This window comes from Kitasatospora viridis (assembly GCF_007829815.1).
In the GTDB taxonomy this organism is placed as follows: domain Bacteria; phylum Actinomycetota; class Actinomycetes; order Streptomycetales; family Streptomycetaceae; genus Kitasatospora; species Kitasatospora viridis.
The window spans coordinates 338,438-396,108 of sequence record NZ_VIWT01000001.1 but is presented as its reverse complement, the minus strand read 5'-3'; the positions used below and the strand labels follow the sequence as shown (position 1 = coordinate 396,108).

The window sequence follows — 57,671 nt, the reverse complement described above, 5'->3', positions numbered from 1 at the left end:
GAGCAGTACGGCCGGATCGACACCGTGGTGGCGAATGCGGGCATCGCGATCGGCGGCCCGCTGCTGGACAGCGACCCGGCCGTCTGGAACCGGGTGGTCGAGGTCAACCTGCTGGGCAGCGCGACCACCGCCCGGGCCTTCCTGCCCGCGCTGGAGCAGTCGCGCGGCTACTACCTGCAGATCGCCTCGCTGGCCGCGATCACCCCGGCCCCGCTGATGAGCGCCTACTGCGCCAGCAAGGCGGGCGTGGAGGCCTTCGCGCACGCGCTGCGCGCCGAGGTCGCCTACCGGGGCGTCAAGGTCGGTGTCGGCTACCTGAGCTGGACCGACACCGACATGGTGCGCGGCGCCGACCAGGACGACGTGATGCGCGAGATGCGCTCCAAGCTGCCCTGGCCCGCCAACCGGACCTACCCGATCGGCCCGGCCGTGGACCGGCTGGTCGCGGGCCTGGCCCGGCGCTCCGCGCACGTCTACGCGCAGGCCTGGCTGCGCGGCATGCAGCCGGTGCGCTGGATGCTGCCCACGCTGGTGGCGGCGGTCGGCTCGCGCGAGGTGGCCCGGATGGCGCCCAAGCTGGCGGCCACCGCGCTGGAGCGGCTGCGCCCGGTCGGCGCGGGCGGTGCGGCGGACGAGGCCGCGCGGCGCGGGCACCGGCCGTGACCCGGGCGGGGGCGCCCGGGCCGGACGGTAGGATCTGGCCCGTGCGCCCCCGCCGGGCACAGCTCTCCTGATCGAAAGGCCCGCCCCGCCGATGGCCCCCCGCCTCTCCGTCGTCGTCCCGGTCTACAACGTCGAGCGCTACCTCAAGGAGTGCCTCGACTCCATCGCGGCGCAGACCCTCGACGACTTCGAGTGCGTCATGGTGGACGACGGCTCCACCGACTCCAGCGCCGAGATCGCCGAGGCCTACGCGGCCCGCGACCCGCGGTTCCGGCTGGTCCGCCAGGAGAACAAGGGCCTGGGCGCGGCCCGCAACACCGGCTGGCGCCACCTCGCCGAGGGCACCGAGTACCTGGCCTTCGTGGACAGCGACGACACCCTGCCCGCGCACGCCTACCAGCTGATGGTCGAGACGCTCGACGAGACCGGCTCGGACTTCTGCACCGGCAACGTGCTGCGGTTCCGCTCGATCGGCTACTACCAGTCCGGCGCCCACCTGAAGCCGTTCCGCGAGACCCGGCTGAAGACCCACGTGACCGAGCTGCCCGCGCTGGTCACCGACCGCACCGCCTGGAACAAGGTCTACCGCCGCAGCTTCTTCGACGGCGCCGGCGTGCTCTACCCGGAGGGCATCCTCTACGAGGACGCGCCGGTCAGCGTGCCGCACCACTACCTGGCGGACCGGGTGGACGTGCTCGGCGAGCACATCTACCACTGGCGCGAGCGCGAGGTCGGCGAGGTCTCGATCACCCAGGGGCACACCAACCCCAGGGGCCTGGTGGACCGGGTCCGCTCGATGGAGCTGGTCCGCGAGTGGCTCTCGGCCCGCCCCGAGCCGGAGTTCCGCGGCTACCTGGACTCCTACGACCACAACTGCCTGGTCGAGGAGATCCCGATGTTCTTCTGGTGGCTGCCGGAGGGCGACCGCGCCTACCGGCAGCTCTACCAGGAGCACGTCAGCCGGCTGCTCCGGGCGATCGGGGTGGCGCGGATCGAGGGCCTGCGCAGCGCGCCGGCCAAGCTCAAGTACCAGCTGACCCTGGACGACCGGATCGAGCGGCTGGTTGCGCTCCAGCGGGTGCACCGGCTCTACCGCAAGGCCCGCAAGGCGGCCGCCCGGCAGTCCGGTCCGAAGCCGATGCCGGTCGCGCCGACCCGGCAGCTCTGACACCGTTTCATGTGATGAACCGTTAGGCCCCGCCGGGCCGGGGCCGGTAGGTTCGGCGCATGACAACTGCCCTCATCACCGGCGCCACCGCCGGGCTCGGCGCCGCCTTCGCCCGCCGGCTCGCGAAGGACGGCCACGACCTGGTCCTGGTCGCCCGGGACACCAAGCGGCTCGACGAGGCCGCCGCCGCGCTGCGCGAGCGGCACGGGGTGGCCGTCGAGGTGCTGCCCGCCGACCTGGCCACCGAGGACGGGATCGGCGCGGTCGAGGCCCGGCTGCGGGACGGCGGGCGGCCGGTCGGGATCCTGGTCAACAACGCCGGCTTCGGCAACCGCGGCGCCTACCTGGAGGTGCCGCTCCAGGCCGAGCTGGACATGCTCAAGGTGCACGTCGAGGCGGTGCTGCGGCTGACCGGCGCCGCCGTGCCGGGGATGCGCGAGCGGGGCTTCGGCGGCGTGGTGAACGTCGCCTCGGTGGCCGCCTTCGTGCCGCGCGGCACGTACGGGGCGAGCAAGGCGTGGGTGGTCAGCTTCACCCAGGGCGTGCTGCGCGACCTGGGCGGCAGCGGGGTGCGGCTGATGGCGCTCTGCCCGGGCTTCGTGCACACCGAGTTCCACCAGCGGGCCGGCATGGGCACCGGGAACATCCCCGCCTGGGCCTGGCTGCGGGCGGACCGGGTGGTGGACGAGGCGCTGCGCGACCTGGCCCGCGGGCGGAGCGTCTCGGTGCCGAGCCGGCGCTACAAGCTGGCGGTCGCGCTGGCCCGGCTGCTGCCGGCGGGGCGGCTGGGCAAGGTGTCCAGCAAGGCCGGGCGGGAGTACTGAGAAGGGGAGTACCAGGGCGCTCGACGGGAACAATCTGCGGGCCTCACTCATTATTAGCAGAGCTAACAATGAGCTATCCTCGCCATGTCATCGTCCCCCAGCCTCCGGCCGGGGGACCCCAGCGCCTGGAGGTGCCCGTGCGGGAAGACCGCATCAACTGGACCCCGCCCCCGCGCCGGCCGGGCGAGCCCAAGCCGCCCGCCCAGCTGGGCCGGATCCTGCGGCTCTTCAAGCCCTACCGCGGCCGGCTCGCCGTGGTGGGCCTGCTGGTGGGCGCCTCCGCCGTGGTCTCGGTGGTCACCCCGTTCCTGCTGCGCGCCGTGCTGGACACCGCGATCCCGCACGGCCGCACCGGCCTGCTCAGCCTGCTGGTGCTCGGCATGATCGGCGCCGCCGTGGTGAACAGCGTCTTCAACGTGCTGCAGACGCTGATCTCCACCACGGTCGGCCAGCGGGTCATGCACGACCTGCGCACCGCCGTCTACGCCCACCTGCAGCGGATGTCGCTGGCCTTCTTCACCCGCACCCGCACCGGCGAGGTGCAGTCCCGGATCGCCAACGACATCGGCGGCATGCAGGCCACCGTGACCTCCACCGCCACCTCGCTGGTGTCCAACCTGACCGCGGTGGTCGCCACCGTGGTCGCCATGGTCGCGCTGGACTGGCGGCTCACCGTGGTCTCGCTGCTGCTGCTCCCGCTCTTCGTCTGGATCAGCCGCCGGGTCGGCCGGGAGCGCAAGCAGATCACCTCGGAGCGGCAGAAGCAGCTGGCCGTGATGTCCTCCGCGGTGCAGGAGTCGCTCTCGGTCAGCGGCATCCTGCTCGGCCGCACCATGGGCCGCTCCGACTCGCTGGCCCGGGAGTTCACCGGGCAGTCCGACCAGCTGGCCGACCTGGAGGTGCGCTCCAGCATGGCCGGGCGGTGGCGGATGAACACGATCGGCATCGTGATGTCCGCGATGCCCGCGGTGATCTACTGGGCGGCCGGCCTGGCCTCCGCGCACGGCGCGCCGCTGGTCTCGATCGGCACCCTGGTCGCCTTCGTCTCGCTGCAGCAGCAGCTGTTCCGGCCGGCCGTCTCGCTGCTCTCCACCGGGGTGGACGTGCAGACCTCGATGGCGCTCTTCCAGCGGATCTTCGAGTACCTGGACCTGCCGGTGGAGATCCAGGAGCCGGCCGAGCCGGTCACCCTGGAGCGGGTGCGCGGCGAGGTGCGGTTCGAGGCGGTGGACTTCGGCTACGAAGCGGAGGAGCCGGCCGGCACCCTGGCCGGCATCGAACTGACCGTGCCGGCCGGCGGTTCGCTGGCCCTGGTCGGCGAGACCGGCTCCGGGAAGACCTCGCTGAGCTACCTGGTGCCCCGGCTCTACGACGTGACCGGCGGCCGGGTCACCCTGGACGGCGTGGACGTGCGCGACCTCTCCTTCGCCACGCTGTCCGCCGCGGTCGGCGTGGTCTCCCAGGAGACCTACCTGTTCCACGCCTCGGTCGCCGACAACCTGCGGTTCGCCAAGCCGGACGCGACCGACGCGGAGCTGGTCGCCGCCGCCCGGGCGGCCCAGATCCACGACCACATCGCCGGTCTGCCGGAGGGCTACGACACCCTGGTCGGCGAGCGCGGCTACCGGTTCTCCGGCGGCGAGAAGCAGCGGCTGGCGATCGCCCGCACGATCCTGCGCAACCCGCCGGTGCTGATCCTGGACGAGGCCACCAGCGCGCTGGACAACCAGACCGAGCGCGCCGTGCAGCAGGCGATCGACGAGCTGGCGGTCGGCCGGACCACCGTGACGATCGCGCACCGGCTCTCCACCGTCCGGCAGGCCGACCAGATCGCCGTGCTCGACCACGGGCGGGTGGCCGAGCTGGGCACCCACGAGGAGCTGCTGGAGCTCGGCGGCCGGTACGCGGCGCTGCTGCGCCGGGAGGGGCAGCAGCCGGTGGCGGAGGAGGAGCTGGTCGCTCAAGCGGCCTTGGGCACCTCGTTGTAGACCTGGGCCAGCTCCTGGCCGGAGAGCTCGTGGATGGCCGCCATCACCTCGTCGGTGACCTGGCGGCGCACCCGCGCGTTGCGTGCCTGGCCGTGCAGGTGCGAGAAGTCCAGCGGCTCGCCGAACTTCACGGTGACCTTGCGGATCCGCGGGCGGCGGGTGCCGACCGGCTGGATCTCGTCGGTGCCGGCCAGGGCCACCGGGACCACCGGCACGCCGGCCGTCAGGGCCAGCCACGCCACGCCGGTCTTGCCCCGGTAGAGCCGCTTGTCCAGCGAGCGGGTGCCCTCCGGGTAGATGCCGAAGGCCTTGCCGCTGTTCAGCACCTCCAGCGCGGAGTCCAGCGCGGCCTGCGCCAGGTGCACCTCGCCGCGGCGCACCGGGACCGCCTCGATCGCGTCGAAGAAGCCGCGCATCACCCGGCCCTTGAGGCCCGTGCCCTGCCAGTACTCGACCTTGGCCAGGAAGCTGATCGGCCGCGGCGCGGTCAGCGGGATCACCACGCTGTCGATGAACGAGAGGTGGTTGCTGGCCAGGATCACCCCGCCCTTGCGGGGCACGTTCTCCAGGCCCTCGATGCTCGGCCGGTAGACCGCCTTGGAGAGCGGCTTGAGCAGCAGCTTGGTGATGAGCTTGATCATCTGTCCCTCCGGGGTGCCGGTCGGATCGGCGTTACCGGCCGGTCACTTGGTCGAAGCGTCCTTCATATCATCCGCGCCCGGTGGGAGGGGAAGACCGTCCGAGCGGTGGGTCGACCCGGCTGCCGGGGGTGGTGACGGGCGCTCAGCACCGGTGCGGAACGCCCCGTCAGCGCCCGCGCAGCAGGCGGCCGGCCCGGCGCAGCTCGTCGTACCCGCGCCGGCTGCCCTTGGCGGCGAGCCGGTACTGAACGCCCGTCACCCCGCCCGGGAAGCGGTAGTCGGCCGGGCGGTGGGCCGCGAAGTGGGCGGTGATCCGGCGGAAGAACTCGCCGCGCAGCTCGGTCGGGACCAGGCCGGCGGAGTCGTAGACCGTCAGCGCCTGCTTGACGGTCCGTTCGAAGGCCAGGGTGCGCAGGTCGGCCAGCTCGGGCCGGCGGTCCAGGAAGGCGAAGATCGCGTCGTACTGGGCGAAGGCGTCGGCGTGCTTGGGCGAGGCGGTGGCGGTGATCGCGCCGGAGCGGCCGCGCCGGTAGTTGTAGCAGGCGGTGTCCAGGTAGCGGAGCCGGCCGGCGGCCATCAGCGCGGGGTAGGTGACCGAGATGTCCTCGTAGTAGCCGCGCCCGAAGGAGACCTCCAGGCCCGTCAGGTAGGCCCGGCGGAAGACCTTGTTCCAGACCGACAGCACGGTGCGCAGCAGGGCCGGGTGGGCCCGCAGGGTGCTGCCGGTGGCGGACTCCAGCGGGGAGCCGGCCAGCAGGTGGCGCCAGGGGTTGGGCTCGGTGCTGTCGTCCGGGTAGACGTGGTTGAAGCCGGTGATCAGCACGTCCAGCGGCACCGAGGCGGCCCGCTCGGCGCGCAGTTCGGCGAGCACGGCGGCGAGCGCGCCGTCCGGCAGCCAGTCGTCGCTGTCCACGAACCAGACGAACTCGCCGGTCAGGTGCGGCAGTGCGGCCGTCCGGGCGCCGCCGAGGCCCTGGTTCTCGGTGAGGTGGAGCACCCGCAGCCGGTCGTCCCGGGAGGCGTACTCGTCCAGGATCGCCCCGCACTTGTCGGGGGAGAGGTCGTCGACCGCGACGATCTCGACCTCGCCCTCGCCGGTGGCCGGGTCGAGGACGGAGTCCAGGCAGCGGGGGAGGAACTTCTCGACGCCGTGGACGGGGATGACGATGCTGAGCAGGGGTGGCACGGTCTTCCTGTTCTCCACGGGGCTGCGCTGTGACCCGGCCACTCTAGTCCCGGAAGGGGTGTGCCCCCGGAACCCGGTGCGGGCCCGGAAACGGCGACCGCCGGTGCCACGACCCGGGGGGCGGGTGGCACCGGCAGTCGGTTGTGGCGGCTCGGCCGACCCTCAACGGCCTGCCGCCGATCCTCCACCGCCTGGAGCCGGGCCGCCGCAGCGTCGAGGCGGCCGGACAGTTGGATCCAGGAAGTGGTGGAAGCACTCACATAATGTGTTCATCTATCGAACGCGGTCGAACGGTGAGCCTGGCCCGTGGCCGTTCCTCGCGCGTCGGTTCAGATACTGCTTGGATGTAACGCCCGCGTCAATCCCCCGTTTGCGTTCAGTTTCTGAATAATGAGGCCGGGGTGTGGTCGGGCCTGCCGTTGGGGATGCATCAGGGGGCGCACGCGGCGCGGACGAGGGGAGGACGGCGGTCGGCGGGGGATGCCACTTGTTGACGAACCGTCAGCACAAACCCCGGTCCGTGCATCGATGCGCAGTCGTGACCGAGCCAGGGGGACCTGATGCCACGTGAGTTGTCATCACACGATACGGTGGCAGAACACCAGGACGGTTGCGTGAGGACCGTCTCTCACGGATAGTCTTCGCCTCACGGCCCTGGCGCCTCGTAGGGGTGGGAATACTCATGGAACACATGCAAGTTCGGCCCAGGCCCCGCGTGCCCGCGATCCAGTGCGGTGCCGGAGCGACCGGCCGGCGGATCGACCGGCACCTCTCGGTGCTCGGTGCGCCCGCGCTCTCCTCGGTCGACACCGCGGAGGCACTCGGCTTGATAAGGGAACTGACGCCCCGTGGCGTGAGCACCCAGGCGGCGCCGCGTCGCAGCACCACCCGGATCCGACTGCTCGCCCCGCTCCGGCGGCTCAAGCGCAGCCTGTTCGGCAGCCGGGGCTGACCGCGGTCCGCTGACCCGATGGAGCGACTGCCCCATCGGGTCATCGTCATGCGCCGACGCGTGAGACGGTGGTTGTCCCCGGGCACCGCCGCGGCGGAGGATGGCGGCATGGCCACCACCTCCACCTTCCAGAGCCGGGTGCTCGACATCACCACCGGCGACCGCGAGGTCGCCCTGGACGTCACCGACCGCTGCGCCGCGTTCCTCGACGAGGTGGCCGCCGGACGGGACGGCCTGCTCAACGTCTTCGTCCCGCACGCCACCGCCGGCGTCGCCGTGCTGGAGACCGGCGCCGGCAGCGACGACGACCTGCTCGCCGTGCTGCGCGACCTGCTCCCCGCCGACGACCGCTGGCGGCACCGCCACGGCAGCCCCGGCCACGGCCGCGACCACGTGGTCCCCGGCCTGGTCGCCCCGCACGCCACCCTCCCGGTGATCGCCGGCCGACTCGCCCTGGGCACCTGGCAGTCGGTGGTGCTGATCGACACCAACGGCGACAACCCGCGCCGCAACCTGCGCCTCTCCTTCCTCGGCTGACCGCCGTGGACCCCGCCCCGTACTGCCCCGCCCCGGACGAGGACCCGCTGCGCGCCCTCACCCCCGCCACCGACGACGGCCCCCGGGCCCCCTGCACCCACTGCACCGCCCCCACCGAGTACCCGGCGGACGCCCCCGGCGCCCCGCTCTGCCCCGTCTGCGCCTGGCAGCAGGCCCAGCGGGGCGCGTGCTCGGGCTGACGCCCGGTCAGCCCGCCTCGGGGGTGGTGGGGCGCAGCGTGGAGCCGTGGCGGGTCTTGTGGACCAGGAGTTGGGCGGGGATGCGCTGGCGCAGGTCGGGGACGTGGCTGACGATGCCGACGGCGCGGTCGCGTTCGCGCAGGCCGTCGAGGACGTCCATCACCTCTTCGAGGGCCTGCTCGTCCAGGGTGCCGAAGCCCTCGTCGATGAAGAGGGTGTCCAGCGGCATGCCGCCGGCCTCGTCGGTGACCACGTCGGCCAGGCCCAGGGCGAGGGCCAGGGAGGCGAAGAAGCTCTCGCCGCCGGAGAGGGTGGCGGTGTCCCGCTCGGTGCCGGTCCAGGAGTCGACGACCAGCAGGGAGAGGCCGGAGCGCCGCCCGCCCGGGCCGCGCTCGTCGCTGTGCACCAGGGTGTAGCGGCCGCCGGACATCCGCAGCAGCCGGGCGCTGGCCGCCGCCGCGACCTGCTCCAGGCGGGCCGCCAGCACGTAGGACTCCAGGCGCATCTTCAGCCGGTTGTCGCCGCTGGTGCCGCCGGTCAGCTGGGCCAGCCGGCTGATCTCGCCGAACGCGGCCAGCCGGGGCGCCGCCTCGCGGGCCAGCGCGGCCAGCCCCGCGCCCAGCGAGCGCAGCGCGGCGACCCGTTCGCGGGCGGTGTGCTCGGCCGCGCTCGCGGCGCGCAGCGCGTCGGTGGCGGCGGCCAGCGCGGACCGGGCGGCCGACGGGTCGGCGGGCGGCGCGGCGGCGGCCGCCACCAGGTCCGGGCGGGCCAGGGTCTGTTCGACGGCCCGGTGCTCGGCCGCGCGCTGCTCCAGCCGTCGGCGCAGCTCGGCCAGTTCCTCGGGCGGCAGGGCCGCGGCGACCGCTTGCTCGGGCGCGGCGAAGCCGGCCGCGGTGGCGGTGCGGGCCAGCTCCGCGGCGGCCTCGCGCTGGTGCGCGGCGGCCTGCTCGGCGGTGCGGGCGGCCTGCGCGGTGGCGGCGAGCGCGTCGGCCAGGGCCGCCAGCGCGGTGGCGCGGGCGGCCACTGACGGGGCGTCACCCTTGGCCTCGGCGATCCGTCCGGCCAGCTCGGCGCGCTCGGCGGCCAGCCGCTCCAGCGCGGCGGAGCACGAGGCGATCCGCTCGCGGGCCTCGTGGAGCTGGTCGGTGTGCTGCCGGAGCCGGCGCTCGTCCTGCTCGCGCTGCTGGAGCAGGACGGTCAGCTGCTCGCCCGCGTGCAGGGCGGCGCGGTGCTGCCCGACCAGCTCGGCGAGGTGCGCGGCGAGCTCGGCGACCGGCTGCTCGCCGGCGCTCGCGGTCGCGGCGGCCTCCTGGACGCGCAGCTCGGTGAGGGCCTGCTCGGCGCGGGTGTGCAGCGATTCGGCGAGCAGCTGCGCGGTGGCTGCGCTCCGCTCGTCGTCGGCGCTGACCGGGTCGGCGGCGGAGGCGGCCGGGGCCGGGTGCTCGGCGGCGCCGCAGACCAGGCAGGGCTCGCCGGGGGCGAGTCCGGCGGCCAGCTCGGCGGCCATCCCGTCCAGCCGGCGGGCGCGCAGGTCGAGGGTGTGCTCGCGGGCGTCCAACGCGTCCTGGCGCAGCCGCGACAGGTCCTGCTCGAAGAGGCCGATCCGCTCCCGCACCGCGTCCCGCCGCTGCCCGGCCCGGTGCTGCTGCTCGGCCTCGGCGCGCTGCGCGGTGAGCTGTTCGGCGCGCAGCGCGGCGGCGCGCAGCCGCTCCTCGTCCTGCCGGTGCTCGGCGTCGGCGGCCTGGTGCTCGGCCAGCCAGCGGTCGGCCTCGTCGGCGATCTCCTCGGCCTGGCGGCGCTCGGCGGCCTCGCGGCGCTCCTCGGCGGCCAGGGCGGTGGCCCGGCGCTCGTCGGCGGCCGCGGCCTCCAGCCGGCCGAGGGCGGCGCGGACGGCGGCCTCGTCCGCGTCGGGAGCGGGCAGCGGGGTGCGGGCGGTCAACCGGGCGAGCCGGGCCCGGGCGGCCTGCTCGGCCTCGTCGGCGGCCTGCCGGGCGGCGGCGGCCTGGGCGTGCTGGCGGTGCGCGGAGGCGACGGTCAGCGAGGCCTGGGCGAGGGTGAGGCGCTCGTGCTCGGCGGCCTCGCGGGGCTGCTCGGCGGTCAGCCGGGCGCAGCGCTCGGCGGCCGCGGCGTGCTCGGCCTGACGGTGGGCCAGCTCCTGGGCCTCAGTCAGGGCCTGCTGGGCGGCGGCGTGCCGCTGCTCGGCGGCGGCGAGGGCGGCCGCGCGGACGGTGCCGGCCTCGGCCGCGTCGGCGCGCAGCACGGCGGCCCAGCCGAGCGCCTGCTCGGGGGCGGCGTCGGCGGGCCAGCCGGCGCCGGCGGCCTGCTCGGTGCGGCTGATCAGCTCGCGCAGGCGGTGCTGGTCGGCCTGGACGGCGGCCTCCTGCTCGCGGCGGCGCTCGCCCAGCCAGCCCTCCAGCAACCGGAAGCGCTCGGTGTCGAAGAGCTTGCCGAGCAGTTCGGCGCGCTGGCCGGCGTCGGCGCGCAGGAAGCGGGCGAAGTCGCCCTGGGGGAGCAGCACCACCTGGCAGAACTGGTCGCGGCTCATGCCGACCAGGCGGAGCAGTTCCTCGCCGGTCTCCTGGTGCGAGCGGCTGGCGGCGCGCCAGCCGGGGGCGCCGTCGCCGGCGTCGGCGGACCACTCGCGCAGCAGGGTCTGCGGCTTCTCCGTGGTGAAGCCGGCGCCGCGCTTCTTGGGGCGGGGCTGCTCGGGGAGCCGGGTGATCTCCAGCCGGCGGCCGCCGAGGGTGACCTCCAGGCGGACCTCGGTGAGCACGGCCGGGTCGGCGTGGTCGCTGCGCATCCGGTTGGCCCGCCGGGTGCCGGGCAGTTCGCCGTAGAGGGCGTAGCAGACCGCGTCGAGCAGGCTGCTCTTGCCCGCGCCGGTGGCGCCGCGCAGCAGGAAGAGTCCGCCCGCCGAGAGGGCGTCGAAGTCGACCTCCTCGCGTGCGGCGAACGGTCCGAAGGCGGTGACGGTGAGCCGGTGCAGCCTCATCGCGGCAGCTCCGCCCGGGTCTGCTGGTCGGTGCGCACGTGGTCGAGGCCCTCGCGGAGCAGGGCGCGCTCGCGGGTGCCGAGGCCGGTGGCCGGGCGGACGTGGCGCACGAAGCCCTCGGCCACCTCCAGGTCGTCGCGGCCGCGGACCCGGGAGGCGTAGGAGAGCGGCGCGTCCTCGGGCTGCTCGGCGGGGTCGAAGAGCAGCTGCAGGGTGTGCGGGAAGCGGCGGCGCAGCCGCTCCATCGGCTCGCCGGGCCGGGCCGGGTCGGTCAGGGTGGCCTGCACCCAGGAGTCCTCGTGCTCGGCGTACTCCTCGCCGGCCAGCAGTTCGGCGAGGGTGCCGCGCAGGCAGGCGAGCGGCCGGGGCACCGGGCAGTCGATCCGCTCGGCCGTGACCGAGCCGTCGCCCGCCAGGTCGACCAGCCACATGGTCTTGCGCTGGCGCGCCTCGGAGAACGAGTAGGCCAGCGGCGATCCGCTGTACCGCAGGTGCGGGGCCAGGGTCTGCGCGCCGTGCAGGTGGCCGAGCGCCGCGTAGTGGATCCCGTCGAAGAGCTCGGCCGGCACGCTCGCCACCCCGCCGACCGCGATGTCCCGCTCGCTGTCGCTGGCCGCGCCGCCGGTGACGAAGGCGTGCGCGAGCACCACGGACCGGGTGCCGGCCGGCCGCGCCGCCAGGTCGGCCCGGACCTGCTCCATGGCCGCGCCGAGCACCGCCGCGTGCCCGCCGCGGTCCAGCCCGAACCGCTCGCGCACCAGCACCGGCTCCAGGTAGGGCAGCCCGTAGACGGCGACCTCGCCGTGCCCGTCGGCCAGCAGCACCGGGGCGGCCACCGAGCCCGGGTCGGTGCGCAGGTGGATGCCGGCCCGGCGGATCAGTCCGGCGCCGACGCCGAGCCGGCGGGCCGAGTCGTGGTTGCCGCTGATGAACACGGTGGGCACGGCCAGGTCGGCCAGCCGGTGCAGCACGTCGTCGAAGAGCGCGACCGCCTCCAGCCCGGGCAGTGCCCGGTCGTAGACGTCCCCCGCGACCAGGACCGCGTCCACCCGCTCGGTCTCGACCACCGAGACCAGGTGGTCGAGGAAGGTCCGCTGCGCCTCGTGCAGGCTCTCCCGGTGGAAGGAACGTCCCAGGTGCCAGTCGGAGGTGTGCAGCAGTCGCATGCCCCCGACCCTAGCGGGCGGCGCGGACAGGCCCGTGCCCGTTGTGTGCCCGATGTGTGCCCCGTGCGGGCGCGAGGGCTGTTCATCGACCGCCTGTTCGGGGAAGATCAACAGGTCGGACCCCGCATGCCACTCCGAAGGCCCGGGGCTGGACGCGCAGCCGGTCGGCCGACCGGCCCGGAGCCGGAGAGGGGCCCATGCAGCGGATCGAGTACAGCGCCGAGATCGCCGAGCTGCTCGGCCGCATCCGGCGCCGCCCGGCCGCCGGGTGGCCGTGGCGGCCGGCCGAGGAGGTGCCGCCCTGGCTGCCGGTGAAGCAGTCCTGGGGCTGGCTGTTCGCGCCGGACGGCCGGGTGCTGACCCTGGTCAACCCCAAGGACGGGGTGGTCAGCCTGCCGGGCGGCTCGCTGGAGGCGGAGGACGGCGGCGACCCGGGCGCCGCGCTGGCCCGGGAGGCCGGCGAGGAGGCGCAGGCCGTGATCGGCCCGGCGCACTACCTGGGCTACCTCTACGACCGGATCGGTTCGGCGAACAACGGCAACGAGTGCGCCCGGGTGCGGATGGCCGCGGCGCTGCGCTCGGTGGGCCCGAGCCGGCCCGACCCGGCGTCCGGCCGGCACTACCGCCGGCTGCTGGTCGCGCCCGGGCTGGCGGTCGAGCTGCTCGGCTGGGGCACGCCCGGCCTGCGCCAGGCGCGCGCGGCGGTGCGGGTGGCGGTCGAGCGCCTGGGCGTGCCGGCGGCGGCCAACGAGGTCATCGAGGAGCTCCCGATGGGCGGCTGCGTGGTCTTCCCGGAGGGGTGAGGCCGTCGCGCGGTCCGGGCCCGGGGCGGCCCCGCGGTCGGTTAGGGTCGGTGCGACCGGTGTCGTGCGCGAAGCACCCGAGGGGGAGTCAGATGTCCGGTCCGCGCCGCGGGTTGATCCACCACGTCGAGCTGTGGGTCGACGACCTGGTGCTCGCCGAGCAGCAGTGGGCGCCGGTGCTGCTGGCGCTGGGCTGCGCGCCGTTCCAGCACTGGGACGCGGGCCGCAGCTGGCGGCTGGGGGAGAGTTACCTGGTGGTGGAGCAGTCGCCGGCGCTGCGCCCCGGCGGGCACGACCGGATGCGCGCGGGGCTCAACCACCTCGCGGTGCACGGCTCGCGCGCGGCGGTGAGCGCCGCCCTGGCGGCCGGCTGGACGCTGCGGGTGGACGCCGGTGAGAGCGTACATCTGGTGGACCGTCAGGGATTTGAGCTTGAGGTCGTTTGTGACGATTAGTTGTCGACCGACGTCCCAGGCGACGACTTTTCGACATCGGGGCCAACTCTGCGGCCCGTCGCGAGAATTCGCGTCAACAACTTTGGCATGGGCACTTCCCGAGTCCGGGGACCACTGGTACCACTGAGTAACCCCCACACTCTCCCCAACTCATGGAGGCGCAAATGCGTCCTGTCCGGGTTGTCTCAGGTGCGTTCACGGCGGCCGTCGTCGCCGCGTCCGCGCTCGTCCTGGCCGCCCCCGCCAATGCGGCCGGCATCAACTACGTCGCACTGGGTGACTCCTACTCAGCCGGCGTGGGAGCCGGCAACTACGACAGCAGCTCCGGCAGTTGCAGCCGCAGCTACAACGCCTACCCGGAGCTCTGGGCCCAGGCGAACAGCCCGTCCAGCTTCTCCTTCGAGGCCTGCTCCGGGGCCAAGACCGGTGACGTGCTCAGCGGCCAGTTGTCGGTGCTGAACTCGGCCACCAGCCTGGTCAGCATCACCATCGGCGGCAACGACGCCGGCTTCAGCAACACCATGGAGACCTGCGTGCTGGACGGCACCAGCTCCTGCCTGAGCGCCGTCTCCACCGCCGAGAGCTACGCCCAGAACACCCTGCCCGGCAGCCTGAACACGCTGTTCACGGCGATCCACAACAAGGCCCCGCACGCCCAGGTCGTGGTGCTGGGCTACCCGCACCTCTACCAGGTGCCGGGCAGCTGCCTGTTCGGGATCAGCGACACCTCCCGCACCGCGATCAACGGCGCGGCGGACACCCTGGACGGCGTGCTCGACAAGGCTGCGGCCAACGCCGGCTTCAGCTACGCGGACGTGCGCGACCAGTTCTCCGGCCACGAGATCTGCGGTGACTCCGACCAGTGGCTGAACAGCACCACCTGGCCGATCGACGAGAGCTACCACCCGAACGCCTCGGGCCAGGCCAACGGCTTCTACCCGGTGTTCTCGCAGTACGCCTGATCCCGCCTCACCTGATCCGGCCGCAGCGCCGGAGCGGGAACAGGAGCGGCGCGGCCGTGCGGATGGGTCAAGCACCCGCACGGCCGCGCCGTCCCCCGGTCATGCCATCCGGCGCGGGGCCGGACGTCCGGTCCTGCTGTCAGCAGGGGCCGTTGTCGGTCCAGACGCCGGCCTGGCCGCCCGGAACGTCGTTCTGGGTCCACCACTTGGCGGTCCAGGTGTGGCCGTTGTAGGAGACCGACTGGCCGCCGGTGTAGGCGGTGCCGGAGTTCCACGGCGCCGCGGTGCAGGTGCCGGCCGAGGGCGAGGCGCTGGTCGGCGGCGCGGTGGTGGGCGGCGCGGTGGTCGGCGGGTTGCTGGTCGGCGGGGCGCTGGTGGGCGGGGTGGTGGGCGGGGTGGCGCCGGCGAACTTCACGGTGTACTTGGTGAAGTCCCAGTCGTTCTGGGTGACTCCGGAGCAGGAGCCGGACAGGCCCGGGTCGACCACCGGGGTGCACTGGCGGTCGCGGTTGACGGACCAGAAGGTGTAGCGGGCCAGGCCGTGGGCGGTGGCGAAGTCCAGCACCGTCTGGAAGTCGGCCTGGGTGAAGTACTCGGCCGCGTCGGAGCGGCCGTTCATCATGGAGACGCCCTCGTGGGCGTAGGCGGTGGCGGCGTTCCAGCCGAAGGTGTTCTGCAGGATGGTGTTGAACTGGGTGAGCGCCGCGACCTGGGAGGCGCCGCCGGCGAAGCCGCCGTCGAACGGCATGATGGAGAAGTTGTTGGGCGTGAAGCCCTGGGACTTGGCCTCGTTGAGCATCTGCTGGCCGAACCAGCCGGTGCCGGCCGTGGTGCCGGCGGTGGTGATGGAGACGTACAGGCCGGGGTTGTTCGCCTGGAGGATCTTGGCGGCGCCGATCTCGTTGTGGATGGCGGCGGTGTTCTCGTACTCGGGCTCTTCGAGGTCGAAGTCGACGGCGTGCAGGCCGTACTTGGTGACGGCCTTCTGGTAGGCGGCGGCGGTGGCCTCGGGGGTGCCGCAGGTCTGGCCGAGCTTGGTGCCGCCGTAGCCGCCGAAGGAGACGGACACGTCGCCGCCCTTGGCGCGGATCTGCGAGATCACGGTCGGCATGGTGGTGTCGGTGTCGATCGAGGAGGTGCCGCCCCAGGCCGGGGAGCAGTTCCCGCCGTCCAGGATGAACGCCAGCTGGAAGGCCTTCTGGCCGGTGGCGTCCATCACGGCGCCCGCGTCCGGCGGGGAGTTGTCCTCCGGCATCAGGTAGGGCGCGGAGGCGTACCAGTTGCTGCTCAGCGCACCGCCGGTGGCGGTGGTGGAGGCCTGCGCGGCGGCGCCGGTGGCGAAGCTCGCCACGGTGCCGGCCACCAGGCCGAGCGCGGCCACCGCACCGATCAGCGGCGCCCGGCGGCGTGCGCCGCCGGACGGCTCGGGCGTGGGGGTGGGGCGGAGCTGGGCGCGTTCCATGGGGGGAACCTCTCCGGTGACGGAAGCTGTGGGGGCGTGCGGGTGGTGCGCGGGGTGCCGTGGGGAGCACCGCGTGCCCTACAAAATGGACTAGACCATCGATCAGGTCAAGGGCCGGCCCGCGCTCTTAAGCCTGCGTTGAGGTGGCCGGGCCGGAGCGGTGCGGGTGAGTTCACCCGAGGTAGAGGGCCTCGACGTCGGCCGCGTAGTACTCCGCGATGGCCTGCCGGCGCAGCTTCAGGGAGGGCGTGAGCAGGCCCTGCTCGACGGTGAACTCGCTGGGCAGCAGGCGGAAGGCGCGGATCGACTCGGCCCGCGAGACGGCGGTGTTGGCGGCCGCGACGGCGCGCTGCACCTCGGCGTGCAGGTCGGGGTCGTCCAGTGCGGCCCAGACGTCGGTGGGCGGCCGGCGCGTCGTCAGCTGCCAGTGCGTCAGGGCCCGCGGGTCCAGGGTGATCAGCGCCGCGATGTACGGCCGGTTGTCGCCGACCACCAGGCACTGGGAGACCAGCGGGTGGGCCCGGACCCGCTCCTCCAGCGCGGCCGGCGCCAGGTTCTTGCCGCTGCTGGTGATGATCAGTTCCTTCTTGCGGCCGGTGACGCTCAGGTAGCCGTCCTCGTCCAGGCCGCCGAGGTCGCCGGTGGCCAGCCAGCCGTCGCGCAGCGACTCGGCGGTGCAGCGCGGGTGGTTGAGGTAGCCGGCGAAGACGCCGGGGCCCTGCACCCAGATCTCGCCGTCCGCCCCGATCGCCACCCGGGCGCCCGGCACCGGTCGGCCGACGGTGCCGAACTTGGGGGCCGCCACCGGGTTCGCGGTGATCGCGGCGGTGGTCTCGGTCAGCCCGTAGCCCTCGTAGACGGTCATGCCGGCGCCGGAGAAGAAGAGGCCGAGCTCGCGGCTGAGCGCGGAGCCGCCGCACATCACGTGGCGCAGCCGGCCGCCGAACGCCGCCCGGATCCGCTGGTAGACCAGCTTCTCGTAGGCGAGGTGACGCATCCGCAGGCGCGGGCCCGGGCCCGGCCCGTGCCCCAGGGAGCGGCGCTCGGTGGCGGTGGCCCAGCTGATCGCGGTCTCGGCGGCCTGGGCGAAGAGCTCGCCCCGGCCCTCGGTCTCGGCGGCCATGCGGGCCGAGTCGTAGAGCCGCTCGAAGACGTAGGGCACGGCGTGCATCGAGGTCGGGCGGTAGGAGGTGAGGGCCGGCAGCAGCGCGTCGGCCCGCAGTTCGCTCACGTGGCCGAGCCGGATCCCGCCGCGCACCGCGGCCACCTGCACCATCCGCCCGTAGACGTGCGCGAGCGGCAGGAAGAGCAGTGCGGCGGCCTGCTCGCCGCCGGGCGGGGTGAAGGCGCGCTCCCAGCCGGCCAGCACGTTGTCCGACTCGGCCGCGAAGTTGCCGTGGGTGAGCAGGCAGCCCTTGGGGCGTCCGGTGGTGCCGGAGGTGTAGATGACGGTGGCCACCGTCTCGGGGGTGACGGCGTGGCGTTGACGGTGCACCAGGCTCTCGGGCACCTGGGCGCCGGCGGTGGTGAGGTTGTGCACGCAGCCCTGGTCGAGCTGCCAGATCCCGGTCAGCTCGGGCAGGGCGTCGCAGACCGCGCCGATCGTCATGGCGTGGTCCTCGTGCTCCACCACGCAGGCCACCGCGCCGGTCTCGGCGAGGATCCAGCGCACCTGCTCGGCGGCGGCGGTGGGGTAGACCGGTACGGGGATGGCGCCGATGGACCAGAGCGCGTAGTCGAACAGGGTCCACTCGTACCTGGTCCTGGACATCACCGCGACCCGGTCGCCGAACCGCAGGCCGTGCGCCAGCAGGCCCTTGGCCAGCCCCAGCACCTCGTCCCGGAAGCGGGCCGCGCTGACCGGCCGCCACTGCTGGGAGCCCTCCGTGCGGCGGGAGAACAGTTCGAGGGCGGGGGTGAGTTCGGCGGTGTCGTAGACGGTGTCGGCGAGGCCGCCGGTGGCGGGCCCGGCCAGCGCCGGGGTGCTCTGCTCCCGCACGGTCCTCGGCCTCCCGCCGGGCAGCCGGGTGCGGCCGGTGGTTCGCCCGCCGAGCCACCGTGACCCTGCCCGGGGCCCGGGAGCGACGTTAGTGGATCGCCCGGTGCGCTGCCCAGCGGGTCGCGAATTCCCCATCGAACGGGCACGGTTGACGCAACTGCGTGCCATGGGCCATGCGCATGCCAACAACTGTTCAAGAACGATCCGTACGAGATGACCATACGTAAGGAATCGAGTAGTAAGCTCGCGCAGATCCACCGGCCGGGCGCCCCAGCCCGGGCGGCAGAGAGCCCACCTGACCGAGGACTCTATGCGTCTGCGCCGCAGCTCGATCCGCGCGAAGATCATCGCGCTGCTCCTGGTGCCCATCGTGGCGCTGGTCGCCCTGTGGGCCTACGCCACCCTGGTCACCACGAGCGACTTCTGGCAGCAGCTCAACATCGCCTCCACCTACCGCAGCTTCGGCACCCCGGTGGAACAGGTGGCCCGCGACCTCCAGCAGGAGCGCCGCGCCGCGGTGATCCGGCTGGCCCGCCCCGGCGACCCCGGCGTGCAGGACGCCTACCAGAAGGCCCAGCAGACCACCGACCAGGACGTGCTCGCACTGCGGCAGCGGGCCAACGGCTCCGACACGCACCGGCTCAACAACAACGAGCGGGCCCGGCTCCAGGACGTCCTCAACGTGACCGGCCAACTCCCCGCCCTGCGCGCCCAGGTCGGCCAGGACTCGCTCTCCTGGGAGTACGCGCTCACCCGCTACAGCGACCTGGTCAAGCCCTCCTTCGACTTCCGCGCCGCCTTCGTCACCCAGCAGAGCGGCCAGATCCCGCGCCAGGGCACCGTGCTGATCGAGCTCTCCCGGGCCCGCGAGTACCTCTCCCAGGAGGACGCGGCGATGGAGGGCATGCTCCGGACCGACACCCCGGGCCCGCTGGAGTACCAGGCCGTGCTCGACCCGATGCACAGTCAGCAGGCGCTCTTCACCATCTACCTGGGCGAGCTGGACGAGCCCGACCGCAGCGACTACCTGAGCCTGAGCAACGGTCCGGACTGGGAGAACCTGGACCTGATCGAGCGTGAGTTCCAGAGCGCCAACACCCCGGGCGACGTGTCGAGCACCATCGCCGAGACGCGCTGGGCCGCCACCGCCGCCACCGTGCTCGGCGACCAGGCGGGGGAGAACGACAAGCTGCTCGGCGAACTCGGCGACCGCGCCACCTCCTACGCGATGGGCCTGCTCTGGCGCGGCCTGATCGCCGGTGCGATCGGGCTGCTGGCGATCGTCGCGACCGTGCTGATCTCGCTGCGGATCGGCCGCGGGCTGGTCCGCGAGCTGATCGGCCTGCGCAACGCGGCCAACGAGCTGGCCGGCACCCGGCTGCCCTCGGTGATGCGGCGGCTGCGCGACGGCCAGCCGGTGGACATCGCCACCGAGGCACCCGAACTGCACTTCGGCGACGCCGAGATCGGCCAGGTCGGCCAGGCCTTCAACGCGGTGCAGCGCACCGCCGTGCAGGCCGCCGTCGAGCAGGCCGAACTGCGCCGCGGCGTCTCCGCCGTCTTCGTCAACCTGGCCCGGCGCTCCCAGGTGCTGCTGCACCGTCAGCTGACCCTGCTGGACACCATGGAGCGCCGCACCGAGGACCCGGGCGAGCTGGAGGACCTGTTCAAGCTCGACCACCTCACCACCCGCATGCGCCGCCACGCCGAGGGCCTGATCATCCTCTCCGGCGGTTCGCCCGGCCGGGCCTGGCGCAAGCCGGTGCGGATGGTCGACGTGGTCCGGGCCGCGGTCGGCGAGGTGGAGGACTACGCCCGGGTGATCGTCCGGCCGTTCCCCGGCACCGGCCTGCTCGGCAGCGCGGTCGCCGACCTGACCCACCTGATCGCCGAACTGGTCGAGAACGCCGCGGTGTTCTCCCCGCCGCAGACCCAGGTCACGGTGCAGGGCGAGGTGGTCGCGCACGGCTTCGCGCTGGAGATCGACGACCGGGGCCTGGGGCTGGGCGAGCAGGCGCTGGCCGAGATCAACGAACGGCTGGAGGTCGAGCAGCCCTTCGACCTGGCCGACACCGACCGGCTCGGCCTCTTCGTGGTCAGCCGGCTGGCCCGGCGGCACGGCATCAAGGTGAGCCTGCGGGCCTCGCCGTACGGCGGCACCACCGCCGTGGTGCTGGTGCCCCGCGAGCTGCTGGCCGAGGTGCCGGGGCCGGTGCCGGCGGTCACGCCGGCGCCCGAGCCGCCCAAGGAGCGCGAGCTGGTGGCGGTGGCCGGCGGTGCGCCCGCCGGCGGTCCGCGCCGGGCCCGGCCGCGCGGCCACCAGCGGCCGGTCACCGGGCCGCAGCCGGTCGGCGCCGAGCCGGCCCGCACCCCCGGCGGGCTGCCCCGGCGGCGTCCGGGCGGGCCCGCGCTGGTGCCCGCGCCGAGCGGCACCGGACGGCACCGGCGGGCCGACGGCGGCGCGGACGGGCAGCCGGACTCGCCGGTTCCCGCCGTTTCGCCGGCTCCCGTCGTGTCGCAGCCTCCCGCAGTCGAGCCGGTCGCCGAGCGGCCGGCCGGCGGGCTCCTGCCCCGCCGGGTCAAGCAGGCCAACCTGGCCCCGCAGTTGAAGGGCGAGCGGGCCGAGCGGGACAGCCCCGAGCCGGTCCCCGAGCGCTCCCCCGAGGAGGCCCGGGCCACCTTCAGCTCCTTCCAGCGCGGCTTCAGCCGAGGCCGCGCGGAACCCCAACGCCCGGCCCCGCGGCCGCCGGCGCCGGTCGTGCGGACCGCGCCGGTCCCGCCGCCGGGCAGCAGTCGGCGGGCACTCAGCCCGCCCCCCGTACCGCCGGCCCTGCCGGCCTCCCCTCAACCGGCACCACCTGCGGAAGGACCCGATCGATGACCGCGACGACGCACCAGGGCGGCGACCTCAACTGGCTTCTGGACGACCTGGTGGGGCGGGTGGCCGCGCTGCGGCACGCGGTGATCCTCTCCGGCGACGGCCTGGCCACCGCCGCCTCCCGGGGCCTGGGCCGGGAGGACGCCGAGCACCTGGCCGCCGTGGCCGCCGGCTTCCACAGCCTGGCCAAGGGCGCGGGCCGGCACTTCGACGTGGGCGGGGTCCGGCAGACCATGGTCGAGCTGGAGGAGGCCTTCCTCTTCATCACCGCCGCCGGCGACGGCAGCTGCCTGGCCGTGCTCAGCGACGCCGAGGCCGACATCGGCCAGATCGCCTACGAGATGGCGCTGCTGGTCAAGCGGGTCGGGGAGCACCTGGCCGCCGAGCCCCGGCACCCGGCCGGATGACCGGGGCGACGGAACTGCCGGGCCCGCCCGCGGAGTCGGACCAGTGGTTCGACGACGAGGCGGGCCCGGTGGTGCGGCTGTTCTCGATGACCCGGGGGCGCACCAGACCCGCCGGCGACGAGTTCTTCGACCTGATCTCCATGGTCTCGGCCCGCGCCCCGCAGGAGGTCGACCCGGTCGAGCCGGCCCCGCCGCTCGACCCGGAGCACCACGCCCTGCTCGACCTGTGCGCGGACGCCCCGCTCTCGGTTGCCGAGCTGGGCTCCTTCACCGATCTGCCGGTCAGCGTCGTGCGGGTGCTGCTCGGCGACCTGCACGACGCCGCACTGATCGACGTCACCCGTCCCGTCGCGCCCGCCGAACTGCCGGACGAGCGCCTGCTGCGAGATGTGATCAATGGCCTTCGCGCACTCTGACCGGCCGTCGGCCGGCCTGCCCGGCGCGCCCTCGGTGGCGCTGAAGATCCTGGTGGCCGGTGGTTTCGGGGTCGGCAAGACCACGCTGGTCGGGGCGGTCAGCGAGATCCGGCCGCTGCGCACCGAGGAGCGGCTGAGCGAACTCGGCCGGCCGCTGGACGACACCTCGGGGGTGACCGGCAAGCGGACCACCACGGTGGCGATGGACTTCGGCCGGATCGACATCCGGGCGGGCCTGGCGGTCTACCTCTTCGGCACCCCCGGCCAGGACCGGTTCTGGTTCGTCTGGGACGAACTGGCCCGCGGCGCGCTCGGCGCGGTGGTGCTGGCGGACACCCGGCGGCTGGCCGACTGCTTCCCCTCGGTGGACTTCTTCGAGCAGCGCGGCATCCCGTTCCTGGTCGCGGTCAACTGCTTCGAGGGGGCCGAGGTGTTCGCGCCCGAGGACGTGCGGGCCGCGCTCGACCTGGACCCGGCCGTGCCGGTGCTGCTCTGCGACGCACGGCTGCGCGAGGACGGCAAGGAACTGCTGGCCCGGCTGGTGGAACACGCGCTGGAGTCCGCCCGCTGACGGTGCGCCGACCGCTGGTGGTGCGCCGCCCGGCTGACCGTCCGTCGGCAGGCTGATCGCCGACCGGTCTGGAGGCCGCCCCGGGGATCTGCTTCAATGGGCTCATGCAGATTCCCGTGGACAGCAGCCGAGGTCGCCACGACCTTGAGCCGTTCTGGCCGTCCCGGCAGCCGCACCTCTTCGACCAGACCTGTCCGGGTTCGCCTCGCGCGTCCCGGCTCGCTCACCGCTGAGTTCCGAGGTTCACCCACCTCGCTCAGGTGCGTACCGCTGAGTCAAACCGACGCGCAGACGACGACCACCCTTCTGGTTCCGCGCGAAAGAGCTGCTCATGTCTACTCCGGCCACCCTGACCCCGCCCGCCGCCGTCCCGCACCTGCGGGCCCTGCGTGCGGTGGGCAGCCCCTCCGAGGACCGCCGGCACCCGGTGCCCGTGGTCCCCGCCGCACCGCCGGCGCCCACCCCGGACCTGCTGGGCGCACTGCCGCCCGGTGCCACCGTGGTCGCCGCCCTTCCGCAATCCGCGCTGCCGCAGGGCCTGTTGGCCCAGTACGGCGCCCAGCTCGGCACCCAGTTCGCCGGCTACCTGGTGCTGGTGCCGGCCGAGGCCGGGGCGTCCGCCGCCGCCGTGCCCGCCGCTGCGGTGGCGCCGAACCCGGCCACCGCGCCCGTGGGGCCCGCCGCACCCGTGGCCGAGGCCCGGGCGAACCGCGGCATCGCCGTCGACCTGGACCGGCGCAACGCCTACGTGGACGGCGAGTTGCTCGACCTCACCTACCTGGAGTTCGAGCTGCTGGCGCACCTGACCCAGTACCCGCACCGGGTGCACACCCGGGACCACCTGGTCACCGCGGTCTGGGGCTACGGCCACGTCGGCGACGGCCGCACCGTCGACGTCCATGTCGCCCGGCTGCGGCGCAAGTTGGGCGCGGCGCACCGGGCCAGCATCGTGACGGTCCGTCGGGTCGGCTACAAGTACGCTCCCAGCGCGCGCAGCTGACCATTCGTCATCCCGGGTCCGGTTCCTGAGCGGCAGGAGCCGGACCCGTCGCCGTGCCGGCCCGGGCCGGCCGCTGCTCCGGCGCCAGCAGCAGCACCTGGAGCGCCGCGGCGCAGCCGTGCGCCTCGCGCAGCACGTCCGCCAGCCGCTCGGCGGGCAGTGAGTGCGGGGTGCCGCGCACCGCGAGGGCGAACCTGGCCTGCCCGGCGGCGTCCAGCACCGGCACCGCCAGGCTGCGCACCCCGACGGCCGACTCGCCGTCGTTGACCGCGTGCCCGGCGGCCCGCACCCGCGCCAACTCGGCCTCCAGCAGGCTCCGTTCGGTGATCGTCCGATCGGTGAAGGCGGTCAGCTCGGGCGCCTCGGCCGCCGGCTCGGCGGTCGGCCCGGGCCAGGCCAGCAGCACCTTGCCGAGCGCGGTGGAGTGCAGCGGGCGGCGCAGGCCGAGCCCGGTGTCCGGGCGCACCGAGTCGCCGACCAGGATCAGCGCGTGCGCCCCGCTGCGGATCGCCAGGTCGGCGGTGCCGCCGGTGCGCCGGGCCAGCACCGCCAACTCCGGCCCGGCCAGGTGGAGTCCGCGCTGGTGGAAGCTGAGCTGGCCGAGCTCGGCGACGGCCGGGCCGAGCCGGTAGCGGGTGGTCAGCCGGTCCTGCTCCAGGAAGTCCATGCTCACCAGGGTGCGGGCCAGCCGGTGCGCGGTGGAGACGGTCAGGCCGGTGCGGCGGGCCAGGTCGGAGGCGCTGAGGTCCGGCCCGTTGTCCTGGAAGCAGTGCAGCAGGCCGAGCGCGCGCTGCACGGCCTGGGCGCCGGCCGGTGCGCTGCGGGCGGTGACGTCGGTCATGTTCCCAGGATATGGGAGCTGGTGCTGCGTGAATGTGTCAGCAGCGTTGCACTGCCGTGGCGTTGATGAACAATCGCTCCCACCATGTGGCATGGCTTGCCCTGGGCGCTCGCGCCGTGGAACGCTCGGCGCACCGCACCGCACCGCACATGGGACGACGAAAGGAGCAGCGCCGTGAACCCCACCGCCGCTGCCCGTCCGGTGCGCCGCTGTCGCCGTCGCCTTCGCCGTCACGGCGCCCGCGTTCCGCGCTGACCCCCGCCTCGCCGGTCCCACTCCCGCGAGCCACCTTCGCCCCCGTGCCGAAAGGCCTGCTCCGCCATGCCCGACACCCTCTGGTTCACCCGCTGCCCCGTCCCGACCGCCACCGGCATCGCCGCCGACCGCGGCACCCTGGCCGCCGAGTTCGCCCCCGACGGGATCGCCGTCCGCTCCCTCCAGGACCTGCCCGCCGAGCTGGCCGGCGACCACCACTACACCCACGCCCTGCCCGGCCTGTTCCGCGAGGGCGGCAACGTGCCCGCGCTGTGGGCCCGTTCGCGCGGCGAGCGGACCAGGCTGATCGGCCTGACCTGGATCGAGGAGCGCCAGGTGGTGCTGGTCCGGGCGGGCAGCGGACTGCGCGGCCCCGGCGCGCTGCGCGGCCTGCGGCTGGCGATCCCGCGCCATGAGATCGCCATCGACTTCTGGCGGGCGATGGCGCTGGCGGGCTTCACCGGCGCGCTCTCGCCGGCCGGCCTCACCCTGGCCGACGCCCGCCCCACCGAGGTGCCGGCCCCGCCCGGCGCCGCGCAGTGGAGCGCCGAACTCGCCGCGCTGCGCGACGGCCGGGTGGACGCCGTCTACGCCAAGGGCGCGCTGGCCGTCGAGGCGGCCGCCGCGTACGGCGCCGAGGTCGCCGTCGAGCTGGACCGGGTGGCGGACCGCCGCACCCGGGTCAACAACGGCACCCCTCGGCCGGTGACGGTCCATCAGGACCTGCTCGACGAGTCGCCCGAGCTGGTGGTCCGCTTCCTGGCCCGACTGGTGGAGGCCGCCGACTGGGCCGCCGCCAACCCCGCCGAGGTGTCCCGGATCCTGGCCACCGAGACCGGCGCCGGACCCACCGGCGTGGCCGGGGCCTACGCCGCCGGCGGCCACCGCACCCTGCACCTCGACCTCTCCCCGGACCGCCTCGACCTGCTCGCCCAGCAGGAGCGACTGCTGCGCGCGCACGGCTTCCTGGCCGCGCCCGTCGCCGTCGCCGACTGGGCCGACCCCGAACCACTGCGGGCCGCCCGCGCCCTGGCCGACCGTGCCGTGGTCGACCCTGCCCCGGCCGACCGTGCCGTGGTCGACCCTGCCCCGGCCGACCGTGCCGACGGGCCTGCCTGAACGCCCCGCTGAACCCTGGAGCTCCGCCATGCACACCGCCAAAGCCGCCCTCGCCGCCCTGCTCGCCCTCACCGCGCTGACCGCCTGCTCCTCCTCGACCGCCGCCGCGCCCGGCGCGGGCGCCGCCGCCACGGTGACCGTGCGGATCCCCGACCCCGGCAACTCCGGCGTGCTGGCGCTCGGCAAGAAGGACGGCTCGCTGGCGAAGGCGCTGGCCGCCGTGCACGCCAAGGTCGCCTGGACCGGCAGCGTCGGCCCGTTCGCGCCCGCCGCCCAGGAGCTGAACGCCGCTCAACTGGACGTGGCGCAAGGCTCGATCACCTCCGCCGTCACCGCGCTGGCCGTCAAGCCCGGCTTCAAGCTGTTCGCCGCCACCGAGCCCGACCCGGTCGGCGAGGGCATCCTGGTCAAGGACGGCTCGCTGATCACCTCGGTCAAGGACCTGGTCGGCAAGAAGGTCGCCGTCAACCAGGGCGGCACCGGCGAGTACCTGCTGCTGCGGGCGCTGGCCGAGGCCGGCGTCGCGCCGGACCAGGTGCAGCGGGTCTACCTGCGGCCCGACCAGTCCGCGCCGGTCTTCAACTCCGGCCAGGTGGACGCCTGGGCCACCTGGAGCAGCTACGCGATCTCCGCGCTGGCCGACTCCGGCGCGCACTTCCTGGCCAACGGCAAGGCGCTCGGCTCGGACAACTACAGCGTCTGGGCGGTCCGCACCGCCTTCGCCGAGCAGCACCCCGACGTCACCCGGGCGCTCTACCAGTACCTGCACGACGGCGACGCCAAGGCCAAGGCCGACCCGGCCGGCTACCTCAACGTCTTCACCGACGCCGGCCCGCAGGCCGTCACCGGCAAGAAGGAGCAGATCAGCGTCGACTTCGGCAAGCAGGCCGGAGTGGACCAGCCGATCGACGACGCGGTGGCCGCCCGGTTCGACCAGGTCGCCGCCTTCTACGCCGCGCAGCGGATCACCAAGGAGCAGGTGGCGATCCGGCCCAGCCTGCTGGACGTCGACTCGCTGCCGGGCGGCACCCGATGAGCCTGGTCACGCCCCGGGTGCGGCTGCCCCGGCCGCGCCCGCGCGGGGTCTCGCTCGCGCTGCGGGCGCTCGGCCCGCTGGCCCTGCTCGGCCTGTGGAGCGCCGCCTCGGCGACCGGTGCGCTCACCCCGGACGTGCTGGCCTCGCCGGCCGCCGTGCTGCGCGCGGTCGGCGAGCTGTGGGGGAGCGGGCAGTTGGGCGACGCGCTGGCCGTCTCGCTCACCCGATCCGGGCTCGGCCTGCTCTTCGGGCTGACCGCCGGCCTGCTGCTCGGCACCCTCACCGGGCTCTCCCGGCTCGGCGAGGAACTGCTGGACTCGCCGATGCAGGTGCTGCGCACCGTGCCGTTCCTGGCCCTGGTGCCGCTGTTCATGGTCTGGTTCGGGATCAACGAGACCGCCAAGGTGGTGATCATCGCCGTCGCCACCACCTTCCCGATGTACGTCAACACCGCGCAGGGCGTGCGCAACACCGACCGCAAGCTGCTCGAAGCGGTCCGCTCCTTCGGGCTCGGCCGGATCGCGCTGGTCCGCGAGGTGGTGCTGCCCGCCGCGCTGCCCTCGCTGCTGGCCGGCCTGCGGCTGTCCATGACGCTCAGCGTGATCGCGCTGATCGCCGCCGAGGAGATCAACTCCACCGCCGGGATCGGCTACCTGATGACCCAGGCGCAGAACTACGCCCGCACCGACATCCTGGCCGTCTGCATCCTGGTCTACGGACTGCTCGGGCTGCTGGCCGACCTGCTGGTCCGGCTGCTGGAGCGGGTGCTGATGCCCTGGCGCGCGGCAGGGGGCAGCCGATGACCTCCGCCGTGCAACTCGCCGGACTGCGACGTGAGTTCAACGGCCGGGCGGTGCTGGACGGGATCGACCTGGAGCTGGCCCGCGGCGAGTTCCTGGCGCTGCTCGGGGCCAGCGGCACCGGCAAGACCACGCTGCTGCGGATCCTCGGCGCCCTCGACCGGCCGGACGCCGGCACCGTGCTGGTGCCGCGGGCCCGCACCATCGTCTTCCAGGAGCCCCGACTGGTGCCCTCCAAGCGGGTGCTGGCCAATGTGCTGATCGGCCTGGAGCGCGGACCACAGAGCGAACTGACGGGCCGTCGGGCGCTTGCCGAGGTCGGCCTGGAGCGGCACGCGGACGCCTGGCCCGGCACCCTGTCCGGTGGCGAGGCGCAGCGCGTCGCGCTCGCCCGGGCACTCGTCCGCAAGCCCGAACTGCTGCTGCTGGACGAGCCGTTCGCCGCCCTGGATGCGCTCACCCGGCTGCGCATGCAGGACCTGGTGGGCGAGCTGTGCCGCAAGCACCGGCCCGCCGTGCTGCTGGTCACCCACGATGTGGACGAGGCGGTCCGGCTCGCCGACCGGGTGGCCGTGCTGCGCGAGGGCCGACTGGTCCGCGACGAGCGGGTCGCCGTGGCCCGGCCGCGCGATCCGGCCGACCCCGACTTCGCGGCGCTGCGCCGCCGCCTGCTGAACGATCTCGGTGTGCCCAGTGCCGCCGCCTCTCTCGAAGGAGCCGTCGAATGACCATCACCCTGGGCATCCACCGGAGCAACCCCTCGCTCTACTTCCTCTCCCGACTCGACTACCTGGACGAGGAGTTGGCCAAGATCGGCGAGCAGGGCCGGTTCCACCACTACACCGACGGGACCCGCACCGGCGAGCTGCTCGCCCAGGGCGTGATCGACCTCGGCGGCACCGGCTCGACCCCGCCGGTCACCGCCCAGGCGGCCGGCCACGACCTCGTCTACACCGCCGTCTCGGCGCCCCGCCCGGAGCACGGCGCGCTGCTGGTCCGGGCCGACGGGCCGGTCCGGCGGATCGCGGACCTCAAAGGCACCACCGTGGTGCTGGCCGTCGGCTCCTGGCAGACCCACCTGCTGGCCAAGGCGCTGCACGCCGCCGGGCTGAGCTACCGGGACTCGATCACCGCCGAGCGGCCCTCGGGCGACGAGGCCGAGCGGCTGCGCTCCGGGGCCATCGCCGGCTGGGTGGCCCAGGGCGCCGAGCTCGAAGCCGTCCGGCACACCGGCGAGTTCCGCGTCCTGGTGCCGACCGGCGAGGTGATCAGCGACCGCTCGGTCTTCTTCGCCCGCCGCGAGTTCGCCGCAGGGCGCCCGGAGGCGGTGGCGGCCGTGACCGCCGCGCTGGCCCGGGCCGACCACTGGGTGGCCGAGCACCTGGACGAGGCCGCCGCGCTCGCCGCCGCCGACCAGGGCGGCGAACTCGCCGACCACCGCGCCGCGCTGGCCGCGCTGCCCTGGCGGTTGGAGCCGGTGACCGAGGAGTTCATCGCCGAGCAGCAGGAGGCCGCCGACATCTTCCACCAGGCCGGCTTCATCGAGCGCCCGGTCGTCGTCCGCGACGCCTTCCTGGGGGCCTGAGATGGCGAGCGAGTTCCTCTGGTACCTGATCCCCCGTGAGGGCGCCTACCCGTGGGAGCCGGCCGGCCGCCGGCCCGTGGACCTCGGCTACCTCCAGCAACTGGCGGCCAGCACCGAGCGGTTGGGCTTCTCCGGCGCCCTGCTGGCGACCGACCTGTACGACGTCTGGACGCTCGGCAGCGCGGTCGCCGCCGCCACCGGGCCCGGCTTCCAGCCGCTGCTCGCGGTCCACCCCGGGCTGGTCTCGCCCACCCTGCTGGCCAAGATGGCGCTCAGCTTCGAGCACCTGCACGGCCCCCGGCTGCGGTTCAACGTGGTCAACGGCTCCACCGCCCAGCTGCGCGAGTACGGCCTGGACGTCGAGCACGACGACCGGTACCGGCTGAGCGCCGAGTACTGGAACCTGGTCAAGCGCCTGACCCGTGGTGAAGTCTTCGACCACGAGGGCGAGTTCTACCGGCTGGCGAACGCCGGGGCGAGCCTGCGCGAGCTCACCCCCAAGCGGGACGGCCACATCCCGCTCTGGTTCGGCGGCTCCTCCGCGGCCGGCATCGAGATGGCCGCCGAGCACGTGGACGTCTACCTCACCTGGGGCGAACCGCCGCTGCTGCTCAAGGAGAAGCTGGCCCGGGTGCGCGAGCGGGCCGCCGCGCACGGCCGGACCCTGCGGATCGGCCTGCGGCTGCACCTGATCGTCCGGGACACCGAGGAGCAGGCCTGGGCCGCCGCCGACCGGCTGCTCGACGTCACCAGCGAGCAGACCTACGCCCGCCAGCTCGGCGGCCGGGCCGACGAGGACGGGGTCGGCTGGCAGCGGCAGTTCCGCCAGCACGGCGGCCGGGTGCCCAAGCGCGCCCGGGAGCTGGAGAGTTCGCCGAACCTCTGGCCGGGGATGAGCCTGTTCCGCCCGGGCCCGGGCACCGCCGTGGTCGGCAGCACCGCCCAGGTGATCGAGCGGCTGAGGGAGTTCGAGCAGCTGGGCGTGGACACCTTCATCCTCTCCGGCAACCCGCTGCTGGAGGAGGCCCACCGGGTGGCCGAGACCGTGCTGCCCGCACTGCGCGGCTGACCACCCGGCGGCCGGGCCCGCTGCCCGCGGCGGGCCCGGCACACGGTCGAGCGATCAGGCGATCAGGCGGTCAGCCGGTCGATCTCGGCGAGCTCCTCGGCGGTCAGCGGACCGGCCGCCAGCGCGTCCAGGTTCTGGTCCAGCTGGCGCACGCTGCTCGCGCCGATGATCACCGAGACCACGCGCGGGTCGCGCAGCACCCAGGCCAGCGCCAGCTGCGCCAGCGACTGCCCGCGCTGCTCGGCCACCTTGTTCAGCGCCCGCAGCAGCTCCAGCTTGGCCGGGGTGAGCGCCTCCTGCTTGAGGAAGTGGCCCACCGACATCCGCGATCCGGCCGGCACCTCGCCGCTCAGGTAGCGGTCGGTCAGCAGGCCCTGGGCCAGCGGGGAGTAAGCGATCAGACTGGTCTGCGTGTCACCTACCGCGTCCAGCACGCCCGCCCGCTCGGGGCGGCGGTCCAGGATCGAGTAGGCGCTCTGGTTGAGCAGCACCGGCGTGCCGAGCTCGCGCAGGATCGCGACCGCCTCGCGGTGCTGCTCGGCCGGGTAGTTCGAGATCGCCGCGTACAGCGCCTTGCCCTGGCGCACCGCGCTCGCCAGCGCGCCCATGGTCTCCTCCAGGGGAGTCTCGGGGTCGTAGCGGTGCGAGTAGAAGACGTCCACGTAGTCCAGGCCCATCCGGCCCAGCGACTGGTCCAGGCTGGCCAGCAGGTACTTGCGGCTGCCGCCGTCACCGTACGGGCCGGGCCACATGTCGTAGCCGGCCTTGCTGGCGATGAACAGCTCGTCCCGGTACGGCCGGAAGTCCTGGGCGAAGAGCGTGCCGAAGTTCTTCTCCGCCGAGCCGTACGGCGGGCCGTAGTTGTTGGCCAGGTCGAAGTGGTTCACGCCGCGGTCGAAGGCCCGGCGCAGCACCGCGCGCTGGACCTCCAAGGGCTGGGTGTCGCCGAAGTTGTGCCACAGGCCGAGCGAGACGGCGGGCAGCTGCACGCCGCTGCGTCCGGCGCGGCGGTAGGTCATCGAGGCGTAGCGGGAGTCGGCCGCGAGGTAGGTCATGACGGTCATCCTGCCACTTCGGCACTGAACGGTGGGGCCTGCGCGGGAGCGATTCACGCACGCAAATTCGCCATGCACAGGACACATTAGAGGGGAAAGGGAGGCGGCTGGGTCGCGCGGCGGCACAGGGGGGGTGTGCGGGTCATCGATTTGTCCGAATTGGCGGCGGAATTACCGGAAACCCCGGCCCGGGGCGGCCATTTGTGGATTGCCGAGTGAACACGTGCAGCAATACTCTGCTTGCCAACTGCCATCATTGCGGCAGTCACGTCCGTTCCGAGGCCCCGTCAGACCCGTGGCAAAGCAGCCCGGTCTGCGGCGAATCGGACATTTCCCAGGTCAATGGCAAAGAGATTGTCAAGAGACATGCCCTCGCCTTTGCCGGGACCGACCACGAAAAGGATTCCCCAAGTGGCCAACCCTGGCCTTAGAAACGGTGCGGCGCGCCAGGTCCGCCGACGCCGGCTGGCGCTGGTGGCAGCGCTGACCTCGGTCCTGGCGGGGGCGAGCTTCCCCGCACTGGCCGCCCCGTCGTCCCCCGCCGGCACCGGCAGCAGTGCGGCTGCCGCGCCCGTCACGCCCACGCAGGCGGCGGTGGCGCAGGCGAAGAAGACCGGCAAGCCGGTGACGGTGGACGCGTTGACGACGGAGACGTCGTTGACGGTGGCGAACCCCGACGGTTCGTTCACCAATACCCAGAACGTCCTCCCGACCCGGGTGAAGCGGGGCGGTTCGTGGGCCGGTGTCGATGCGACGCTGGCGAAGAACGGTGACGGTTCGTTCTCGCCGAAGGTGGCGGCCTCGGGTGTGACGCTGTCGGGCGGCGGCAGCGCCCCGCTGGTGGCGCTGACGGACCCGGCGGGTCACAAGCTGGCGCTGTCGCTGCCGTTCGCGCTGCCGGTGCCGAGTGTCAACGGCGACACGGCGACGTACGCGAACGTGCTGCCGGGGGTCGACCTGCAGGCGACGGTCACCGACCAGGGCGCGTTCCACGAGGTCCTGGTGGTGCACGACGCGAAGGCCGCGGCGAACCCGCAGCTGAAGACGCTGCGCCTGGCCATCAACAGCAACGGCCTGAGCACCGCGGCCGACGGCGCCGGCAACGTGACGGCGAAGGCCGCTGACGGCACGGCAGCCTTCACGGCGCCCGCCCCGGTGATGTGGGACTCGGCCAGCGCTCCGGCGACCGCTCCGGCGGCCGCACCGGCCGCGCCGCAGAGCGCGGTGGACCCGGCCACGCAGCCGGTCTCGACCAAGGACGGTCCGGGCCACGGCGCGCACATCGCCAAGATCGCGGTCCAGGCGGACAACAGCGGTCTGACGCTGGCGCCCGACGCGGGCCAGCTCGCCGGCAACGACGTCGTGTACCCCGAGTACATCGACCCGAGCTGGCAGCCGGCGCCCACGGGCACCACGAACCACTACACCGAGGTCAAGGAAGGCTGCGCCACCCAGGGCCTGTACGACAACGCGCAGGAGAACGGCGAGGGCGTCGGCTACCAGCAGTACGACTCCAACTGCTTCGGCCTCTACCGCAGCTACTACGAGATCAACACCAGTGCGCTGACCAGCAACATGGTGATCCAGAACTCGAAGCTGTACCTCGCCGAGACCTACGGCGCCGACCACACCTGCTCCGACACCTGGGGCATCGGCCTCAACCTGACCGGCGGCATCAGCGGCGGCACCTCCTGGAACAACCAGCCCGCCACCGTCACCGGTGAGGGCCAGCAGAACATCGCCACCGCCTACGGCAGCTGCGGCAACCAGCAGGCGATCTTCGACGTCACCGGCACCATCAACCAGTACCACGGCAGTTACAGCAACCTGACGTTCGGGATCTACGGCAACGAGGCCAAGTACGGGACCAACTACGGGTTCATGCGCTTCAGCACCAACCCGGTGCTGCAGACCACGTACGACATCCTGCCGAACATGCCGGACTCGCTGAGCATCAACGGCAACAGCGGCTACTGCAACGGCGGTTCGCCGCAGTGGGTCGGCATGACGACCGTCAACGGCAACGCGTCCAACATCACGCTCTCCGCGCACCTGAGCACCAACATGCCGGGCGCCATCCTGCAGGGCGGCTCGCAGCTGCTGGACAACATGACCAACAACGGCAGCGGCGGGTCCTACACCGTCGGCTGGCCGGCCAGCTCGGGCTGGATCGGCACGAACGGCAACGTGAACATCCCGTTCCCGGTCGCCGCCTCCGACGGCCACCAGTACAGCTGGCAGGTCTGGGCCACCGACGGCCTGATGGCCGGTCCGAAGGCCAACCCCTGCACGTTCAACGTCGACCTGACCCCGCCGAGCATCGCGACCTTCACCCCGTCGGCGCAGTACCCGCCGCTGGGCAGCGGCATCACGCCGAACGCGTACGCGGGCAGCGGGACCGTCAACATCCAGGTCTCCAGCACCGACCAGGCCCCGACCGGCTGCAACCTGAACCCGTGCGTCAAGAGCGGCGTCGCCAAGTTCCTCTGGTCGCTGGACCAGAACAACCCGGTCAGCGGCGGCAACGCGATCAACGTGACCGCGGACGCCAACGGCACCGCGACCGCGAGCATCCCGGTCAACCTGTCCACCAACCAGTGGGGCACCCACACGCTCTACGTGCAGGCCGTGGACGCCGCGGGCAACACCCAGGCCACCGTCGCGCAGTACAGCTTCTACGCGCCGTGGAACCCCGCGGCCAAGGCCGTCGCGGGTGACCTGAACGGTGACGGCATCCCCGACACCATCATCCCCGACCCGTCCAACAACGGGAACCTGACGCTCATTCCGGGCGGCAAGGACATGGCCGCCGCCCCGCTGGTCGCGTCCACCCAGGCGCAGAGCCCGGACGCCACCAGCTGGAACAACTACCTGGTCACGCACCGGGGTTCGCAGAGCCAGTCGACCCTGGACGACATCTGGGCGTACCAGACCAAGACCCACCAGATGTACCTGTACCGCAACGACGGCACGACCATCGGCGGCGGCGTCGCCGGTCAGTTCACCAAGTCCCAGGACGTCCTGACGGTGGGCCGGCCCGCGATCGCCTCGTCCTGCACCAGCACGGACTGCGCGAGCTACGGCACCGACTGGTCCGGTGTGACCCAGATGGTGGCACCGGGTGCGTACTCCAACGCGCCTGGCTGGGCGGGTGCGGGTGTCACCCCGTACGCGGACCTGATCACGGTCGAGAACGGCAAGCTCTGGTACTACACCGGCAGCGCACGGAGCGGTTCGAACCTCGGCAACGCCTACCTGATCGGTGCTCAGGGCACCAACTGGTCCAACGTCACCCTGATCGCCCCCGGCAGCGTCGGCGCCCAGGTCGCGAACGGCACCGAGTCCGGCGGCACGCCCACCCTGTGGGCCCGTGACAACGCCACCGGCGCGATCACCAGCTACCCGCTGACCTTCGACACCAACGGCCTGCCGAGCATGAGCCTCACGCCGCCCGGCCGGGCCGCGCTCAGCTCCGCGCTGACCGACACCAGCGGCAACCGCCTCTGCCTGGACGACAACGCGGGCAGCACCGCCAACGGCAACAAGATCCAGGTCTGGGACTGCAACAACAGCAACCCGCAGACCATCACCTACGGTGCGGACAACACCCTGCACGTCATGGGCAAGTGCGTGGACGTCCAGGCGGGCGGCACCGCCAACGGCACGCCCGTCCAGCTCTACCAGTGCAACAACACCGGCTCGCAGCAGTGGGTCCCCGGCCCGTTCCCCGGTGACCTGAAGAACCCGCAGTCCGGCCGCTGCCTGGGCGACCCGTCCTCCAGCCAGACCCAGGGCACCCAGCTGATCCTCTGGGACTGCGAGGGCGGCAACGAGCAGCAGTGGGCCGGCGCCAACAACAGCGTGCTGCCCACCCAGTCGACGGTCCTGCCGCTCGGCCTGGGCCAGACCGACTGGCCGACCGTCACCTCTCCCGGTGACGTCACCGGCGACGGCAACCCGGACCTGTACGCGATCAGCGGCAGCAACCAGATCGTCGCCTACGCCGGCGCCGCACCCAACGCCGCGGGCCTCGCCCAGTTCGCCGGCGCCACCTCGATGGGCACCGCGAACACCCCGGTCACCACGTCGCTGCACAGCAACGCGAACACCGCCAAGTGCGTGGACAACCGCTACGGCGGCACCGGCGACGGCAACCCGATCGTCATCTGGGACTGCGCCCCCGGCGGCAGCACGCAGTCGTGGAACTTCAACACCGACGGGACCATCCGGATCTCCGGCAAGTGCCTGGCCGCCTCCGCCGCCGGCACCACCAACGGCACCCCGGCCATCCTGTGGACCTGCAACGCCGGTGCCACCGAGCAGCAGTGGACGCTCGGCTCCGACAACCAGCTGCACAACGTGCACTCCGGCCTCTGCCTGGAGGTCAACGGCTGGAACACCACCAACGGCCAGCAGCTCGACACCTGGAGCTGCGGCGGCGGTGGCAACTCCACCTGGACGCTGGGCCACTGAGCCCGGTGGCCCGCCGCTAGCGGCGGGCGCCTGAACGCAGTGGAGGCGGTCTCCCGGGAAACCGGGAGGCCGCCTCCACTGCTGTGCACATCCTGCCGGGAGTCGAGTGGTTCTGCTCGGATGCGATGCGATGCGCTGACGCCAGGTCAGGAATTGCTCAAACTGAAACAGGTTGGCCCCGGACGAATTTCCGTCCGGGGCCGATCAGTATCAGGCGATGGTCCGTCAGATCCCGTGGAATACGGTGTCCAGCAGGATGATCCCGATCACCAGCGGGAACAGCACCTGGGCCGACACGCGATTGACCGCCTTCTGTTCCTCCGGGGTCCTGCCCTTGCTGTCGGAGGTGATCTTGGCCAGGTTGTCGCGCTGGCCGAGCGATCCGATGGCCAGGGACAATCCGGCGATGAAGAGCATGGCGAGGATGTGCCGCCCGGAACTACCGCGGGCCAGGCCGAGGAAAGCCCCGACACCGATGCCCACGACCCCTGCCCCGACCATGGCGGGACGCGCTCGATCGGGCATCGACCGCCAGAGCAGCAAACACCCGCCCAGCCATGCCAGGAGCGCCACGGCCATTACGACGGGCGTGGGAACGCCGGCCAGATCGATCATTCAAAGCACCTAACTTCCCTGGCGGAATCTTCATGCGACCGGCGACAGAATCGAGGGTGGGGGTGCTCGATCTACGAGCACCCCCACCCTCGCACTGCTTTAGCCTTCGAGGTATCCGGTCAGTGCACCGTACGGACTGTCCCGGTAGAAGGATGCGCCGGACTGATTGTAGTCCGGAACCGAAGTGCCGGGATAGCCGTTAATAGCACCATTAACGCCCATGGTGCTCACGGCCTTGGCGACCCCGGAGTAGAGCTTCACTCCGGACTCACTGCGGTAGAAGCCGTTCGCCCGGGACGCGGCCACCTGTGCGGCGGCCTTGTCGCCGGCGAGTTCGCTGAGCTTGCTGAGCGGCGAGGTGTACATACCGTCGAGCTTGCCCAGGACGTCGAACTTGCCCAGGATCCCGATCTTGCCGAACCCGCCCGTGGCCACGCCCAGCGCCACGGCCCCCAGGCCGTTGACCGCGTCCTTCCAGTCGCCCGTGCTCGCGTAGAGGCCCGCGCTCAGCAGACCCGTGGCGACGGAGAGGCCGCCGGCGAGTTCACCGATTCCGGGCACCCAACTGATGTAGCCCAAGCCCGTGCTGACGTCACCGGAGATCTGCGCGACCTTGGTGGCGGCCTTCTTGAGTCCGCACACGCTGAGGAAGTTGCAGCTGTTCTTCTTCCTGTCCGCAGCCGCCTGTGCGGCTGCCTGGGCCTCCTTGGCCTTGGCGTGGTTGTCCATCTGGGTGATGTCGGTGTAAACACCCTGACCGTCGGTGGACTGTTCGCCCTGGTTCGCGTTCAGCGCGTCCAGCGCGGCCTGCTCGCAGGCGTTGCTGGTGCAGGAGAGCGCGTAGCGGCTGAAGTTGTCCTGGTCGTTCTGCAGGTTCTGGATCTCCTCGGAGAGGCCCACCTGGCAGCTGTAGGTGTTGCAGTCCTCCGGGGTCATGTAGCTGTAGCTGTCACCCTGCGACGGCGGCGCACCGCAGGGGCTGTCGCCGTTCTGCCCGCACTCCGAGCGCTCCCCGGTCGGGTCGCTCATCGTCGTGGGGTTGTCGGAGGCGTAGGTGTAGCCGCCCATCTGGTTCGAGTCGCCGAGCTCGAAGATCGGGTCGGCGGTGAGGAAGCGGCCGATCGTCGGGTCGTACTGGCGGGCGCCGAGCAGGTCGAGGCCGCTGCCCGGGTCGGCCGGTTGTCCGAGGTAGCCGTGGTTGTCGGCCCAGCTGCCGGGGACGCCTCCGCGCGTGTTGCCGTACGGGTCGTAGGCGCGGCGGGTGACCGCCAGGGTCTTGCTGTCGACCTCAAGCTGCGAGGTGTGCTGCGGGTTGCTCGGCAGGTAGGTCACCGTGCCGGTGCTGGACCGCAGGATCACGGTGCCGTCCGGGTTGGTGTAGTAGCGCAGACCGCTGACGGTGGAACCGGTCATGGTCAGCTGCTCGGCGCCGCCGAACAGGTAGAGCGTGGTGGTGTTGGTGCCGTGCTGGACCAGCAGCGAACCGTCCGCGTCGTAGAGGTAGGACGACTTCTGCGAGTTGCTGCTGCCCTGCTGGGTGGTGACCGATGCCGTCTTGCCCTCGGCGTCGTAGGTGAACGTCTGGGTGGACGGGCTGGGACCGGCGACGGTGCGCTTGGTGGTGTTGCCCGCAGTGTCGAAGTTCGTGGTCAGCGTGCTGGTGCCGCTGGTCGGGTTGCTGGTGGTGATGGTGCCCGCGGTGTTGGGCTGGGCCGCGGCGGTGGTGCCTCCTCCGGGGTAGCTGCTGGTCTGGGTGGTGTCGTTGGCGGTGTTGCCGGTGACGTCGTGCTGGACCAGCTGGGTCCGGTCACCGAGCAGGTCGTAGCTGTACGACTGCCAGTACGGCGCCGGGCCGCCGATCGCCGCCGGCGCGGGCGAGCCGCTGTTGCAGTGCGCCAGCTGACCGGCCGTCGGCGAGGTCTGGCCCGCCGTGTCGGTCCAGGCGGTGGTCAGGCGGTCCAGGCCGTCGTACTGGAAGCACTGGGTGTCGAAGGCCTGGTCGGTGCCGCCGGAGGACTGCAGCTCGCTCGTCGTGGTGAGGTTGCCCGACTGGTCGTACCCGTAGGTGGTCGACGAGATCGGGTTGGTGCTGGCCGGCTGGATGCTGTCCCGGTTGGTGGTCAGGCGGCCGGTGGCGTCGTCGTAGGTCTGCGCGGTGCGCAGCTGCTTGCCGAGCACGCCGTAGGTCGACTGCTCGACCTGGCCCAGCGGGCTGTAGGAGGCCACGTCCAGGTAGGGCGTGAACATCGTGCCGGTGGAGACCAGGCCGCCCTGCAGGTTGTACCCGTAGCCGACGTCCTCGGACGGCAGGCCGCCCTCGGTCCCGAAGATGGTGTCCGAGAGGAGGCCGACGGTGGGGGTGTACTTGGAGGTGGTGCTGTAGCTGCCGGCCAGCTTGCCCTCGGCCGCCGGGATGGTGACCGTGGTGCCGGTGGGCTGGTAGGCCGTGTTGTAGCCGGACACCGCCTGCGTGTAGGCGCTGCCCGTGGAGCCCGATCCGCCGACGTAGCGGGTCGAGGCGGTCGGGTAGCCCTTGACCAGGGAGTCGTAGGTCCAGCCCGCGAGCTGCTGGGTCTGGTCGGTGGTGTTGGTGCCCGCGTACTCCCCGGTCTTCCGGTCGAGCGCGTCGTAGGTGTAGGACAGCGTCTGGTTGCGGCCGTCGGTGGTGCTGGCCACGTTGCCGAGCTGGTCGTAGGTCGTGCTGGAGCTCCCGGCGTCCGGGTCGCTCTGGGAGACCCGCTGCCCCAGCACGTTGTACTGGTAGCTCCAGTTGTTGCCCGCGGTGTCGGCGACCGTGGCCACCTTGCCCGCGGAGGTGTAGGTGTAACGGGTCGTCACGTCACCGGTGCCGCTGCCGCCGTGCGAGACGGTGGACGTGGTGCGGCCCAGCGCGTCGGTGAAGGTCGACGTCGGGGTGGCGCCCTGCGGCGGCGTCGTGTCGGTCTCGTCGGCGCCCGGGTAGGCGACGGTGGAGGTCCAGAGCGGCGACGCCTTGGAGTACAGGGTCTGCTTGACGCCGCGTCCCATCCCGTCGTAGCCGTACACCGTCTCGGACGGAAGGCTGTTCTCCGTCTCCACGAACAGCGTGGTGGACGGCGCCGTCGTGGTGTCCGAGTAGGCCGGGACGGTGCTGTACTTCCAGCCGTGGCTGTCGTAGTGGGTCGACGAGATCAGGCGCCCCGCGCTGTTGTCCGCCGTGGTCGCCTGCGTCTGACGCTGGTTCAGGAACCCGTCGTAGATGGAGACGCTGACGGCGTAGGAGCCGTCCTCGCGCAGGGTCTGCGTGGTGACGGTCGACGGGTCGGGGTTCGAACCGGCGCCGTGCACCGCGTAGCTGAAGGTCTGGTCGGCGGTCTGGGTGGCCTTGTTGCGGCCGGGCAGCCAGACGCCGGTGCGGCGGCCCAGCGCGTCGTAGACCGCGTCGGTCACCCGCCCGTTGACGTCCACCAGGTGCAGCGGCAGCCCGCGGGTCGGCGCGAACGTCGTGGTGCTCGCCCAGCCGAGTGCGTTGGTCACCGTGGTCGCGGTGGGCAGGGTGCCGGTGGCCGGGGTGTAGGCGGTCGTCGTGGCGTTGCCCGCCGCGTCGAGCTGCTTGGTCGGCCGGCCGTACTGGTCGAAGGTGGTGGCGCCGTCGGTCTGGTAGACCGCGTTGCCGGAGCCGTCGTAGGACTTCAGCGACTGGGTGGCGGTCACGTAGCCGTCGTTGCCGAGCTGGCCGAGCGGCGGAAGGCTGGTGATGCTGCCGTTGCCGTCGTAGTAGGTGCGCTTGTCACTGACGGTGGTGCCGGCGCCCGGGGTGGTGCCGCAGCCGCCGGAGACGGCCAGCACCTCGCTCGGGTAGGCGAGCATCATCGGGTTGGACGCCGGGGGAGTGGCGTACGTGGTGGTGGTGCAGACCTCCTGCGAGGGCACCGAGACGTCGCCCTTGGCGTCGACCTGCGAGATCCGGCCCAGGCTGTCGTACGTGGTGTCGGTCTCGGTGGTCCGCCAGCTGCCGTTGGCCAGCAGCGACTGCTTGCGCTGGGTGCTGCTCTGCTTCCGCAGGGCCTGGAGGTCCGGCAGGGTGGAGAGGGTGGCCGGTGCCGGGGTCTTGGCGGTCCAGGCGGTGCGCGGGCTGTCCGCGGTGACGGTGAAGGCCTCCGCCGTGGTCAGCTGCTTGCCGGTGATCGAGCCGCCGGCCTGGTTGTAGGTGTCCGTCTCCTGGACCGTGTCGGCCAGCCAGTTGCTGTCGGTGACGGCGTTGCCGTTGGAGTCGGCCAGGCTGACCGAGCGCTTGCTGCCGTCCTGCTTGTAGTCGCCGTCCATGCCCTGGAAGTAGGACGTGGTGGTCTGGGTGATCGGGTCCGGTGCCGCGCCGGTGGTGACCGTGACGGTGCGGAAGCCGCGGAACTGGTCCCAGGTGCGGTACTGGTCGTCCGCCAGGTCCGAGTCGTTGCGGTGCCAGGCCGGGCCGCTGTAGCTGTAGTTGGTGATCTTCGCCGGGGAGCCGGCCTTGGTCGCGTCGTTGTCCGAGACCTGCGAGACCACCGTCTTCTGGAACCAGTCCGCGATCGGCGCGGACCCGCCCGGGGTGGTCCAGTACGCCTGGTAGCAGGCCATGGTGTCGCTGTCCGCGGACGACGGCATGTGGTTGTTCACCCGCGAGCACTCCGGGGCCCGGTAGGTGACCGCGATGGACTCACCGGACTCGGTCTGGATGCTGGAGATCCGCGGGTGGAACAGCGGCGGGGCGGGCGGCGAGGAGCCGTCGACCCGGTTGTCCATCTCGGTGCCGGTGAAGGTGATCGGGTCCATCGTGACGGTCCCGCTGCCGCCCGCGCTGGTGTCCTGCGCGGTGCGCTGGATCTGCGAGAGCCACATCATCGACTGGAGCGAGCCGGCGTCGGCCGGGTCGACCGTCTTGCCGGTCACCGGGTCCACGGTGGCGCCCGCGTTGGAGAACACGTGGGTCAGGTTGTACGTGTCCACCGGCTGCCAGGAGCCGCCGTTCTTGACCGAGGTCGCGATCGAGCTCAGCCGGTAGGTGGACCAGAAGGACGGCGCGCTGATCTGGCAGACGTTGCTGCCGGTGCCCGAGGTCGCCATGCCCTGGGTGCAGCTGAGGTCGTACGGGGTGTCCGGCCAGTTGCTCGCCGTCGAGGCGGAGAGGTTGGAGGCCTGACAGGTCGTCGGGTCCGTGGTGCAGCGCTGGGCGGTGTTGAAGACGATCTTCGCGGCCGGGTCGTGGCCCGCCTGCTCGTCGGCCAGCTTGTAGCCGTAGGAGATCTGCTGCAGGTAGCCGCCGCGGGTGTAGGCGATCATCGAGCCGCCGTTGCCGTTGGACTGGCCGGCGCCCATGTTGTACCAGTTGGTCTCGTTCGCCCAGTCGTAGCGCTGCACGTTGCCGTGCGGGTCGACCACGAAGTCCAGGTTGAACCGCCAGCCCGGCTCGGCCGAGCACTGGGAGCTGTTGCCCTGGGCGGAGTTGTAGCACGGGTCGCCGGACTTGGGCATGTAGACCGGCACGCCCCAGGCCGAGTTGGTGGCCGGGTCCGAGGTGGTGCCGGGGGAGTGGTTCAGGCCCAGGTAGTACTGGGTGCCGTCAGTGGTCGTGACCTTCCAGTACTCGCCGTTCCACAGGCCGTTCGACGCACCGGACAGGTCCTCGACCTTGGTGCTGTCGTCACCCTGGAGGTGGTACTGGCCGTTGCTGTCGCGCACGAGCTGGCCGCTGTGCGAGCCGAGCGACAGCGTGGCGTTGTAGCCCGCCCAGCACTCGTCGGCGGAGCCGGTGATCCCGTCGGCGCTGCAGGCCTTGTAGGAGCGGGTGATGGAGCCGGGGGTGTAGTCCCAGCCGTCACCGATCCAGGAGGACTGCGAGTTGCGCGAGGAGTTCTCGCCGTCGACCGACTGGGAGTTGTAGCCCAGCGCGACCGAGGGCGCCGAACCGCCGAGCGCGGAGGGCGCCGAGATCGGCACGTTGTAGGTGAACGCGCCCGAGGCGGACTGCGACCACGCGCCGGAGGCCGACAGCGGGGCGGCGGTGTAGTCGCCCTGCGAGCCGGAGGTGCCGGAGACCGCGGCGACCGCGGTGCCGGAGCTTGCCGCGATGTCGGTCGCCGCCGTCGCCGCGCCGGCCCGGGCCAGCGCGTCGGAGACGACGCCGTGACCGGTCAGCGCGGCGTTCTGGGTGCTGCCGCCCGGCAGGTCGACGGTCGCGGTCAGCTTCTTGCCCAGCTGGTCGTTCTTCGTCGTCAGCGGGGTCTGGGTGCGGCACTCGGCCAGCTGGGGCGTGGTCAGCGCACAGGCCGGCATCGCCACCAGGTGCAGGCGCGAAGACCAACCCCCGCCGTACGCCTGGGAGATGGCGGAGTAGTCGACCGAGAGCGACACCTTGCCGCCGGCCGCCGCGCCGTCGGCCCGGGACAGGCCCACCAGCACGCCGTCGACGTTGGCGGCCTGGGCCGCCGTGTGGTCCGCGGTCTGCACCCGCACCGACCCCGGCGAGTCGGGGTTCGCGGCGCCGTCGGTGGCCGCGGCCGCCCGCACCGCCTCGGCGCTCGGCTGGACCGCCGCCACGGACACCGGCGACGAGGCGACCGCAGCCGCCCCGGTCACCGGGACGGTCACGGTGCTGGTCGAGCCGGCCGGCCACTTCGGCGCGGCGGTCGGGGCCTTCTCCAGCGCCCGTGAACCGGGCGGCACCGGGGCCGGCTTGACCGTGCCCTTGCCGCCGACCGGGTGCCCCTGCACCTTCGGCTGGGCCGGCAGCGGATCGGCCGTCCAGGTCTTGCCCTTGTACTGGTACCCGCCGACCACCGTCGTGCTGGCGGCGGCCATCGGCACGACCAGGGCAAGCGCTGCCAAGGTCATGCCGGCTGTCACCGTTCCCCGCCCCAGGACTCTGGAGCGGGAACGGCTACTGAACCATGGTCGTGGACTCACGACACAATCCCCCACAAGTTTGAACATCATCTCTATGACTAGCCCTCATTTGAGGCTCGCCGAACGATATTGATGCCAATCACCCGCCGCAACGGTCGTGTCACAACTGTCATCTGTGCCACCGTCATCCTGTTCTTTTGGCAAAGGCGCATGTCCGTGCTTGTCTGGTTCATTCGGGGCAACTCGGACCGGTGGAGGCCGCCCGATGCACACATTTCGAGTACGAAAGGGACAGATCCTGGGAGTTGGCTCAGACTTAGCTGACCTGCGGTGATGTACCAGGTCCGAGCATTTTGTCGGTACTCGGTCAAGCCCTTCGTCCCCGAAGCGCTCAGACTCCCTTCATCAACGTGTAGGGTCCGTGTTGCTGACACCGGGGGGATCCAATAACCTCTCTGCGGCTACGGCTGTATTCGCCGTGCAATCGCCCCAGAGGGAAAAAGATGCGGCGGCAAGGGCCGCTCGCCGTCGGCGGCCGTTCATTGCCGCCGGCCTCGGCTTTCTGACGCTCCGTCGCCCGACGGACCGTCAGCGAGGCTTTTCCACGCGCATTGCGCCGACGCCCCTCGGTCCTTTGAACCGAAGGAAGTCGTACGTGCCCCTCTCAAGACCCTCAACGACGACGCGGACGCTCCGTCGCCGGCTGGCGCTGGCAGCGGCGTTGACCACCGCGTTGACCACCGCGCTGGCCGGTTCGGCCCTCCCCGCGCTGGCGGCGCCGATCGGGCCCGCGGACCCGACGGCCAAGCCGCCGACCGCGCAGGTGGCCCCCGGCCCGACCCAGATCGCCCAGGCGCAGGCGAAGAAGACCGGCAAGCCGGTGACGGTGGACGCGTTGACGACGGAGACGTCGTTGACGGTGGCGAACCCCGACGGTTCGCTGACCACCTCGCAGAACGTGCTGCCGATCCGGGTGAAGCAGAGCAACGGCTCGTGGGCCGGTGTCGATGCGACGCTGGCGAAGAACGGTGACGGTTCGTTCTCGCCGAAGGTGGCGGCCTCGGGTGTGGCGCTGTCGGGCGGCGGCAGTGCCCCGCTGGTGGCGCTGACGGACCCGGCGGGTCACAAGCTGGCGCTGTCGCTGCCGTTCGCACTGCCGGTGCCGAGTGTCAGTGGTGACACGGCGACGTACGCGAACGTGCTGCCGGGCGTCGACCTGCAGGCGACGGTCACCGACCAGGGTGCGTTCCACGAGGTCCTGGTGGTGCACAATGCGCAGGCCGCGGCGGACCCGCAGCTGAAGACGCTGCGCCTGGCCATCAACAGCAACGGCCTGAGCACCGCGGCCGACGGCGCCGGCAACGTGACGGCCAAGGCCGCTGACGGTACACCGGCCTTCACCGCGCCGGCCCCGGTCATGTGGGACTCCGCGACCGCTCCGGCGCCGGTTCAGCCGTCGGTGGCCCGCAGCGCGGCCGCGCCGGCGGACGCCGCTCCCCGGGCCGCCGTCGCGCAGGGCACGCCGGACGCGCCGCCCGCGCCGCAGAGCGCGGTGGACCCCGCCACGCAGGCGGTCTCGACCAAGGACGGTCCGGGGCACGGCGCGCACATCGCCAAGATCGCGGTCCAGGCGGACAACAGCGGTCTGACCCTGGCCCCTGACGCCGGTCAGCTCGCCAGCAGCGACGTCGTGTACCCCGAGTACATCGACCCGGCCTGGCAGCCGGCGCCCACCGGCACCACGAACCACTACACCGAGGTCAAGGAAGGCTGCGCGGGCCAGGGCCTGTACGACAACGCGCAGGAGAACGGCGAGGGCGTCGGCTACCAGCAGTACGACTCCAACTGCTTCGGCATCTACCGCAGCTACTACGAGATGAACACCAGCGCGCTCACCACCAACATGGTGATCCAGAGCTCGCAGCTGCACCTCGCCGAGACCTACGGCGCCGACCACACCTGCTCCGACACCTGGGGCATCGGCCTCAACCTGACCGGCGGCATCAGCGGCGGCACCTCCTGGAACAACCAGCCCGGCACCGTCACCGGCGAGGGCACGCAGAACATCGGCCCCGTCTACGGCAGTTGCGGCACCAACCCGAACGTGACCTTCGACGTCACCGGCAGCGTCAAGCAGTACCTCGGGTACAGCAACCTGACCTTCGGGATCTACGGCAACGAGTCCAAGTACTCGACCAACTACGGGTTCATGCGCTTCAGCACCAACCCGGTGCTGCAGACCAACTACGACATCGCGCCGAACACGCCGTCGGGCATGTACACCGACCCGTACACGATCTGCGGGACGACCGGGTGGATCGGCCAGACCACCATGAACGGCAACGCGTCCAACATCAACCTGCACGCCTGGGTCTCCACGGCGATGCCGGGTGACAACCTGCAGACCTCGTTCCACGTGTGGGACAACATGACCAACAACGGGAGCGGCGGGGCGAAGGACTTCTCCTGGGTGGCCTCGAACACGGTCGCCTCGGGCAACTGGACCGGCGCCAACATCGGCGGCGTGGTGCAGGACGGCCACACGTACGGCTGGAACGCCACCGCCACCGACGGCACGCTGAACAGCCCCGGCTCGGGGTACTGCTACTTCAGCGTCGACCTGACCCCGCCGAGCATCGCGAGCTTCACCCCGTCGGCGCAGTACCCGCCGCTGGGCAGCGGCATCACGCCGCAGTCGTACGCGGGCAGCGGGACCGTCAACATCCAGGTCTCCAGCACCGACCCGACCCCGACCGGCTGCAACCTGGCCGCCTGCATCAAGAGCGGCGTGGCCAAGTTCCTCTGGTCGCTGGACCAGAACAACCCGGTCAGCGGCGGCAACGCGATCAACGTGACCCCGGACGCCAACGGCACCGCGACCGCGAGCATCCCGGTCAACCTGTCCACCAACCAGTGGGGCACCCACACGCTCTACGTCCAGGCCGTGGACGGCGCCGGCAACACCCAGGCGACCGTCGCCCAGTACAGCTTCTACGCGCCGTTCAACCCGGCCGCCAAGGCCGTCGCGGGTGACCTGACCGGTGACGGCATCCCCGACACCATCGTCCCCGACCCGGCCGGCAAGGGGAACCTGACGCTGATCCCGGGCAACGCCGACCCCGCGGCCACGCCGCAGGTCGCGTCCACCCAGGCGCAGAGCCCGGACACCACCAGCTGGAACAACTACCTGGTCACGCACCGGGGTTCGCAGAGCCAGTCGACCCTGGACGACATCTGGGCGTACCAGACCAAGACCCACCAGATGTACCTGTACCGCAACGACGGCACGACCATCGGCGGCGGCGTCGCCGGTCAGTTCACCAAGTCCCAGGACGTCCTGACGGTGGGCCGGCCCGCGGTCGCCTCGTCCTGCACGATCGCGGACTGCGCGAGCTACGGCACTGACTGGTCCGGTGTGAGCCAGATGGTGGCACCGGGTGCGTACTCCAACGCGGCCAACTGGGCGGGTGCGGGTGTCTCCCCGTACGCGGACCTGATCACCGTGGAGAACGGCAAGCTCTGGTACTACACCGGCAGTGCCCGGGCCGGTTCGAACCTGGGCAACGCGTACCTGATCGGTGCTCAGGGCACCAACTGGTCCAACGTCACCCTGATCGCGCCCGGCAGCGTCGGCGCCACGGTCGCCAATGGCACCGAGTCCGGCGGCACCCCCACCCTGTGGGTCCGTGACAACGCCACCGGCGCGATCGCCAGCTACCCGCTGACCTTCGACAGCAACGGCCTGCCGAACAGCAGCCTCACCCCGCCCGGCCGGGCCGCGCTCAGCTCGGGCCTGACCGACACCAGCGGCAACCGCCTCTGCCTGGACGGCGGCGCGGGCAACAGCGGAACCGCCGCCCAGATGTGGGACTGCAACACCACCAACCCGCAGACCGTCACCTACGGCGCGGACAACACCATCCACCTGATGGGCAAGTGCCTGGACGTGCAGAACGGCGGCACCGGCAACGGCAACCCCATCCAGCTCTTCCAGTGCAACAACTCCGGCTCGCAGAAGTGGGTCGCCGGCCCGACCGCCGGTGCGCTGAAGAACCCGCAGTCCGGCCGCTGCCTGGCCGACCCGGCAGCCAACCAGAACCAGGGCACTCCGCTGATCCTCTGGGACTGCGACGGCGGCAGCGAGCAGCAGTGGGCCGGCGCCACGGCGAACAACGCGCTGCCCGCCCAGACCCCGGTCCTGCCGGTCGGCCTGGGCCAGGCGGACTGGCCCACCGTCACCTCCCCCGGTGACGTCAACGCCGACGGCAACCCGGACCTGCTCGCCATCAACGGCAGCAACCAGATGACCGAGTTCCTGGGCACCGCCCCGGTCAACTCGCTGGCGCAGGTCGGCGGCCCGATGTACCTCGGCACGGTCAACGGCGCGGTGCAGACCGAGGTCCAGAGCAACTACGGCGGCAACTGCCTGGACAACTACGGCGGCACCAAGGGCACCCCGGTCGTCGAGTGGGGCTGCTGGGGCGGCGCCAGCCAGAAGTTCAACTTCGCCACCGACGGCACGCTGCGCAGCGCCGGCGAGTGCGTCGCCACCACCAACGCCGGCACCGGCAACGGCACCGGCGTGATCAGCGCGGACTGCGCGCCCGGCCACCCCGAGCAGCAGTGGGTCCTCAAGTCCGACGGCACCATCCGCAACCCCGCCTCGGGCCGTTGCCTGGAACTGCCGGGCTGGAACATGACCAACGGGACCGCGCTGGACATCTGGGACTGCATCGCGGGCGATGCCAACCAGCAGTGGACGGTGCACACCTTCTAGTCAGCAGTGAGCACTGAGGTGTGAGTCGACGGCCCTCCCGAACCCAAGCGTTCGGGAGGGCCGTTCGCCGTCAGGGCCCGGCCGCGAGAAGCCGGGGCAGCTCCCGCATGTCGTCGAAGAGCACGGTGCCCGGGCCGGCCAGCCGCTCGGGCGGGGTCACCCCGGCGGTGTAGGCGAGGACGGGCATGCCGGCCGCGCGGGCGGCGGCCACGCCGTGCGCGCTGTCCTCGACCACCACGCAGGCGGCCGGATCGGCGCCCAGGGTGCGGGCGGCGTGCAGGAAGAGGTCGGGGGCCGGCTTGCCGCGCGGCACGTCCTCGGCCCCGCTGAAGATCCGCCCGGCGAACCGCTCGTACAGCCCCGTCAGCTCCAGCCCCCGGCGCAGCCAGCTGTGGCTGCTGTTGGAGGCCACGCAGGTCGGCAGGTCGATCGCCGCCAGTGCCTCGGGGACCCCGGGCATCGGCGCCAGCTTCTCCTCGACCAGCCGGTTGTGCAGCGGCCGGTACTCCTCCCACCAGTCGGCCGGCAGCGGCCGGCCGAGCAGCTCGGAGAGCGCGGCGGTCTTCGCCGCGGCGTCGAGCCCGACGAACCGGTCGATGATCTCCCGTTCGCTCATCGGGAGCCCGAACGCCGCCATCGCGACCCGGTCCACCTCGATCCCGAGGGTCTCGCTGTCGATGAGGGTGCCGTCACAGTCGAAGATCACCAGTTCGATCACGTCGGCCACCCTAGTACGGTGGAGCGGTGAACCCCGTACGCGGCGACATCGGCAGCCGGCAGGACCTCGACGTCCTGCTGCGCCGGTTCTACGCGGCCGCCTTCGCCGACCCGCTGATCGGCCCGCAGTTCGCCGGGATGGAGCTGGAGGCCCACCTCCCGCACATCACCGACTTCTGGGCCAGCTCGCTGCTGCGCTCCGCCGAGTACCGCCGCAACCTGTTCGCCCCGCACACCGCCCTCCCGCTCACCGCCGAGCACCACGGCCGCTGGGTGCAGCTCTGGGCCGCCACGGTGGACGGCCTGCACCAGGGCCCGGCCGCCGAGCGGGCCAAGGCCCAGGCCCAGCGGATCGCCCTCGCGATGATCCGCCGCACCACCGGCGAGGACCCGGCCACCGGCGGCCCGGGCGGCTTCGTCCCGCTGTCGGCGCTGCTGCTGCGCACCGGCTAGGGCACCGCGATCCGCAGTGGGGTGAGCCGGGTCGCGACCACGTTGAGTGCTCCGCTGTTGCGTTCCAGGCGGCCGTGGATGAGCAGGCCGGCCCGGTCCAGGGCGGTGCGGCGGTGGATCTCCCAGACGGCGCGGTTGCAGACCACGTTGATCAGGCCGGTCTCGTCCTCCAGGCTGAGGAAGAGCACCCCACCCGCCGTGGGCGGCCGCTGACGGTGCGTCACCAGGCCGCCGACGATCAGCTCGCAGCCGTGCGCCAGGCCGCCCAGCTCCGCCGCCGGCACGGCGCCGATGTGCCGCAGTGCCGACCGCACGTGCTCCACCGGGTGGCGGTCGGCCGAGGCGCCGGTGGCCCACAGGTCGGCGATGGTCTCCTCCACCGGCGTCATCGCGGGCAGTTCGGGCGCCGCACTGCCCGGCGCCGTCCCCGGCAGCAGCTCCGCCTCCCCGGTGGTGGCCAAGGCGCCGGCCGCCCAGAGGGCCTGACGACGAGTCAGACCGAAGCAGCGGAACGCCCCGGCGGTCGCCAGTGCCTCCAGGAGCGGCGCGGGCAGCCTGGTCCGGTGCGCGAAGTCCTCCAGGTCCCGGTAGGGCCGGCCGGCCACCACGGCCGCCGCCTGCTCCTCGCCCAATCCGCGCACCGTGGCCAGCCCCAGCCGGATCGCCGGCGCGTCCCGGGGTCCCTCCAGGGTCGGCCCGGCCGCGCTGGCGTTGGCGTCCACCGGGTGCACCTTCACCCCGTGCCGCCGGGCGTCCGAGATCAGGCTGAGCGGGGAGTAGAAGCCCATCGGCTGGTTGGCCAGCAGCGCGCAGGTGAAGGCCGCCGGGTAGTGGTGCTTCAACCAGGCGCTGGCGTACACCAGGTAGGCGAAGCTGATCGAGTGCGACTCCGGGAAGCCGTAGTTGGAGAACGCCTCGATCTTGGTGAAGACGTCCTCGGCCACCTGCGGCGGGATGTCCCGCTCGGCCATTCCGTCCAGCAGCCGCTGGCGCAGCTCGGCCACCCGCTGGTGCGAGCGCTTGGCGCCCATCGCCTGGCGCAGCCGGTCCGCCTCCTCCCCGCTGAACCCCGCGCAGTCGATGGCCAGTTGCATCATCTGCTCCTGGAACAGCGGCACCCCGAGGGTCTTCGCCAGGGCCCGCTCCATCAGCGGGTGCGGGCAGTCGGCGGGCTCCAGCCCGGCCCGCCGGCGCAGGTAGGGGTGGACCGAGCCGCCCTGGATCGGCCCGGGCCGGATCAGCGCGACCTCCACCACCAGGTCGTAGAACTCCCGGGGCTTCAGCCGGGGCAGGGTGGCCATCTGGGCCCGGGACTCGACCTGGAACACCCCGACCGTGTCGGCCCGGCAGAGCATCTCGTAGACCGCCGCGTCCTGCGGCGGGATGCTCGCCAAGTCCCAGCGTTCGCCGTGGTGTTCGGCCACCAGGTCGCAGGCGTCGTGCAGCGCGGAGAGCATGCCCAGGCCCAGCAGGTCGATCTTGACCAGCCCCGCCCCGGCGGTGGACTCCTTGTCCCACTGCAGTACCGAGCGCCCCGGCATCCGGGCCCACTCGGTCGGGCAGATCTGCCCGATCGGCTCCCGGGTCAGCACCATGCCGCCCGAGTGGATGCCCAAGTGGCGGGGCAGGCCGTGCAGTTGGCTGCCGAGGTCGAGCACGTCGGCCGGGATCACCGCGTCCTCGCGGGGCGCGGAGTGGAAGTCCACCTGCCGGGAGAAGGCGTTCACCTGGTCCATCGGGTAGCCGAGCACCCGGGCCGCGTCGCGCAGCGCCAGCCGGGGGCGGTAGGTGATCACGTTGGCCACCTGGGCGGCGTGCTCGCGCCCGTACCGCCGGTAGACGTACTGGATCACCTCCTCGCGGCGCCGGTGCTCGATGTCCAGGTCGATGTCGGGCGGGCCGTCCCGCTCCATGCTGAGGAACCGCTCGAAGAGCAGCCCGTAGCGGATCGGGTCCACCGCGGTGATGCCGAGCGCGTAGCAGACCGCCGAGTTGGCGGCCGAGCCGCGCCCCTGGCACCAGATGTCCTCGGCCCGGCAGAACTCCACGATGTCGTGCACGATCAGGAAGTAGCCGGCCAGCTCCAGCCGGCCGATCACCGAGAGCTCCTTGGCCACCTGGGCGTGCGCCGCCGCGTCGTCGGCCGCGAAGCGCCGCTCGGCGCCGCGCAGGGTGAGCGAGCGCAGATGGCTGAACTCGTCCTCGCCGGGCGGCACCGGGAAGCCCGGCAGCTGCGGGTCCAACTCCTCGAAGGTGAAGGCGCAGGCCCGCCCGAGCGCCGCGGTGGCCTCCCGCACCCCGGGGAACCGGGCCAGCCGGCGCGCCATCTCGCTGCCCGAGCGCAGGTGCGCGGTGCCCGCCGCCCTGGTCCAGCCGGCCGCCTCGCGCACCGTGCGGCGGGCCCGCAGCGCCGCCAGCCCCTGGGCGAGGCGCCCCTCGGCGGGCGTCGCGTGGTGCACGTTGTTGGACGCCACCAGGCCGAGGCCGGCCCGCCCGGCCAGCCCGGCCAGCAGGTCGTTGCGCGGGTCGTCGCCCGGGAGCTGATGGTCGATCAGCTCGACGAAGACGTTCCGCTCGCCGAACGCCTCGGCCAGCGCGCCGAGTTCGCCCAGCGCGGCGTCCGGCCCGCGCTCCGCCAGGGCACGCCGGACCCGCCCGCCGCGGCAGCCGGTGAGCACCGCCCACTCGCCGCCGTGCGCCCCGGCCAGCTCGGCGAACTCGTAGACCGGGCGCCCCTTCGCCCCGCCGGCCAGCTGGGCGGCGGCGATCACGGCGGAGAGCCGCCGGTAGCCGGCGGGGGAGCGGGCCAGCACCAGCAGGTGCTCGCCGGGCAGCCCGCCGACACCGCGCAGGTTCAACTCGGCGCCGAAGACGGTGCGCAGCGCGGTGCCGCGCGCCGCCACGGCGAGCCGGACCGCGCCGTACAGGCCGTCGTGGTCGGTCAACCCCAGGGTCTCGACGCCCAGGCGCAGCGCCTCGGCCACCAGGGCCTCCGGCTCGCTGGCGCCGTCCAGGAAGCTGAACGCGGAGTGGGTGTGCAGCTCGGCCCAGGCGGGCTGCTCCGGCACCGGCGCGGGCGTGGTCGACTCCGGGAGCGCGGGGGTGTCGGTGGCCGGCACCGGATCGGTCATCCGGCGGCGCAGTTCGCCCCAGGGCATCAGGTGCTTGCTGTCGAACGCCATCAGCTGTACGACCCCTCCACCGTCCAGCCGCCGCCGGCCAGCACCAGCAGCAGCGCCCGGCCGTCCGCCAGGGTGACCTGGAACCGGGCCCGGCGCCGGGACAGCTCCGGGTCCCACCACTGCTCCACCGCCGGCCACGGCCCGGCCCAGCCGGTGACCACCGCCAACCGCCCGTCCAGCAGCAGCTGGCAGGGCGGCGCGGTCACCTCGGCCCGCCCGCTCACCCCGACCGGCTGCCCGGCCGCGTCCAGCACCGCCACCGGCCGCGGCTGCGGCCAGACCACCCCCGGCGCGGGGTGCGGCAGCCGCCCGGGCCACGGCGCGTCCAGGTCGGCGGCCGGCAGCGGCTGCTCCCCCCACGGCACCCGGACCAGCACCTCGCCCGGACCGCGCCCGCCGACCCGCTCCACCCGGCTCAGCCCGCCGTAGCCGAGCAGCGCCTGCACCCGGGCGGCGGCCCGCTCCACCCGGTCCGCCACCACGGTCTGGCCCCAGAGCGCGAGCTGGCGCCCGTGGTCCGGCACCAGCTCCTCCGGCGCCAGCCGCAGCACGGTGAAACCGCCGGCCGCCGGGGCGAAGGTGCCCGCGCCCTGCCAGGCCTGCAACTGCCAGCGCACCCGCTCGGCCAGCGCGGGCGCGGAGAGCCGCCCCTCGTGCTGCCAGAGCCGGGCCGCCGAGCTGCCGTCCGCGCACCCCACCTCCACCGAGACCCGCCGACAGGCCACCCCGGCCCCGGCCAGCGCCTCGTGCAGCCGCTCGGCCAGCGCCCGGCCGACGAACACCAGCGGCTCGGCCAGCAGCTCGGGCGGGTCGAAGCGTTGCTCCACCGCCAGGTCGAGCCCGGGCAGCGGAGCGGCCGGCGGGCGGGCCTCCAGGCCCCGGGCCAGCCGGTGGGCCAGCCGCCCGGCCGGGCCGAACCGGTCGGCCACGGTGGCGGCGGGCAGCCGGGCGAAGTCGCCCAGGGTGGGCAGGCCGAGCCGGACCAGCAGCTCGGCCAGCCCCTCGTCCTCCAGCACGGCCACGGAGTAGGGCGCCAGGAACTCGGCGGTCCGCCCGACCGGCACCAGCACCCCGGCCCGGGCCGCCAGCACGCCGGCGAAGACCCCGTCGGCCACCCCGACCCGGGGGCCGGGCGGCAGCACGGCGGGGGGTGACGGCTCTTCAGGAGCGGGGGTGGCCGACGGGTCGTCAGCCGGGCCGCCCCAGTCGGTGGCCCGGTCCGGTACGCCCGCCCCGCCGCCAGCCCCGCCGTCCGCCGTGCCGCCCGGCCGCCGCTCGGCGCCCAGCTCGGCCAGCGCCCGCTGGACCTGCCCGACCAGCGCCTCCTCGCCGCCGAAGTACCGGGCCGGCCCCTTCACCGGCAGCACGCAGAGCCCGGGCCGCAGCACCTCCACCCGCGGGGTGAACGCGCCGACGGCGGCCACCACCGACTCGAACCACCGGGTCTCGGCCAGCGGGTCCCGCTCCCGCAGCCGCAGCTCGGGGCAGAGCCGGTGGGCGAGGCGGAGCCGCTGCCCGCGCCGCACCCCGGCCCGCCGGGCGGCGTCCGAGCAGGCCAGCACCCGGCCGTCCTCGACCACGGCGACCGGGTCGGCGGGGCCGCTCAGCCCACCGGTCGCGACGATCGGCCAGTCCGGGTACCAGACCGCCAGCACCCGCGCCGCCGCAGCACTGCGCACCTCAGCCACCTCACACCGCCGTCAGCCGCCCCCGCCCCACCGCGTCGCCCGGCAGTTCGCCGCGCCCCACCCCGACGGCGGCGGGCACGGGAGCCCGGTTCGCCCAGTCCGCCGCCTCGGCCCGCTCGGCCTCGGTCAGCTCCCGCACCACCCCGTGCTCGTCCGGCAGCCAGAGCAGCCCGGAGCGCCCGCGCGCCGCCGCGCCGCGCCCCTCCACCACCACCTCGGCCTGCCGCCCCGCCAGCAGCCCGTGTCCCTCGCCCAGCCCGAACCAGCGCCCGGCCCGCACGCCGAGCCGCAGCTCCGCGCCCGGCCAGGCCCCGGCCACCAGCAGCACGCACCCGGTGCGCCGCAGCACCGCCCCGAGCCGGGCCGCCAGCTGCGGCGCCACCGGCCCGGTCGGCCGCAGCAGCACCAGCTCGACGGCGCCGGCCAGTGCGGCCACCACCTCGGGCCACTGCCGCCCGGGCTGGTCCACCAGCAGCAGCCGGCCCGGGTCGATCCCGTACCCGGTGGCGGCCAGCAGCCCGACCTCCGGCAGCCCGACCACCGCGCACCAGGATTCGTCCCCGGCACCCCCGGCCCCGAGCGCCAGCAGCAACCCCACGTCCCCGGCCACCGACACCGCCGCGCCCCGCCGCAGCCCCCGCCCCGGCAGCAGCCCGGCCAACGCCGCGGGCACCGACACCGTGCCGCCCTGTTCGAACGACCCCGGTACCGGCGTCGCAGTGGGGAGCAGGACGGGGGTGACCATGGAGCCAGTATCGAACATCCGTTCGTTCGAATGCCAGTCAGAATCGAACGGACGAACTAATTCACCCTCGTGCACGAGTGACTGCGGTGCGTGACCATGGGTACCAGTGGCCCGGAACCCGCTGGGCCCGAAGAACGGAGCCGAGCCGTGCCCGAGCACCTGCACGAGTACCTGGTCGAGATCACCACCGACGTCCCCCCGGACGTCCCCGCCGAGGAAGTGGACCGTCGCCGCGCCGCCGAGGCGGTCCGCGCCCACGAACTCGCCGCCACCGGCCGCCTCGCCCGCCTCTGGCGCCCGCTCGGCGAACCGCGCAGCATCGGCATCTGGCGCGCGGCGAACGAGGCCGACCTGCGCACTGCGGTGCTCGGCACCCTGCCGATGTGGCCGTGGATGACCGCCACGGTCACACCGCTCGAACCCCACCCGAACGACCCGGGCGCGGACACCTGAGGGGGGCCGGCGCCGGCAACGGACTGCACGCACTGCCGGGCGGGACGATGGACAGCGGTGAATGCCGTTGGCATCTCGTTGAGTTGATGGATCATTGGGGCGTTGACGAACGGACGGGCCCTGGATAGCGTGCAAGGCGCCAGACCTCGCACCAGCTCATCGCCCTGCCTCACGCCGTGGAGACCGGGATCGACCGGCGCTTCGCACGTGACTCACCGTCAGCGCACGAGTGGAGCCTCATGTCCAACGCCGAAGCGTCGCCCCGGCCTCCGTACCGTCTGCCGCGTGTCAAGCGCGAACACCAGGCCGTCCACAGGGACGACGGAACGATCCAGGTGGGTGGCGACATCCTCGGCATCGCCTCCGTGTTCGACGACCCGGACGGCTCGCTCTGGCAGATCATCCGCCTCCTGGACGGCACCCGGTCCATCGAGCAGCTCCACACCGACTCCGGGCAACCCCGGGACACCGTGGCCGCCCTCGTCGAAGCGCTCTACGAGGGCGGATTCCTCGAAGACGCCGCAACCCAGGACTCCACCACACTCAGCGCGCGGGAACAGGAACGCTACTCACGCAACCAGGCGTTCTACCGCTGGATCGACCTGACACCCCGACCGTCGCCGTGGACCGTGCAGGAACGCATCAAGGCCGCGAGGGTCGTCGTGCTCGGACTCGGTGGCGGTGGCTCCAGCGTCGCCCTGGCCCTGGCCGCCTCCGGTGTCGGGAACCTCCACCTGGTCGACCACGACCGTGTCGAACTCTCCAACCTCACGCGCCAGTTCCTCTACTGCGAAGCCGACATCGGCCGCACCAAAGTGGACGCCGCCGTGGCACGGCTGCGATCCGTCAACTCGACCATCACCATCACCGGCGAAGAGGCCAAGGTCGAATCGATCGCCGACCTGAGCCGCCTCATCGAGAACTGCGACGTCCTCGCGATGTGCGCCGACCGACCCCTGAAGATCAGGCACTGGGCCGACACCGCGTGCCACCAGGCAGGCATCCCCTGGGTTACCGGCGGATACGTCGGGCCCGTGAGCACGGTCCAGATCCTGGCGCGGGACGGTGGCGCCTGCGTCGAGTGCATGCACCTGCGCAGCGGCGAACTGTCCAGCGACGCACCCGCCGTGATCAGCGAGCAGGACGACCCGGAACTGCTCGACAACGATCAGGTGGCGGCGAGCACCGCCATCTCGGCGGGCATGAGCGGCCTGATGATCGCCCACGGAGTGCTGGCCCACATCACCGGAGCACCCGACTTCGGCGGCAGCTTCCAGTTCGGGATGAACCTGGCGGCGCCGGAGCAGCAGCTGTACATGACCGGCGACCGGCACCCCCAGTGCCCCGTGTGCGCCGACCGAACCTGACCGCGGCAGGCAGCGGCCGTCCGCCGACCACGGCACGGCCCACCGCGACACCACGACGTCCGGCCCACCGGCACGACGGCCCGAACCCGACCGCGCGCACGGTGCGACAACCGGAGGAGAGGGAGAAGGCAGGCATCGGCAAGGCCGCCTGTCGATCCCAGCACTGACCGACACCCACGCTTCACATCACGAGAGTTGAGGAGTGACAGAGATGAACAAGGTCGTCATCCGCAAGCTGAGGCAGAGCGAGACCTCCCAGAAGAGCGTCCCCTGGCCGAACGGCCGTATCTGACCCATCGGTCGGTGCCGGTGCCGGTGCCGGTGCCGGTGCCGATGCCGGCGCCGGCTGCCGCGTCGCCCAGCGAGCAGTGCGGCAGCCGCACGTGGCGCCGATCGGCATCCTTCCGCAAGCCGAGTGGCCGTGTCTGAACCTTGCTGTGCAGGTCGGGCACGGTGTGTGAGTTGGTGCGCGAAAGTGCCGTTCGTTTCGGCGTCACGGTGACGCCGAAGCGAACGGCACTCGGCGTGCGGGAGGGCCATGCGCTGTCGACGGGTGACTGACGCGCGGGGGCGGCACGGGCTAACGTGCCGTCATGGCCACGGACCGGCACGACCAGTTGACCGAAGACCTGCGCGCCGCCGAGCGCCGCCTCCAGGCCGCGCAGCTCGCCGCCGACGCCGATGCGCTCGATGCCCTGCTCGACGACCGGCTGGTCTTCACCGGGCCGGACGGGCGGCTGTACGGGAAGGCGGACGACCTGGAGCTCCAGCGCAGCGGGCGGCAGCGCCTCACCCGGGTCGCGGAGGAGGAGTTGACGGTCCTGGTCACGGGCGCCACCGGCGTCACCTGGTTCCTCGGCACCCTCGCCGGGGCGGTCGACGGGCAGGAGTTCGCCGCCCGCCTGCGCTACACCCGCACCTGGGTCCACGCGGACGGGGGCGGCTGGCGGCTGCTCGCCGCGCATGTCAGCGCCGTGCCCGGTGACTGACGGATCGTCGATGACTGACGCACCGTCGGCCGTCCGCGCGCGGTGAGTCGGCTCAGTGCAGGGCGGTCGGCGCGGCCACGAACCGCAGCAGACGCTCGTTGACCAGCTCGGGCTGCTCCAAGTTGAGGCCGTGCCCGGCCCGTTCGACGATCTCGGCCCGCACGCCCGGGATCAGCGCGGTGGTCCGGCGCAGCGCCTGCCGCGGCCGGACCAGCGCGCTGCGCCGGCCGAGCAGGACCAGGGCGGGCAGTCGGACGGAGGTCAACTCCTCGTCGGTGAAGGGCCGGGCGGCGGGGCGGGCGGTCGGCTTGTAGCTGC

The 57,671-nt window shown here is 72.8% G+C and carries 42 protein-coding genes (2 of these 42 running past the window's edge); 27 read left to right on the top strand and 15 right to left on the bottom strand.

The features are described 5' to 3' along the window. The 4 genes from FHX73_RS01805 to FHX73_RS01790 form a co-directional block, all read left to right on the top strand. Nucleotides 1-663, top strand: the 3' portion of a protein-coding gene (locus FHX73_RS01805) for an SDR family oxidoreductase (protein WP_145902926.1). 234 nt of this gene lie to the left of the window's left edge; 663 of the gene's 897 nt are visible here — the last part of the coding sequence; its start codon lies beyond the left edge, outside the window; it ends in the stop codon at nucleotides 661-663. A gap of 91 nt (nucleotides 664-754) precedes the next feature. Continuing rightward, nucleotides 755-1,831, top strand: coding sequence for a glycosyltransferase family 2 protein (locus tag FHX73_RS01800; protein ID WP_145902925.1), 1,077 nt, complete (start codon nucleotides 755-757; stop codon nucleotides 1,829-1,831). A 59-nt stretch (nucleotides 1,832-1,890) separates the two neighbouring features. Continuing rightward, nucleotides 1,891-2,655, top strand: a complete 765-nt coding sequence (locus FHX73_RS01795) for an SDR family NAD(P)-dependent oxidoreductase (protein ID WP_145902924.1) — start codon at nucleotides 1,891-1,893, stop codon at nucleotides 2,653-2,655. A 137-nt stretch (nucleotides 2,656-2,792) separates the two neighbouring features. Beyond that, a complete protein-coding gene (locus FHX73_RS01790) occupies nucleotides 2,793-4,643 on the top strand; it encodes an ABC transporter ATP-binding protein (protein ID WP_246213301.1) in 1,851 nt (616 codons plus the stop codon). On the opposite strand, the gene FHX73_RS01785 is transcribed toward FHX73_RS01790, so the two are convergent. Both FHX73_RS01785 and FHX73_RS01780 read right to left on the bottom strand, forming a co-directional pair. Further along, nucleotides 4,616-5,284: a lysophospholipid acyltransferase family protein gene (locus tag FHX73_RS01785; protein WP_145902922.1), complete on the bottom strand. Its 669-nt coding sequence runs from the start codon at nucleotides 5,282-5,284 to the stop codon at nucleotides 4,616-4,618. The two genes, FHX73_RS01790 and FHX73_RS01785, sit on opposite strands and share 28 nt — an antisense overlap. Before the next feature lie 166 nt (nucleotides 5,285-5,450). Continuing rightward, entirely contained in the window at nucleotides 5,451-6,488 is a 1,038-nt protein-coding gene (locus tag FHX73_RS01780; protein WP_170304805.1) for a glycosyltransferase family 2 protein, read from the bottom strand. A gap of 664 nt (nucleotides 6,489-7,152) precedes the next feature. Between FHX73_RS01780 and FHX73_RS01775 the strand changes: the two genes are divergently transcribed. The 3 genes from FHX73_RS01775 to FHX73_RS01765 all read left to right on the top strand — a co-directional run bounded on the left by FHX73_RS01775 (nucleotide 7,153) and on the right by FHX73_RS01765 (nucleotide 8,159). Continuing rightward, a complete protein-coding gene (locus FHX73_RS01775) occupies nucleotides 7,153-7,422 on the top strand; it encodes a hypothetical protein (protein WP_145902920.1) in 270 nt (89 codons plus the stop codon). A gap of 108 nt (nucleotides 7,423-7,530) precedes the next feature. Continuing rightward, complete coding sequence (locus tag FHX73_RS01770; protein ID WP_145902919.1) at nucleotides 7,531-7,959, top strand: secondary thiamine-phosphate synthase enzyme YjbQ; 429 nt, start codon at nucleotides 7,531-7,533, stop codon at nucleotides 7,957-7,959. Nucleotides 7,960-7,964: 5 nt separating this feature from the next. Beyond that, complete coding sequence (locus FHX73_RS01765) at nucleotides 7,965-8,159, top strand: hypothetical protein (protein ID WP_145902918.1); 195 nt, start codon at nucleotides 7,965-7,967, stop codon at nucleotides 8,157-8,159. Between the two features lie 7 nt (nucleotides 8,160-8,166). Here the strand turns inward: FHX73_RS01765 and FHX73_RS01760 are convergent, their stop codons facing one another. Next, a complete protein-coding gene (locus tag FHX73_RS01760; protein ID WP_145902917.1) occupies nucleotides 8,167-11,151 on the bottom strand; it encodes an AAA family ATPase in 2,985 nt (994 codons plus the stop codon). Then, nucleotides 11,148-12,317: an exonuclease SbcCD subunit D gene (locus FHX73_RS01755; protein ID WP_145902916.1), complete on the bottom strand. Its 1,170-nt coding sequence runs from the start codon at nucleotides 12,315-12,317 to the stop codon at nucleotides 11,148-11,150. Before FHX73_RS01755 ends, FHX73_RS01760 begins: the two co-directional genes overlap by 4 nt. A 197-nt stretch (nucleotides 12,318-12,514) precedes the next feature. Between FHX73_RS01755 and FHX73_RS01750 the strand changes: the two genes are divergently transcribed. From FHX73_RS01750 to FHX73_RS01740, 3 genes are all read left to right on the top strand, one after another. Further along, nucleotides 12,515-13,120, top strand: coding sequence for an NUDIX hydrolase (locus FHX73_RS01750; protein WP_211786109.1), 606 nt, complete (start codon nucleotides 12,515-12,517; stop codon nucleotides 13,118-13,120). A gap of 92 nt (nucleotides 13,121-13,212) precedes the next feature. Next, a complete protein-coding gene (locus tag FHX73_RS01745) occupies nucleotides 13,213-13,575 on the top strand; it encodes a VOC family protein (RefSeq protein WP_145902915.1) in 363 nt (120 codons plus the stop codon). 164 nt (nucleotides 13,576-13,739) lie between these two features. Beyond that, nucleotides 13,740-14,537 (top strand): SGNH/GDSL hydrolase family protein, encoded by a 798-nt coding sequence (locus FHX73_RS01740; RefSeq protein WP_145902914.1) that lies wholly within the window; start codon nucleotides 13,740-13,742, stop codon nucleotides 14,535-14,537. 139 nt (nucleotides 14,538-14,676) lie between these two features. Here FHX73_RS01740 and FHX73_RS01735 read toward each other — a convergent pair whose 3' ends face one another. After that, nucleotides 14,677-15,999, bottom strand: coding sequence for a chitinase (locus FHX73_RS01735; RefSeq protein ID WP_145902913.1), 1,323 nt, complete (start codon nucleotides 15,997-15,999; stop codon nucleotides 14,677-14,679). 172 nt (nucleotides 16,000-16,171) lie between these two features. Then, nucleotides 16,172-17,998, bottom strand: coding sequence for an AMP-dependent synthetase/ligase (locus tag FHX73_RS01730; RefSeq protein ID WP_246213300.1), 1,827 nt, complete (start codon nucleotides 17,996-17,998; stop codon nucleotides 16,172-16,174). Nucleotides 17,999-18,308: 310 nt separating this feature from the next. On the opposite strand from FHX73_RS01730, the gene FHX73_RS01725 reads away from it, so the two are divergent. The 5 genes from FHX73_RS01725 to FHX73_RS01705 all read left to right on the top strand — a co-directional run bounded on the left by FHX73_RS01725 (nucleotide 18,309) and on the right by FHX73_RS01705 (nucleotide 23,270). After that, a complete protein-coding gene (locus FHX73_RS01725; RefSeq protein ID WP_145902911.1) occupies nucleotides 18,309-20,879 on the top strand; it encodes a sensor histidine kinase in 2,571 nt (856 codons plus the stop codon). After that, nucleotides 20,876-21,283: a roadblock/LC7 domain-containing protein gene (locus FHX73_RS01720; RefSeq protein WP_145902910.1), complete on the top strand. Its 408-nt coding sequence runs from the start codon at nucleotides 20,876-20,878 to the stop codon at nucleotides 21,281-21,283. Before FHX73_RS01725 ends, FHX73_RS01720 begins: the two co-directional genes overlap by 4 nt. After that, the gene (locus FHX73_RS01715; RefSeq protein ID WP_145902909.1) at nucleotides 21,280-21,699 is read left to right on the top strand and encodes a DUF742 domain-containing protein; all 420 of its coding nucleotides are present in this window, start codon (nucleotides 21,280-21,282) and stop codon (nucleotides 21,697-21,699) included. The genes FHX73_RS01720 and FHX73_RS01715 overlap by 4 nt, the downstream gene beginning before the upstream one ends. Then, on the top strand, nucleotides 21,680-22,270 hold the full coding sequence (locus FHX73_RS01710; RefSeq protein WP_145902908.1) for a GTP-binding protein: 591 nt from the start codon (nucleotides 21,680-21,682) through the stop codon (nucleotides 22,268-22,270). Before FHX73_RS01715 ends, FHX73_RS01710 begins: the two co-directional genes overlap by 20 nt. 331 nt (nucleotides 22,271-22,601) lie before the next feature. Next, on the top strand, nucleotides 22,602-23,270 hold the full coding sequence (locus FHX73_RS01705) for a winged helix-turn-helix domain-containing protein (RefSeq protein WP_145902907.1): 669 nt from the start codon (nucleotides 22,602-22,604) through the stop codon (nucleotides 23,268-23,270). 7 nt (nucleotides 23,271-23,277) lie between these two features. On the opposite strand, the gene FHX73_RS01700 is transcribed toward FHX73_RS01705, so the two are convergent. Further along, nucleotides 23,278-24,111 (bottom strand): IclR family transcriptional regulator, encoded by an 834-nt coding sequence (locus FHX73_RS01700; RefSeq protein ID WP_145902906.1) that lies wholly within the window; start codon nucleotides 24,109-24,111, stop codon nucleotides 23,278-23,280. A 321-nt stretch (nucleotides 24,112-24,432) separates the two neighbouring features. Between FHX73_RS01700 and FHX73_RS01695 the strand changes: the two genes are divergently transcribed. Genes FHX73_RS01695 through FHX73_RS01670 form a run of 6 tightly spaced genes read left to right on the top strand, consistent with a single transcriptional unit; the run spans nucleotide 24,433 to nucleotide 29,975 of the window. Beyond that, on the top strand, nucleotides 24,433-25,485 hold the full coding sequence (locus FHX73_RS01695) for a substrate-binding domain-containing protein (protein ID WP_246213299.1): 1,053 nt from the start codon (nucleotides 24,433-24,435) through the stop codon (nucleotides 25,483-25,485). Nucleotides 25,486-25,513: 28 nt separating this feature from the next. Continuing rightward, on the top strand, nucleotides 25,514-26,521 hold the full coding sequence (locus FHX73_RS01690) for an NrtA/SsuA/CpmA family ABC transporter substrate-binding protein (protein WP_145902905.1): 1,008 nt from the start codon (nucleotides 25,514-25,516) through the stop codon (nucleotides 26,519-26,521). Then, a complete protein-coding gene (locus FHX73_RS01685) occupies nucleotides 26,518-27,324 on the top strand; it encodes an ABC transporter permease (protein WP_145902904.1) in 807 nt (268 codons plus the stop codon). The genes FHX73_RS01690 and FHX73_RS01685 overlap by 4 nt, the downstream gene beginning before the upstream one ends. Beyond that, entirely contained in the window at nucleotides 27,321-28,049 is a 729-nt protein-coding gene (locus tag FHX73_RS01680; RefSeq protein WP_145902903.1) for an ABC transporter ATP-binding protein, read from the top strand. Before FHX73_RS01685 ends, FHX73_RS01680 begins: the two co-directional genes overlap by 4 nt. After that, nucleotides 28,046-28,906 (top strand): ABC transporter substrate-binding protein, encoded by an 861-nt coding sequence (locus FHX73_RS01675; protein ID WP_145902902.1) that lies wholly within the window; start codon nucleotides 28,046-28,048, stop codon nucleotides 28,904-28,906. Before FHX73_RS01680 ends, FHX73_RS01675 begins: the two co-directional genes overlap by 4 nt. A 1-nt stretch (nucleotide 28,907) precedes the next feature. Next, entirely contained in the window at nucleotides 28,908-29,975 is a 1,068-nt protein-coding gene (locus FHX73_RS01670; protein ID WP_145902901.1) for an LLM class flavin-dependent oxidoreductase, read from the top strand. Between the two features lie 62 nt (nucleotides 29,976-30,037). Here FHX73_RS01670 and FHX73_RS01665 read toward each other — a convergent pair whose 3' ends face one another. Continuing rightward, a complete protein-coding gene (locus tag FHX73_RS01665; protein ID WP_145902900.1) occupies nucleotides 30,038-31,030 on the bottom strand; it encodes an aldo/keto reductase in 993 nt (330 codons plus the stop codon). Between the two features lie 474 nt (nucleotides 31,031-31,504). Here FHX73_RS01665 and FHX73_RS01660 point away from each other — a divergent pair, with 474 nt between their 5' ends. Then, on the top strand, nucleotides 31,505-35,503 hold the full coding sequence (locus FHX73_RS01660) for a ricin-type beta-trefoil lectin domain protein (protein WP_145902899.1): 3,999 nt from the start codon (nucleotides 31,505-31,507) through the stop codon (nucleotides 35,501-35,503). A gap of 225 nt (nucleotides 35,504-35,728) precedes the next feature. Here FHX73_RS01660 and FHX73_RS01655 read toward each other — a convergent pair whose 3' ends face one another. Together FHX73_RS01655 and FHX73_RS01650 are read right to left on the bottom strand one after the other, a co-directional pair. Continuing rightward, nucleotides 35,729-36,118: a hypothetical protein gene (locus FHX73_RS01655; protein WP_145902898.1), complete on the bottom strand. Its 390-nt coding sequence runs from the start codon at nucleotides 36,116-36,118 to the stop codon at nucleotides 35,729-35,731. Nucleotides 36,119-36,217: 99 nt separating this feature from the next. Beyond that, nucleotides 36,218-42,970 (bottom strand): RHS repeat-associated core domain-containing protein, encoded by a 6,753-nt coding sequence (locus tag FHX73_RS01650; RefSeq protein ID WP_145902897.1) that lies wholly within the window; start codon nucleotides 42,968-42,970, stop codon nucleotides 36,218-36,220. A gap of 733 nt (nucleotides 42,971-43,703) precedes the next feature. On the opposite strand from FHX73_RS01650, the gene FHX73_RS01645 reads away from it, so the two are divergent. Continuing rightward, complete coding sequence (locus tag FHX73_RS01645) at nucleotides 43,704-47,759, top strand: ricin-type beta-trefoil lectin domain protein (protein WP_145902896.1); 4,056 nt, start codon at nucleotides 43,704-43,706, stop codon at nucleotides 47,757-47,759. 70 nt (nucleotides 47,760-47,829) lie between these two features. Here FHX73_RS01645 and FHX73_RS01640 read toward each other — a convergent pair whose 3' ends face one another. Next, nucleotides 47,830-48,486 carry an HAD family hydrolase gene (locus FHX73_RS01640; RefSeq protein WP_145902895.1) on the bottom strand — a complete coding sequence of 219 codons (657 nt, stop codon included), beginning with the start codon at nucleotides 48,484-48,486 and terminating at the stop codon, nucleotides 47,830-47,832. 17 nt (nucleotides 48,487-48,503) lie between these two features. Here FHX73_RS01640 and FHX73_RS01635 point away from each other — a divergent pair, with 17 nt between their 5' ends. Beyond that, nucleotides 48,504-48,929: a group III truncated hemoglobin gene (locus FHX73_RS01635; protein WP_145902894.1), complete on the top strand. Its 426-nt coding sequence runs from the start codon at nucleotides 48,504-48,506 to the stop codon at nucleotides 48,927-48,929. Here the strand turns inward: FHX73_RS01635 and FHX73_RS01630 are convergent. The 3 genes from FHX73_RS01630 to FHX73_RS01620 are packed head-to-tail and all read right to left on the bottom strand — an operon-like array spanning nucleotide 48,926 to nucleotide 54,544. Further along, nucleotides 48,926-52,111, bottom strand: coding sequence for an error-prone DNA polymerase (locus tag FHX73_RS01630; protein WP_145902893.1), 3,186 nt, complete (start codon nucleotides 52,109-52,111; stop codon nucleotides 48,926-48,928). The two genes, FHX73_RS01635 and FHX73_RS01630, sit on opposite strands and share 4 nt — an antisense overlap. After that, the gene (locus tag FHX73_RS01625) at nucleotides 52,111-53,790 is read right to left on the bottom strand and encodes a DNA polymerase Y family protein (RefSeq protein WP_145902892.1); all 1,680 of its coding nucleotides are present in this window, start codon (nucleotides 53,788-53,790) and stop codon (nucleotides 52,111-52,113) included. The genes FHX73_RS01630 and FHX73_RS01625 overlap by 1 nt, the downstream gene beginning before the upstream one ends. A 10-nt stretch (nucleotides 53,791-53,800) precedes the next feature. Beyond that, nucleotides 53,801-54,544 carry a hypothetical protein gene (locus FHX73_RS01620; protein ID WP_145902891.1) on the bottom strand — a complete coding sequence of 248 codons (744 nt, stop codon included), beginning with the start codon at nucleotides 54,542-54,544 and terminating at the stop codon, nucleotides 53,801-53,803. A 159-nt stretch (nucleotides 54,545-54,703) separates the two neighbouring features. Between FHX73_RS01620 and FHX73_RS01615 the strand changes: the two genes are divergently transcribed. From FHX73_RS01615 to FHX73_RS01605, 3 genes are all read left to right on the top strand, one after another. Further along, nucleotides 54,704-54,997: a muconolactone Delta-isomerase family protein gene (locus FHX73_RS01615; protein WP_145907996.1), complete on the top strand. Its 294-nt coding sequence runs from the start codon at nucleotides 54,704-54,706 to the stop codon at nucleotides 54,995-54,997. A 239-nt stretch (nucleotides 54,998-55,236) separates the two neighbouring features. Next, nucleotides 55,237-56,364, top strand: coding sequence for a HesA/MoeB/ThiF family protein (locus tag FHX73_RS01610; RefSeq protein WP_145902890.1), 1,128 nt, complete (start codon nucleotides 55,237-55,239; stop codon nucleotides 56,362-56,364). 593 nt (nucleotides 56,365-56,957) lie between these two features. Next, complete coding sequence (locus FHX73_RS01605; protein ID WP_145902889.1) at nucleotides 56,958-57,353, top strand: nuclear transport factor 2 family protein; 396 nt, start codon at nucleotides 56,958-56,960, stop codon at nucleotides 57,351-57,353. Between the two features lie 52 nt (nucleotides 57,354-57,405). On the opposite strand, the gene FHX73_RS01600 is transcribed toward FHX73_RS01605, so the two are convergent. Beyond that, a protein-coding gene (locus FHX73_RS01600; protein WP_246213298.1) for an alpha/beta fold hydrolase crosses the window boundary here: on the bottom strand, nucleotides 57,406-57,671 show its final stretch. The gene runs 637 nt beyond the window's last position; only the last 266 of its 903 coding nucleotides appear in the window; the start codon falls outside the window, past its right edge; it ends in the stop codon at nucleotides 57,406-57,408.

Coding starts and splice junctions, on each gene's coding strand:
- FHX73_RS01725 (WP_145902911.1), top strand. CDS start 18,309: ATGCGTCTGCGCCGCAGCTCGATCCGCGCGAAGATCATCGCGCTGCTC.
- FHX73_RS01610 (WP_145902890.1), top strand. CDS start 55,237: ATGTCCAACGCCGAAGCGTCGCCCCGGCCTCCGTACCGTCTGCCGCGT.
- FHX73_RS01785 (WP_145902922.1), bottom strand. CDS start 5,284: ATGATCAAGCTCATCACCAAGCTGCTGCTCAAGCCGCTCTCCAAGGCG.
- FHX73_RS01695 (WP_246213299.1), top strand. CDS start 24,433: ATGCCCGACACCCTCTGGTTCACCCGCTGCCCCGTCCCGACCGCCACC.
- FHX73_RS01710 (WP_145902908.1), top strand. CDS start 21,680: ATGGCCTTCGCGCACTCTGACCGGCCGTCGGCCGGCCTGCCCGGCGCG.
- FHX73_RS01715 (WP_145902909.1), top strand. CDS start 21,280: ATGACCGGGGCGACGGAACTGCCGGGCCCGCCCGCGGAGTCGGACCAG.
- FHX73_RS01690 (WP_145902905.1), top strand. CDS start 25,514: ATGCACACCGCCAAAGCCGCCCTCGCCGCCCTGCTCGCCCTCACCGCG.
- FHX73_RS01665 (WP_145902900.1), bottom strand. CDS start 31,030: ATGACCTACCTCGCGGCCGACTCCCGCTACGCCTCGATGACCTACCGC.
- FHX73_RS01630 (WP_145902893.1), bottom strand. CDS start 52,111: ATGGCGTTCGACAGCAAGCACCTGATGCCCTGGGGCGAACTGCGCCGC.
- FHX73_RS01740 (WP_145902914.1), top strand. CDS start 13,740: ATGCGTCCTGTCCGGGTTGTCTCAGGTGCGTTCACGGCGGCCGTCGTC.
- FHX73_RS01670 (WP_145902901.1), top strand. CDS start 28,908: ATGGCGAGCGAGTTCCTCTGGTACCTGATCCCCCGTGAGGGCGCCTAC.
- FHX73_RS01675 (WP_145902902.1), top strand. CDS start 28,046: ATGACCATCACCCTGGGCATCCACCGGAGCAACCCCTCGCTCTACTTC.
- FHX73_RS01795 (WP_145902924.1), top strand. CDS start 1,891: ATGACAACTGCCCTCATCACCGGCGCCACCGCCGGGCTCGGCGCCGCC.
- FHX73_RS01760 (WP_145902917.1), bottom strand. CDS start 11,151: ATGAGGCTGCACCGGCTCACCGTCACCGCCTTCGGACCGTTCGCCGCA.
- FHX73_RS01720 (WP_145902910.1), top strand. CDS start 20,876: ATGACCGCGACGACGCACCAGGGCGGCGACCTCAACTGGCTTCTGGAC.
- FHX73_RS01620 (WP_145902891.1), bottom strand. CDS start 54,544: ATGGTCACCCCCGTCCTGCTCCCCACTGCGACGCCGGTACCGGGGTCG.
- FHX73_RS01755 (WP_145902916.1), bottom strand. CDS start 12,317: ATGCGACTGCTGCACACCTCCGACTGGCACCTGGGACGTTCCTTCCAC.
- FHX73_RS01750 (WP_211786109.1), top strand. CDS start 12,515: ATGCAGCGGATCGAGTACAGCGCCGAGATCGCCGAGCTGCTCGGCCGC.
- FHX73_RS01705 (WP_145902907.1), top strand. CDS start 22,602: ATGTCTACTCCGGCCACCCTGACCCCGCCCGCCGCCGTCCCGCACCTG.
- FHX73_RS01605 (WP_145902889.1), top strand. CDS start 56,958: ATGGCCACGGACCGGCACGACCAGTTGACCGAAGACCTGCGCGCCGCC.
- FHX73_RS01650 (WP_145902897.1), bottom strand. CDS start 42,970: ATGACCTTGGCAGCGCTTGCCCTGGTCGTGCCGATGGCCGCCGCCAGC.
- FHX73_RS01680 (WP_145902903.1), top strand. CDS start 27,321: ATGACCTCCGCCGTGCAACTCGCCGGACTGCGACGTGAGTTCAACGGC.
- FHX73_RS01800 (WP_145902925.1), top strand. CDS start 755: ATGGCCCCCCGCCTCTCCGTCGTCGTCCCGGTCTACAACGTCGAGCGC.
- FHX73_RS01735 (WP_145902913.1), bottom strand. CDS start 15,999: ATGGAACGCGCCCAGCTCCGCCCCACCCCCACGCCCGAGCCGTCCGGC.
- FHX73_RS01700 (WP_145902906.1), bottom strand. CDS start 24,111: ATGACCGACGTCACCGCCCGCAGCGCACCGGCCGGCGCCCAGGCCGTG.
- FHX73_RS01770 (WP_145902919.1), top strand. CDS start 7,531: ATGGCCACCACCTCCACCTTCCAGAGCCGGGTGCTCGACATCACCACC.
- FHX73_RS01775 (WP_145902920.1), top strand. CDS start 7,153: ATGGAACACATGCAAGTTCGGCCCAGGCCCCGCGTGCCCGCGATCCAG.
- FHX73_RS01655 (WP_145902898.1), bottom strand. CDS start 36,118: ATGATCGATCTGGCCGGCGTTCCCACGCCCGTCGTAATGGCCGTGGCG.
- FHX73_RS01685 (WP_145902904.1), top strand. CDS start 26,518: ATGAGCCTGGTCACGCCCCGGGTGCGGCTGCCCCGGCCGCGCCCGCGC.
- FHX73_RS01745 (WP_145902915.1), top strand. CDS start 13,213: ATGTCCGGTCCGCGCCGCGGGTTGATCCACCACGTCGAGCTGTGGGTC.